The 57671-nt window shown below is 49.9% G+C and carries 49 protein-coding genes and 1 tRNA gene (2 of these 50 running past the window's edge); 37 read left to right on the forward strand and 13 right to left on the reverse strand.

The genetic code is table 11. The features are described 5' to 3' along the window. The 4 genes from LSE01S_RS02485 to cydC all read left to right on the forward strand — a co-directional run. Window positions 1-1429: the 3' portion of a cytochrome ubiquinol oxidase subunit I gene (locus LSE01S_RS02485; RefSeq protein WP_061776048.1), read on the forward strand. It extends 23 nt beyond the left edge of the window; 1429 of the gene's 1452 nt are visible here — the last part of the coding sequence; the start codon falls outside the window, past its left edge; the stop codon is at window positions 1427-1429. Continuing rightward, window positions 1422-2432 (forward strand): cytochrome d ubiquinol oxidase subunit II, encoded by a 1011-nt coding sequence (gene cydB, locus LSE01S_RS02490; RefSeq protein WP_061776049.1) that lies wholly within the window; start codon window positions 1422-1424, stop codon window positions 2430-2432. The genes LSE01S_RS02485 and cydB overlap by 8 nt, the downstream gene beginning before the upstream one ends. A gap of 107 nt (window positions 2433-2539) precedes the next feature. Then, window positions 2540-4273 carry a thiol reductant ABC exporter subunit CydD gene (gene cydD / locus LSE01S_RS02495; RefSeq protein WP_061776050.1) on the forward strand — a complete coding sequence of 578 codons (1734 nt, stop codon included), beginning with the start codon at window positions 2540-2542 and terminating at the stop codon, window positions 4271-4273. Beyond that, window positions 4270-6009: a thiol reductant ABC exporter subunit CydC gene (cydC, locus tag LSE01S_RS02500; protein WP_061776051.1), complete on the forward strand. Its 1740-nt coding sequence runs from the start codon at window positions 4270-4272 to the stop codon at window positions 6007-6009. Before cydD ends, cydC begins: the two co-directional genes overlap by 4 nt. 65 nt (window positions 6010-6074) lie before the next feature. On the opposite strand, the gene LSE01S_RS02505 is transcribed toward cydC, so the two are convergent. Continuing rightward, a complete protein-coding gene (locus tag LSE01S_RS02505; protein ID WP_061776052.1) occupies window positions 6075-7052 on the reverse strand; it encodes a polyprenyl synthetase family protein in 978 nt (325 codons plus the stop codon). 106 nt (window positions 7053-7158) lie between these two features. Between LSE01S_RS02505 and LSE01S_RS02510 the strand changes: the two genes are divergently transcribed. From LSE01S_RS02510 to rlmD, 11 genes are all read left to right on the forward strand, one after another. Continuing rightward, window positions 7159-8067 carry a 1,4-dihydroxy-2-naphthoate polyprenyltransferase gene (locus tag LSE01S_RS02510; RefSeq protein ID WP_061776053.1) on the forward strand — a complete coding sequence of 303 codons (909 nt, stop codon included), beginning with the start codon at window positions 7159-7161 and terminating at the stop codon, window positions 8065-8067. A gap of 90 nt (window positions 8068-8157) precedes the next feature. Beyond that, a complete protein-coding gene (locus LSE01S_RS02515) occupies window positions 8158-8733 on the forward strand; it encodes a xanthine phosphoribosyltransferase (protein ID WP_061776054.1) in 576 nt (191 codons plus the stop codon). 86 nt (window positions 8734-8819) lie between these two features. Beyond that, window positions 8820-9962 carry an ATP-grasp domain-containing protein gene (locus LSE01S_RS02520; RefSeq protein ID WP_061776055.1) on the forward strand — a complete coding sequence of 381 codons (1143 nt, stop codon included), beginning with the start codon at window positions 8820-8822 and terminating at the stop codon, window positions 9960-9962. Between the two features lie 145 nt (window positions 9963-10107). Next, window positions 10108-12360 (forward strand): DNA helicase PcrA, encoded by a 2253-nt coding sequence (gene pcrA, locus LSE01S_RS02525; RefSeq protein WP_156470450.1) that lies wholly within the window; start codon window positions 10108-10110, stop codon window positions 12358-12360. A gap of 22 nt (window positions 12361-12382) precedes the next feature. Next, window positions 12383-14413, forward strand: a complete 2031-nt coding sequence (gene ligA, locus LSE01S_RS02530) for an NAD-dependent DNA ligase LigA (protein ID WP_061776056.1) — start codon at window positions 12383-12385, stop codon at window positions 14411-14413. A gap of 22 nt (window positions 14414-14435) precedes the next feature. Next, a complete protein-coding gene (locus LSE01S_RS02535) occupies window positions 14436-15581 on the forward strand; it encodes a CamS family sex pheromone protein (RefSeq protein WP_061776057.1) in 1146 nt (381 codons plus the stop codon). Between the two features lie 155 nt (window positions 15582-15736). Continuing rightward, window positions 15737-16045: an Asp-tRNA(Asn)/Glu-tRNA(Gln) amidotransferase subunit GatC gene (gene gatC, locus LSE01S_RS02540; RefSeq protein WP_061776058.1), complete on the forward strand. Its 309-nt coding sequence runs from the start codon at window positions 15737-15739 to the stop codon at window positions 16043-16045. A gap of 3 nt (window positions 16046-16048) precedes the next feature. Beyond that, the gene (gatA, locus tag LSE01S_RS02545; RefSeq protein WP_061776059.1) at window positions 16049-17518 is read left to right on the forward strand and encodes an Asp-tRNA(Asn)/Glu-tRNA(Gln) amidotransferase subunit GatA; all 1470 of its coding nucleotides are present in this window, start codon (window positions 16049-16051) and stop codon (window positions 17516-17518) included. After that, window positions 17518-18939 (forward strand): Asp-tRNA(Asn)/Glu-tRNA(Gln) amidotransferase subunit GatB, encoded by a 1422-nt coding sequence (gene gatB / locus LSE01S_RS02550; protein WP_061776060.1) that lies wholly within the window; start codon window positions 17518-17520, stop codon window positions 18937-18939. Before gatA ends, gatB begins: the two co-directional genes overlap by 1 nt. A 15-nt stretch (window positions 18940-18954) precedes the next feature. Further along, window positions 18955-19971, forward strand: a complete 1017-nt coding sequence (locus LSE01S_RS02555) for a diacylglycerol kinase (protein WP_061776061.1) — start codon at window positions 18955-18957, stop codon at window positions 19969-19971. A 73-nt stretch (window positions 19972-20044) separates the two neighbouring features. Continuing rightward, a complete protein-coding gene (gene rlmD, locus LSE01S_RS02560) occupies window positions 20045-21412 on the forward strand; it encodes a 23S rRNA (uracil(1939)-C(5))-methyltransferase RlmD (protein WP_061776062.1) in 1368 nt (455 codons plus the stop codon). Between the two features lie 154 nt (window positions 21413-21566). On the opposite strand, the gene LSE01S_RS02565 is transcribed toward rlmD, so the two are convergent. Then, the gene (locus tag LSE01S_RS02565) at window positions 21567-21935 is read right to left on the reverse strand and encodes a helix-turn-helix domain-containing protein (RefSeq protein ID WP_061776063.1); all 369 of its coding nucleotides are present in this window, start codon (window positions 21933-21935) and stop codon (window positions 21567-21569) included. Window positions 21936-22089: 154 nt separating this feature from the next. Here LSE01S_RS02565 and LSE01S_RS02570 point away from each other — a divergent pair, with 154 nt between their 5' ends. From LSE01S_RS02570 to LSE01S_RS11180, 3 genes are all read left to right on the forward strand, one after another. After that, window positions 22090-22335: a helix-turn-helix transcriptional regulator gene (locus LSE01S_RS02570; RefSeq protein WP_061776064.1), complete on the forward strand. Its 246-nt coding sequence runs from the start codon at window positions 22090-22092 to the stop codon at window positions 22333-22335. Between the two features lie 248 nt (window positions 22336-22583). Next, entirely contained in the window at window positions 22584-23459 is an 876-nt protein-coding gene (locus LSE01S_RS11175) for a hypothetical protein (protein WP_268872575.1), read from the forward strand. Continuing rightward, window positions 23419-24096, forward strand: coding sequence for a hypothetical protein (locus tag LSE01S_RS11180; RefSeq protein WP_268872854.1), 678 nt, complete (start codon window positions 23419-23421; stop codon window positions 24094-24096). Before LSE01S_RS11175 ends, LSE01S_RS11180 begins: the two co-directional genes overlap by 41 nt. Window positions 24097-24181: 85 nt before the next feature. On the opposite strand, the gene LSE01S_RS02580 is transcribed toward LSE01S_RS11180, so the two are convergent. The 4 genes from LSE01S_RS02580 to gnd form a co-directional block, all read right to left on the reverse strand. Continuing rightward, window positions 24182-25513, reverse strand: a complete 1332-nt coding sequence (locus LSE01S_RS02580) for an APC family permease (protein WP_082622298.1) — start codon at window positions 25511-25513, stop codon at window positions 24182-24184. A 127-nt stretch (window positions 25514-25640) separates the two neighbouring features. Continuing rightward, complete coding sequence (locus LSE01S_RS02585) at window positions 25641-26999, reverse strand: gluconate:H+ symporter (protein ID WP_061776065.1); 1359 nt, start codon at window positions 26997-26999, stop codon at window positions 25641-25643. Window positions 27000-27141: 142 nt separating this feature from the next. Further along, complete coding sequence (gntK, locus tag LSE01S_RS02590) at window positions 27142-28689, reverse strand: gluconokinase (RefSeq protein ID WP_061776066.1); 1548 nt, start codon at window positions 28687-28689, stop codon at window positions 27142-27144. A 29-nt stretch (window positions 28690-28718) separates the two neighbouring features. Then, entirely contained in the window at window positions 28719-29624 is a 906-nt protein-coding gene (gnd, locus tag LSE01S_RS02595) for a phosphogluconate dehydrogenase (NAD(+)-dependent, decarboxylating) (RefSeq protein ID WP_061776067.1), read from the reverse strand. 142 nt (window positions 29625-29766) lie between these two features. On the opposite strand from gnd, the gene LSE01S_RS02600 reads away from it, so the two are divergent. Both LSE01S_RS02600 and LSE01S_RS02605 read left to right on the forward strand, forming a co-directional pair. Beyond that, window positions 29767-30630 carry a MurR/RpiR family transcriptional regulator gene (locus LSE01S_RS02600; protein WP_501161644.1) on the forward strand — a complete coding sequence of 288 codons (864 nt, stop codon included), beginning with the start codon at window positions 29767-29769 and terminating at the stop codon, window positions 30628-30630. 85 nt (window positions 30631-30715) lie between these two features. Next, complete coding sequence (locus LSE01S_RS02605) at window positions 30716-31477, forward strand: GH25 family lysozyme (protein WP_061776069.1); 762 nt, start codon at window positions 30716-30718, stop codon at window positions 31475-31477. Between the two features lie 45 nt (window positions 31478-31522). Here the strand turns inward: LSE01S_RS02605 and LSE01S_RS02610 are convergent, their stop codons facing one another. Next, the gene (locus LSE01S_RS02610) at window positions 31523-31891 is read right to left on the reverse strand and encodes a DUF4828 domain-containing protein (RefSeq protein WP_061776070.1); all 369 of its coding nucleotides are present in this window, start codon (window positions 31889-31891) and stop codon (window positions 31523-31525) included. 162 nt (window positions 31892-32053) lie between these two features. Between LSE01S_RS02610 and LSE01S_RS02615 the strand changes: the two genes are divergently transcribed. The 4 genes from LSE01S_RS02615 (at window position 32054) to LSE01S_RS02630 (ending at window position 35151) form a co-directional block, all read left to right on the forward strand. Beyond that, complete coding sequence (locus tag LSE01S_RS02615) at window positions 32054-33058, forward strand: Gfo/Idh/MocA family protein (protein WP_061776071.1); 1005 nt, start codon at window positions 32054-32056, stop codon at window positions 33056-33058. 11 nt (window positions 33059-33069) lie between these two features. Then, complete coding sequence (locus LSE01S_RS02620) at window positions 33070-34428, forward strand: DEAD/DEAH box helicase (RefSeq protein ID WP_061776072.1); 1359 nt, start codon at window positions 33070-33072, stop codon at window positions 34426-34428. A 46-nt stretch (window positions 34429-34474) separates the two neighbouring features. Then, window positions 34475-34547 (forward strand) — tRNA-Arg (locus LSE01S_RS02625). A 151-nt stretch (window positions 34548-34698) separates the two neighbouring features. After that, entirely contained in the window at window positions 34699-35151 is a 453-nt protein-coding gene (locus LSE01S_RS02630) for a universal stress protein (RefSeq protein WP_061776073.1), read from the forward strand. A 265-nt stretch (window positions 35152-35416) separates the two neighbouring features. On the opposite strand, the gene LSE01S_RS02635 is transcribed toward LSE01S_RS02630, so the two are convergent. Continuing rightward, window positions 35417-36358 carry a glycosyltransferase family 2 protein gene (locus tag LSE01S_RS02635; RefSeq protein WP_061776074.1) on the reverse strand — a complete coding sequence of 314 codons (942 nt, stop codon included), beginning with the start codon at window positions 36356-36358 and terminating at the stop codon, window positions 35417-35419. A 258-nt stretch (window positions 36359-36616) separates the two neighbouring features. On the opposite strand from LSE01S_RS02635, the gene wecB reads away from it, so the two are divergent. The 3 genes from wecB to LSE01S_RS02650 are packed head-to-tail and all read left to right on the forward strand — an operon-like array spanning window position 36617 to window position 39530. Then, window positions 36617-37750, forward strand: coding sequence for a non-hydrolyzing UDP-N-acetylglucosamine 2-epimerase (wecB, locus tag LSE01S_RS02640; RefSeq protein WP_156470451.1), 1134 nt, complete (start codon window positions 36617-36619; stop codon window positions 37748-37750). After that, a complete protein-coding gene (locus LSE01S_RS02645) occupies window positions 37743-38594 on the forward strand; it encodes a nuclease-related domain-containing protein (protein WP_061776075.1) in 852 nt (283 codons plus the stop codon). The genes wecB and LSE01S_RS02645 overlap by 8 nt, the downstream gene beginning before the upstream one ends. A 21-nt stretch (window positions 38595-38615) precedes the next feature. After that, window positions 38616-39530: a YihY/virulence factor BrkB family protein gene (locus tag LSE01S_RS02650; protein WP_235808291.1), complete on the forward strand. Its 915-nt coding sequence runs from the start codon at window positions 38616-38618 to the stop codon at window positions 39528-39530. An 83-nt stretch (window positions 39531-39613) separates the two neighbouring features. Here LSE01S_RS02650 and LSE01S_RS02655 read toward each other — a convergent pair whose 3' ends face one another. Continuing rightward, window positions 39614-40063, reverse strand: a complete 450-nt coding sequence (locus tag LSE01S_RS02655; protein ID WP_061776077.1) for a flavodoxin — start codon at window positions 40061-40063, stop codon at window positions 39614-39616. 210 nt (window positions 40064-40273) lie between these two features. Here LSE01S_RS02655 and recX point away from each other — a divergent pair, with 210 nt between their 5' ends. The 7 genes from recX to LSE01S_RS02690 all read left to right on the forward strand — a co-directional run bounded on the left by recX (window position 40274) and on the right by LSE01S_RS02690 (window position 47879). Further along, complete coding sequence (recX, locus tag LSE01S_RS02660; RefSeq protein ID WP_235808292.1) at window positions 40274-41077, forward strand: recombination regulator RecX; 804 nt, start codon at window positions 40274-40276, stop codon at window positions 41075-41077. A 34-nt stretch (window positions 41078-41111) separates the two neighbouring features. Next, complete coding sequence (locus tag LSE01S_RS02665; RefSeq protein ID WP_061776078.1) at window positions 41112-42287, forward strand: serine hydrolase domain-containing protein; 1176 nt, start codon at window positions 41112-41114, stop codon at window positions 42285-42287. A gap of 260 nt (window positions 42288-42547) precedes the next feature. Then, complete coding sequence (gene ntdP, locus LSE01S_RS02670) at window positions 42548-43105, forward strand: nucleoside tri-diphosphate phosphatase (protein ID WP_061776079.1); 558 nt, start codon at window positions 42548-42550, stop codon at window positions 43103-43105. Between the two features lie 102 nt (window positions 43106-43207). Then, window positions 43208-44350 (forward strand): AI-2E family transporter, encoded by a 1143-nt coding sequence (locus LSE01S_RS02675; RefSeq protein WP_061776080.1) that lies wholly within the window; start codon window positions 43208-43210, stop codon window positions 44348-44350. 122 nt (window positions 44351-44472) lie between these two features. After that, the gene (gene tagD, locus LSE01S_RS02680) at window positions 44473-44889 is read left to right on the forward strand and encodes a glycerol-3-phosphate cytidylyltransferase (RefSeq protein WP_061776081.1); all 417 of its coding nucleotides are present in this window, start codon (window positions 44473-44475) and stop codon (window positions 44887-44889) included. Window positions 44890-44955: 66 nt separating this feature from the next. Next, window positions 44956-45840, forward strand: a complete 885-nt coding sequence (locus tag LSE01S_RS02685; RefSeq protein WP_061776082.1) for a hypothetical protein — start codon at window positions 44956-44958, stop codon at window positions 45838-45840. Between the two features lie 14 nt (window positions 45841-45854). Continuing rightward, entirely contained in the window at window positions 45855-47879 is a 2025-nt protein-coding gene (locus LSE01S_RS02690; RefSeq protein ID WP_061776083.1) for a CDP-glycerol glycerophosphotransferase family protein, read from the forward strand. 24 nt (window positions 47880-47903) lie between these two features. Here the strand turns inward: LSE01S_RS02690 and LSE01S_RS02695 are convergent, their stop codons facing one another. Continuing rightward, complete coding sequence (locus LSE01S_RS02695) at window positions 47904-48458, reverse strand: ABC transporter permease family protein (RefSeq protein WP_061776084.1); 555 nt, start codon at window positions 48456-48458, stop codon at window positions 47904-47906. Window positions 48459-48642: 184 nt separating this feature from the next. Between LSE01S_RS02695 and LSE01S_RS02700 the strand changes: the two genes are divergently transcribed. After that, entirely contained in the window at window positions 48643-50220 is a 1578-nt protein-coding gene (locus LSE01S_RS02700; protein WP_061776085.1) for a peptide chain release factor 3, read from the forward strand. A 173-nt stretch (window positions 50221-50393) separates the two neighbouring features. Further along, window positions 50394-52526 (forward strand): L-type lectin family protein, encoded by a 2133-nt coding sequence (locus LSE01S_RS02705; protein WP_061776086.1) that lies wholly within the window; start codon window positions 50394-50396, stop codon window positions 52524-52526. A 122-nt stretch (window positions 52527-52648) separates the two neighbouring features. On the opposite strand, the gene LSE01S_RS02710 is transcribed toward LSE01S_RS02705, so the two are convergent. Continuing rightward, complete coding sequence (locus tag LSE01S_RS02710) at window positions 52649-54004, reverse strand: FAD-dependent oxidoreductase (protein WP_061776087.1); 1356 nt, start codon at window positions 54002-54004, stop codon at window positions 52649-52651. Window positions 54005-54240: 236 nt separating this feature from the next. On the opposite strand from LSE01S_RS02710, the gene LSE01S_RS02715 reads away from it, so the two are divergent. Next, on the forward strand, window positions 54241-55674 hold the full coding sequence (locus tag LSE01S_RS02715) for a C69 family dipeptidase (protein ID WP_061776088.1): 1434 nt from the start codon (window positions 54241-54243) through the stop codon (window positions 55672-55674). Between the two features lie 67 nt (window positions 55675-55741). On the opposite strand, the gene LSE01S_RS02720 is transcribed toward LSE01S_RS02715, so the two are convergent. Then, on the reverse strand, window positions 55742-56824 hold the full coding sequence (locus LSE01S_RS02720) for a MucBP domain-containing protein (RefSeq protein WP_061776089.1): 1083 nt from the start codon (window positions 56822-56824) through the stop codon (window positions 55742-55744). Window positions 56825-57109: 285 nt separating this feature from the next. Next, window positions 57110-57671 carry the 3' portion of an ATP-dependent Clp protease ATP-binding subunit gene (locus tag LSE01S_RS02725; protein WP_061776090.1) on the reverse strand. It continues 1670 nt past the right edge of the window, so the window shows 562 of its 2232 coding nt (coding positions 1671-2232); its start codon lies beyond the right edge, outside the window — the gene reads right to left on this strand; its stop codon occupies window positions 57110-57112.

The raw sequence follows: 57671 nt of genomic DNA on the forward strand, positions 1-57671 counted from the left end.
CCTTGGCCTCGCACGATTTCAATTTGGGATGACCACGGTCTTCCATTTCTTCTTTGTGCCATTCTCAATTGGATTGGCGTTTGTGGTTGCTGTGATGGAAACCATGTATGCCATTAAGGGCGATAAGGATTACAAACGGATGGCCCAATTTTGGGGTAAAATGTTTCTGTATAGCTTTGCCGTTGGGGTGGTTACCGGGATTATCCAAGAATTCCAATTTGGGATGAACTGGTCGGAATATTCTCGTTTCATGGGGGATATCTTCGGGGCACCATTAGCCATCGAAGCACTGGCAGCGTTCTTCCTGGAATCAACGTTTATCGGGATGTGGATGTTTACCTGGGACCGCTTCAATAAGTGGGTCCACACGCTATTTATTTGGCTCGTTATGTTCGGCTCTTCACTTTCTGCTTTATGGATTCTGGCGGCTAATAGTTTTATGCAAAATCCGCTGGGTTACATTATTAACGCTAAGACGGGACACGTTCAAATGGTCAGTTTTGCCAAGGTTGTGGGTAACCCGCAACTTTGGAATGAATTTCCTCACGTGATTTTCGGGGCATTCGTGACCGCTGCGTTCGTTATCGCCGGCTGTTCGGCCTGGCGATTATTGAAACGAGATCACGTGACCTTTTACCGGAAGTCCTTGAACGTGGCCTTGGTCATTGGCCTCATCTTCTCGCTGGGTTCCATTGCCAGTGGGGATTTGCAAACTCGTTACTTAATTAACAATCAACCCATGAAGTTTGCCGCAATGGAAGGCTTGTATAAAGATTCCACCAACAAAGGGGAATGGGCGGTTGTTTCTGGTTTTGATACTAAGAATCACAAAACCACTTGGTCCGTTGATGTGCCATACGTCTTGAATTTATTGAGTTATCACAAGATGTCTGGGACCGTCAAAGGGATGAATCCCATTAACCAAGAAATGCATGCTAAGTATGATAAGAAGTTTGGCAAGGACATGAATTACTATGTGCCAACCAACACTTTATTCTGGAGCTTCCGAATCATGGCTGGTGCCGGCGCCTTATTTGCCCTGTTAGCTGTGGTGGGGTTGATTATGAATCGTAAGCGTTCGCAAGCGATCATGCGGCAACGATGGTTTCTTTATATCTTGGGCCTGTGCCTCTGGTTGCCATTCGTGGTGAACACCGCCGGTTGGTTTGTCACTGAATTCGGTCGTTACCCATGGATTGTGTACGGGTTATTGACGATTGCCGACGCGGTTTCGCCGAATGTCTCAGTGGCTTCCTTGCTCACCACCAACATCGTTTATTTCTTGATGTTTGCGACGATGGGCTTCATTATGATTGTTCTCTGTCACCGGACCTTGAAGGCCGGGCCAGACTCGGATAATACGGATGGCTATGCATCCAGTGATACCGACCTCGATCCATATTCAAAGGGGGCGTTCAACCATGACTAATTTACAATTCATTTGGTTTATTCTGATTGGCGTCTTGTTCAGTGGGTTCTTCTTCCTGGACGGTTTCGACTTTGGGGTCGGCATGCTCATTAAGAGCTTTGCCAAGACAGACGCCGAACGTGACGTGGTGATCCGGACGATCGGACCTCACTGGGACGGTAATGAAGTTTGGCTGATTACCGCCGGCGGGGCGATGTTTGCCTCGTTCCCAATGTGGTACGCCACCTTGTTCTCCGGCTACTACCTGGTCCTGTTCCTCATCTTGGCGGCACTGATCTTCCGGGGAGTCTCGTTCGAATTCCGAGCTAACATGGAAACCGCTCGGTGGCGGACATTTTGGGAATGGGCGGCAACGATTGCCAGTCTAGGAGCAGCCTTCCTGTTTGGAATGCTGTTTACCTCCATGATTGCCGGAATGCCTATCGATAAGAATGGGGATATGACCGCGCACTTCTTTGATTATGTCAACCTATTCTCGTTGGTTGGTGGGATTGCGGTGACGGTACTCTGCCTCGTCCATGGGTTGAACTTCGTTCGTCTGAAGACGGATGGGGAGTTACGTGATCGAGCATTGACTTGGAATAAGGTCTTGTATCCCGTCCTGTTTGCCGGTGAAGTCTTATTCGCCGTTCTACTATTCTTCTCCACCGATTTCTTTGACAAGAAGCCGATGAGCACGACTGGCATCGTTGTGGCGTTGGTCATCTTCACGGTACTGGCTTACTGGGGTGTGTTGAAGAACCACGAATGGTTGTCGTTCGTTGGTAGCGGGTTATCGTTGATTAGCGTGGTTGTGCTCATCTTCAATGGGCTGTTTCCACGGGTCATGATCGCCAACAATCCAGCTAATTCACTATTAATTAAGAATTCGTCTAACTCACCATATACACTGCACTTGATGACCATTTTAACCTTTAGTATTTTACCAATTGTGTTAATCTACTTCATCTGGAGTTACTGGGTCTTTTATAAGCGGTTGTCATCGCCGAAACAAGAGGCCTAAACCCGCGTTATAAAAGCGTCAGTCCTCGGCTGTCGATACTCGATATATGCCTAGAAATGCAGTATCATGGCATTAAGAGTTATCACGGTTCGAGGGGGGCGCTTTTTTTGATCGATCAACGAGTGTTTAAGTTTCCAGGAGTCAAACCGGCGGCAGCCATTGCGGCGGTGTTGACCCTGATTCAAGCAGTGATGATTATTTTACAGGCCGTATACTTATCGGCAGCAATTGTCCACCTTTGGCATCAACAGGCCATTGGGACGATTGTGCAGCCCTTGGCGGTATTTGCCGTCACTTTTTTGGCGCGACATCTACTAACCATTATGAAGAGTCGGACCCTCTATCCATTTGTGGAGCAAACCACCAAAACGCTGCGAAAACAATTCATGGGGAAACTATTCGATTTAGGCCCCCAGGTCGTTGCCCAAAATGGGACGGGGAACGTGGTGACAATGGGCTTGGAAGGTATTGATAAGATTCAGACCTACCTGATGATGATTATCGGTAAGGTCCTGGACCTCAGTCTGACCCCGTGGCTGGTCTTGATTTACATCGCAACTATTCGGTGGCAGGCGGCCGTTTTTCTACTGGCCATCTATCCATTAATCATTCTGTTTATGGTGATTCTCGGCCTCGCTGCGCAAGCCAAGGCCGATCGGCAATACGCCGGGTACCAACGCCTATCGAATCACTTCGTCGATACGTTGCGGGGCCTGCCGACCTTGAAACAACTGGGTCTTAACGAGCGATATGCGGATAACGTTTATCACGTCAGCGAGGATTATCGCAAGAAGACCATGGCGACGTTAACCATTGCCATGACCTCAACGTTTGCTTTGGACTTCTTTACCACGTTGTCCATTGCCATCATCGCCGTTTTTTTAGGATTCGGGTTGATGGACAATACCTTGCAGTTATTACCCGCACTGATTATCTTGACGCTAGCGCCAGACTACTTTGCCCCCATTCGCAACTTTGCTAATGACTACCATGCCACCTTGAATGGGAAAAATGCATTGACGGCGGTCCTGGACATTTTGCAACAACCGGTGCCTAAGGATCGTAACCTATTGCCGGAAAAGGCCCCAGTCTGGACGGCAGGGGACGAGTTGTGCTTCGATCGGGTCTCCGTGGCCTATGGGGATGCGGAGACAACGTTAACGGACTTAAGTTTTAAAGTTAAGGGCTTTGAGAAGGTTGGAATTATTGGCGCCTCGGGTTCGGGCAAGTCGACCCTGATTAATACGCTTGGTGGTTTCCTAAGCCCCCAAGCGGGGACCATTCAGGTTCGTGGCACCCAGGTGCCACATCTGGACCAGACCAGCTGGCGCCAGAGCTTTGTCTATATTCCCCAGGCCCCGTACTTATTTCACGCATCACTCCGTGACAACTTGGCGTTCTACCACCCGCAAGCCGGTCTAGCAGCGATCGAGACTGCGGCCAAGCGGGCGGGGTTAAGCGATTGGATCGCCACCTTACCGGCTGGTTTGGATACTGCTATCGGAGAGGGGGCCCGTGGCGTCAGTGGCGGTCAAGCACAACGGATTGCCCTGGCCCGGGCGTTCCTCGATGATCGACGGCGCGTGTTGTTGTTTGACGAGCCGACGGCACATTTGGATATTGAAACGGAAATCGAATTGAAGCAGGCGATGATGCCGGTCTTCGACAATCACCTGGTCTTTTTCGCCACGCACCGGTTGCACTGGATGAATGAGATGGACTACATCCTGGTCATGGACCACGGACGGATCGTCGAGCAGGGAACCCCAACGGAATTGGCCCAACAAAATGGCGCCTACGTTCGGTTGCGGGCCGAAATGGGAGGAGGTGTCAAACCTTGAAGAGCTTCTTAGCCACGTTTAAAAACGATCACTGGGTGATGCCTTACCTTCGACGGTATCGGCGCTTGCTGGTGTTGGTCTTATTCCTAGGGTTCATGACCTTCTTCTGTGGTGCGGCACTGATGTTTAATTCCGGTTACCTGATTAGTCGAGCGGCCACGCATCCTTATAATATCTTGATGATTTACGTCCCAATTGTTTTGGCCCGGGCCTTTGGGATCGGTCGGCCGGCCTTTCGGTATGCGGAACGACTAACGAGTCACAACTGGGTCTTACGGATTGTTTCGGATTTTCGGAAGCGGCTTTACCAATCGGTTGAACGACAAGCCGTGGCGATTCGGCAGAACCACCAAACGGGGGATGTGTTGAGCATTCTGGCCGAGGATATTGATCATATCGAGAATCTTTATTTGCGGACCGTTTTCCCGCTGGTTATCGGGTGGCTGTTGTATCTGTTCGTGGTTTTAGGCATTGGTTACTTTAACTGGGCGTTTGGTCTGTTGATGCTCTTGCTCCTTGGGGTGATCGTGGTTGTGATGCCATTGATTTCGGTTAGCGCCAATGGTCGCCGTGAATTTCAAGCCCGGCAGGTACAGCGGACCTTCTATACGCAATTGACCGATGCCGTTTTGGGACTGGGTGACTGGTTAATTTCCGGTCGACGCCAGGATTTTCTAGCTCAACAGGACCAACCCATTGACCAAATTGCGGATCTGCGGCGAGCGGACCACCATTTTCAATGGTGGCGTAACCTGGCCATCGAATTAGTCTTTGGTGCCGCCATCATCTTGATTGTTTGGTGGGCGGGCCTGACCTTTACACACAGTCAAGCGCAAGCTAACTGGGTTGCGGCGTTCGGCCTAGCCCTCTTTCCAACGATTGAACCCTTTGCGGACATGAGCCAGGGAGTCAGTGAGTGGCCCGTTTATCGAGAGTCGATCCGAAGGGTTAATCATCTAGATGATCAGCCGGTTAAGCATGTCGAGCAAAAAACGATTGGGACGCTAACGGACTTGACCGTGGACCATGTGGCGTTTACTTACCCTGGGTCCGATCGACAGGTGATCGCTGACCTATCCCTGACGCTGCATCCAGGCGAGAAGTTAGCCTTGTTGGGGCCCAGTGGAACGGGGAAGAGTACCTTGTTGAAATTGATCTTAGGCGATGCCACCCCTCAGAAGGGGACCGTCACGTTGAATGGGGTGGGCATTGACCACCTTCAGGAACAACGGCCCCAACTCTTTGGTGTGCTGGACCAACAGCCGTACCTCTTCGATACGACGGTGATGAATAATGTACGGTTGGGAAATTTGAACGCCACGGATGACCAAGTTCGGGCCGCCTTGAAGGCGGTCGCGTTGGATGACTTGATCGAACGCTTACCGGCGGGCTTGGAGACACAGGTGCATGAGGCCGGTAGTCGCTTCTCTGGTGGCGAACGCCAGCGCCTATCGTTGGCACGCATTCTGTTACAGGATGCCCCGGTGATTATTCTAGATGAACCAACGGTAAGTCTCGATCCCATTACGGAGCGCGATCTACTGGATACGGTCTTCCGGGTGCTTAAGGATAAGACCATTATCTGGGTTACCCACCATCTGGCCGGAATCGATCATGTTGATCAGGTTCGGTTTATCGAGGATGGCCGGTTCGATATGCAGGGGACCCCGGCGGAACTCTATCGGAACAATCCTCGGTTCCAAGCACTCTATAACTTGGATCGTGGCCAAAAATAATTGAATAGTTATTAAAAAACCGCCAACCCGATTTGTTTCGGGTTGGCGGTTTATCGTGAGTTGTTTTAGTGGTCGCGGTGCAGAAGGTGTGTCGTGAGTTGTCGCAGGGCAGTTTGTGTGTCGCCGGCCGGTAACTCGTCGATGAGGCTGAGGGCCTCGGCAGTTTTTTCCTGGGCTAGTTGGCGACTGGCCGCAACCCCATGATGGGAAATGACCATCTCTTGAATGGTGGCAATGTCCGTCGCCGAAAGATCTTGTTTCTTCTTCAATAGTCGATGGAAGTCCTGGGGGGCGTCCGGAATGGCCAGGATTAGTGGTAGCGAGTAAACGCCAGAGCGCAGGTCTTCTAAGACCGGCTTGCGGGTCTTGGCGGGGTTACCGGCATAATCCAGAATATCATCTAAGATTTGATAGGCAATACCGATGGCTTCACCAATTTGGCGCGCCAATGCTTGAATAGCCGGACTGGTTTTAGCGAGGGCGGCCCCCTGAAAGCAGCTGAGTGAAAAGAGTTCGGCCGTTTTACCGGCAACCTCGTGGAGGTATTCGGCCAGGGTCGTCTTCTCTTGGTAGTTGAGAGCCATTTGGGCCAGTTCGCCTTGTAGAATCCGGTGCATGGCGTCGATATGAATTTGGATCAGTGTGAGATCGCGGGTTGATTTGAGAACTTGATTAAAGTAGACCGTGAACATAAAGTCGCCGGCGTAGATGGCGTTGCGTTGGCCGTACTTCATTTGAATGGTACGGACGCCCCGACGAGTTGGCGATTCGTCAATCACGTCGTCATGAATCAGCGTTCCTACGTGCAGAATTTCTAGTGCCGCGGCCCCAGCCTGAAGTTGGTCAGGCGTGGCCCCCGTTCCTAGACTGGCAAACAGGTAAAAGTAACCCGGCCGAAGAAACTTACCGCCGGATTCCAGTAGTGCGAGTATTTTATGATGGATTGGTGGGTTATCCAACTGGATCGCGTCCAACAAGTAACTTTGTAAGGCGGTCAATTGGGGTGCCACAATTGGAAATTGTTGCCAAAGCTGTCGATCCATACGCTACCTCCCTGTATCCCCGATAAAATTCATATTACCGACAAGTGGAAACGTTGTCAAATAAAGGTTATGATTCACTTAGAATTCGTTATTAGGGGGAAGTAACATGACATGGCAAACCTTTTTGGAGCTGGTGGAGATTAAGGCAAAGATCGCGTCGATCTGGCCGTTCTTATTGGGCCTGATCTTTGTTCAGGCCAACCTCGGCCGGGTTAACTGGGTAACATCGGGGTGGTTCTTCTTAGCCATGGTTTTATTTAATATGGCGGTGGACATCAACGACAACTTCCAAGACTATCGTCGGGCCGGAACACAGGCGGCGGACTGGAAGCGTAAGACCAATATCATTGGGGTGCACGGCCTATCGCTGCGCTTGGTTGGCGGCCTCATGGTGACCTTTGCCGGTGTGGCCGCACTGATTGGACTCGGACTGGTCTGGTTGACGGGGTGGCCCCTTCTGGTGATGGGGCTGTTCTGCTTTGCGGTTGGCTATGCGTACGCCGGTGGGCCCCGACCATTATCGAGTACACCAACCGGCGAGTTTTTTGCCGGCCTCACCATGGGTTATATGATTACCTTGATTACTGTGTATTTAAATATTTATAACCGAGGGGGCCTAACTTGGGCCTTGGCGGGGCGCGTGTTCCTGGCGGCTGGTGTGGCCGTGATGGCGATTGCGGCCTTGCTATTGGCCAATAACATTTGTGATGAAGCAGAGGATCGCCAACTGGAACGCCGAACCATCGTTTACTATCTGGGCAAGCAACGAGCGCTATGGCTCTTTGCCGGTTTTTATATTGCCGGGTACGTCATGTTGATTCTGAGTGTGTGGCGGGGCGATCTGCCGGTTTGGAGCCTCCTGGCCCTAATCAGCATCGTTCCCGTATCCCGCAACATTTATCGCTTCTTCCAACGGCAGGTGAAGCGCGAAACCTTTATTCTTGCCGTGAGGAATCTCGCAATCTTGGCCCTGACGACCGTGCTCGCCGAGGTCATTGGCCTGTGGTTCGTTTAAGCATTGGTAAATGTCAGGGGGTTCACATTGTTTTTTTAAGGATCAATCGGGTAAAATAGACTTAAACCAAACTGGAGGGTCAATGACAGTATGAAAATATTGGAAGATCGAATTCGTCGCGACGGGACGGTATTACCCGGAGATGTTTTAAAGGTTGATAATTTTCTAAATCATCAGATTGATCCCCAATTGATGGATGAACTTGGGGCCGAGTTTGCCCGGTACTTTGAGGACGTTGGTGTGACCAAGATCTTAACGGTTGAATCGTCCGGGATTGCCCCGGCTGTGATGGCAGGGCTGCACCTGAAGGTTCCGGTGATCTTTGCCCGTAAGCACAAGAGCCTAACCTTAACCGACAACCTTTACACGGCCAAGGTTTACTCGTATACCAAGCGCGTGACCAACGACATTTCTATCGATCGTCGTTTTCTATCGACAACCGACAAGGTACTCATCATCGATGATTTTTTAGCGAATGGTCAGGCTGTGCAAGGCCTGTTGGACATTACGACCGCAGCGCAGATTCCCGTTGCCGGAGTTGGCGTGGTGATTGAGAAACGGTTCCAGAAGGGACATGAATTGGTAAAGGCCGCTGGCGTGCCATTGGTGGCCTTAGCCAGCATCGCCGCATTCGAAGACGGCCAGGTGGCCTTTTCACAAGATTAGTTGACGCCACCGCTTGTCTAAACGGTTATTTAACTTTAGAATTAATCATAAAGTAACTTTATAAAAGTGAGAAAGTAGGGAGCAAATTGGCGAACACAGTCTTATATCCTGGAGATACGATTGGCGTGATTGGCAGCAGTGCCAACGCCGCAATGTTAGTGACAACGGCTCGGAAGATGGGGCTTCGTGTTGGCGCGTATGGTGCCGACGAAACCAGTGAAGCTCTGCAATTGGCCGACTTTAAGGCCGTTGGTAGCAACAAGGATCGTGACAAGTTGCAGCATTTCGCCGAAAGCTGTTCAGCTGTCGTCTATGACTCCGAACAGGTTAGCACCAGTGTCGTGAATTTCCTGGGTAGCTACACGCAGGTTCCACAGGGAAGCGATATGCTTGAGATGATGCAAGATCGGCTGTTAGAGCGGGCTTTCTTCGAACAGCTAAACGTTAACATTGCACCGTATGCCACGATCATTAACCTGGATGATGTCTATCAATCCGTTAACTCCATTGGGTATCCTTGTGTGTTGAAGCCAATTCAAAAGGAGTGGTCCCATGGCCGCGAGTTGGTCATTCGGACGCAGACCGATATTGCCAAGGCCGCCGGTCTGTTGGACTGGGGGACGTACATCCTCGAGTCACAGATTGCCTACGAACGGGAGTATTCAATCTTGGTTGCCAGAGACCAAGCTGGCGACCAACAGGCCTTTCCAATTACGGAGGTTCAATCGGTCGATGACCGGCCACAGATGACCTGGGTTCCCGCCCAGGTCGACGATGCAGTCGCGGGTGAAATGCGGCGGATTGCAGGCGAAGTTGCCAAGCATGTCAACTATGTTGGGGTTTTCGAGGTGTCCTTCTACCTCACGGCTAGTGGAGCGCTTTACGTTAAAAAGATCGTTCCGGCACCCAGTGAAACAGGCTATATCTTTGCGGATGCCACGACGGTTAACGAGTTTGATGAGCACTTGCGGGCCATTGCAGGCTTGCCGTTAGCTGAGCCCAAGTTGCTGACGCCGGCCGTCTCCGCAACGTTTACGACGGCCCAACTGAGTGCTATCCGGACACAATGGCAGCTGAAGTCGGACTGGCACTTTACCTTTTACCATTTGCGAAAGCAACCCGATGATGCGGCGATGGGTCATATCACAGTGCAGGGCCATACCACAAAATTATTATTGGACCAGTTAGACGATACCGGTATCTGGTCACCAGCCACCGATACCGAATAGCAACCCTGGCAGCGAGCGATTTTCGACTAACGAGAATCGCTTTTTTTATGAAAAGTATCCCAAAAATTGGACGGAACGGCTCAGCAGAACGTATGTTTTTTTGCTATAATGGTCAAGACTAAAGACAGAGAGGATTGAGTTCACGGTGGCAGGAGAAGAATTGTTGACAGGTATGAATGATAAACAAACGGAGGCCGTTTTACAGACGGAAGGGCCGCTGCTCGTTTTGGCAGGTGCCGGTAGTGGCAAGACCCGGGTGTTAACGCATCGGGTAGCGTACCTGATCGAGCATGAACGCGTTATGCCATGGCGAATTTTGGCAATCACCTTTACCAATAAGGCGGCCAAGGAAATGCGGGAACGAGTCATCAAATTGCTGGGACCAGATGGTAGCGATGTCTGGGTTTCAACGTTCCATGCTCTGTGTGTCCGGATTCTACGACGCGACGCGGACAAACTTGGTTACACGCGGGCCTTTACCATTGCGGACTCTGGTGAGCAGCGAACCTTGGTTAAGCGGGTGCTGCAACAACAAAACTTAGATACTAAAAAGTTCGATCCCCGAGCCGTCCTGGGGGCTATTTCGAATGCCAAGAACGCGCTGCAAACGCCAGCAATGATGCGTGAAGCTGCCGGCAATCCCTTTGAAGAAACGGTCGCAACAGTTTATGAAAGTTATCAGCGCGAGCTGCAAGCCAATCAAGCCATGGACTTCGATGACCTGATCATGCTGACCATTAAACTGTTAAATCAAGAGCCAGCAGTTTTAGATCATTACCAAGAAAAGTTTCAATATATTCATGTCGATGAATACCAAGATACGAACGATGTCCAGTATACCCTGGTCAACATGCTGGCTAAGAAGCATGGTAATCTCTGTGTCGTGGGGGATGGGGATCAAAGTATTTACGGCTGGCGTGGCGCCAATATGGAGAATATCTTAAACTTTGAGCACGACTATCCAGATGCTCACGTGACCTTATTGGAACAGAATTATCGGTCGACCAAAACGATCTTACGTGCCGCTAATGATGTTATCCAAAAGAACGTGAACCGGAAGAAAAAGGACCTGTGGACGGAAAATCCGGATGGCGATAAAATTGCTTATTACCGGGGCCAAAATGAAAATGATGAGGCCCATTACGTGGTGGCCAAGATTCAAGAAGAACGCGAACAACATCATCGCGGCTACGGTGACTTTGCGGTCCTGTACCGGACCAATGCCCAATCCCGGGTGATCGAAGAAACTTTGGTGAAGGCCAATATTCCGTACACGATGGTTGGCGGTCACAAATTCTACGACCGGAAAGAAATTCGCGATGTGCTGGCCTACCTGACGTTGGTTGCTAATCCCGCCGACTCATTGAGTCTGGAACGGGTGATCAATGAACCTAAGCGGGGAATTGGGACAACGAGTGTCGAAAAACTCCGTGAATTCGCGGAATTTAACGGCTGGTCGGAGCTCGAGGCGACCCGGAATGTTAGCCTAGCGAATAACCTGGGCACGCGGATTCGGAATGCCATGGAAAAGTTTGGACTGACCATTCAGAGTGTGGCCACGGATGCGCCGACCATGAGCGTCTCAGACATTACTGAGGCCTTGCTAGACAAGACTGGGTATTTATCCACGCTTAAGGCTTCCAAGAGTCTAGAGGCCGAGACGCGGGTTGAAAACATTGAAGAATTCCTGTCCGTAACGCAAAAGTTTGATACGGACTGGGATAATGCCGATCACGATGAGGACGAAGACCGACTAGTCGAATTCCTCGCTGATTTGGCATTGGTCTCCGCTCAGGATGATGTGGACGAAGAGCCTGCCGAGGTGACCTTAATGACGTTACATGCCGCCAAGGGGCTGGAATTCCCAGTGATCTTCCTGATGGGACTTGAAGAGGGGATCTTTCCACTTTCACGGGCTATGTTGGAAGAAGACGAATTGGAAGAAGAACGGCGCCTGGCCTATGTGGGGATTACCCGGGCTCAGGAAAAGCTTTACCTGACGAATGCCTATTCACGGATGCTGTATGGCCGGCGGCAAAATAATCCTGAGTCCCGGTTCGTCACCGAGATTGAACCGGAGTTGTTGCACCTCGATTACAGTGAAAATCAATCCGGCCTGACACCGGGCCGTCGAGACGTGCCATTCGCCCGACGAACGGCTAGTGCCGTGGCCAAGCCTTACTCAGGTAAGACCGGTCGAGTGACCACCAATACGGGGACCGGTGCAGGTTCTGTCAGCTGGACGGTTGGCGATAAGGCCAGCCATAAGAAGTGGGGCGTGGGGACCGTTGTTAAGGTCAACGGGACCGGTGAGGACGCCGAGTTAGATATCGCTTTCCCAGAACAAGGGGTCAAGCGGTTGTTGGCAGCCTTTGCGCCAATTAAACGAGTCGAATAGGTTCTTGTGGGAGGGAATATGAATGACTGAAAAACCCATTAAATCCTTAACGGCCGCCGCTGCGGCGGATGAAGCGGCCGATCTACGTCCCCAGTTAATTCAATGGGGCAAACAATACTACGATGCCGACACACCGTCGGTTGAAGACGACGTCTATGACCGGGTTTACGCCCGGCTAGTGGCCTTGGAAGCGGCTTTCCCGGAGATCATTACGCCGGAATCCCCAACACAACATGTTGGTGGCAGTTCCCGCGGTGATCTTCCCAAAGTGGCCCACCCGATTCCCATGTTATCCCTGGGGGACGTGTTCTCGATCGACGAACTGACGGAGTTTGATGAACGTCTGCGGGCTAACGTTGAGGAAGATTTTGATTATAATTGTGAATTGAAAATTGATGGTCTAGCGGTTTCATTACGTTACGAGGACGGTATCTTTATCCAAGGCTCGACGCGTGGAAATGGTCAAATTGGGGAAGACATTACGGCTAATCTGAAAACAATCGACTCGATTCCGAAGGTTTTGAGTCGACCGCTTACCATTGAGGTGCGGGGTGAATGCTACATGCCCAAGGCGGCTTTCTTAGCCTTGAATGAGCGGCGTGAAGCAGCCGGTCAGGCACCGTTTGCCAATCCACGTAACGCTGCTGCCGGCAGTCTTCGCCAGCTGGATACCCAGGTGACGGCAGACCGAAAGTTGGCGACGTTTATGTACAATATTGCCGACTATGAGCCGTTAGAGACCCGAACGCAAAGTGGCTTGCTGGATGAGCTGGCAGGGCTCGGTTTCACCACAAATCCGACCTATCGCGTTGCCCACAACATGCAAGACGTGGCGGCCTACATCGATGATTACCAGGGGCAACGTTCCGACTTGGCCTACGGCATTGACGGGATTGTAATCAAGGCCAATTCACTTCCCTTGCAACGGGAGCTAGGTGCCACAGTTAAGGTGCCTCGGTGGGCAATTGCCTATAAGTTTCCTCCTGAGGAAGTGGAGACAACCGTCTTGGATATCGAGTGGACGGTCGGGCGCACGGGAATTGTGACGCCGACCGCCGTGATGACCCCGGTGGCGTTGGCAGGAAGCACAGTGGCCCGGGCTTCGTTGCACAACCCCGACTACCTGCAAGCCAAGGATATTCGGATTGGAGATACCGTCTTGCTCCACAAGGCGGGGGACATCATTCCGGAAATTTCCCAGTTTGTTGCGACGAAACGACCAGCGGATGCACAACCGTATCCGATCCCCACGACCTGTCCGTCATGTGGGGCTGAGCTGGTTCATCTGGACGAAGAAGTGGCGCTACGCTGCATCAACCCCCGGTGTCCAGCGCAACTAGCGGAGGGCATGAATCACTTTGCCTCGCGAAATGCCATGAACATTGCCGGCTTAGGGCCACAGATCGTGGCCCAGTTGTTCGACCGACAATTGGTCGACGATGTGGCCAGTCTGTACCGACTGACGGCGGACCAATTGTTAACTTTAGATAAATTTGGTGAGAAGTCGGCCCAAAACCTCTTGACAGCCATTGATAATAGTCGCAATAATTCATTAGAACGTTTGTTATTCGGTCTAGGGATTCGGCACGTAGGGGCCAAGGCCGCTCGTTCGTTGGCAGCAGCTTTTGGTGATTTACAACACTTGATGGCGGCTAGCAACGAAGAAATTTCGGCGATCGACACGGTTGGCGGGATCATTGCTGACAGCGTGGTGACCTATTTTGCCGATGAACACGTTCAACAGTTGGTGGCTGACTTGGAGAAAGTGGGGGTTAACCTCACCTATACCAGTGGCGCAACTGCTAGTGTGGAACCGAGTGAATTCACGGGCCAACGCGTTGTCTTGACGGGGAAACTTCAAGAATTAACTCGCCCGGAAGCGACGGCTTGGTTGGAAGAGCATGGCGCAACCGTCACGGGTAGTGTGTCGAAGAAAACCGATCTCCTGATTGCGGGTGAGGCGGCTGGAAGTAAATTGACCAAGGCCCAATCACTGAATATTCCCATTTGGAATGAGACGCAGTTACAAGCGGCTATGAACGAAACGAAATGAAGACTTTAGGAGGAAACAAGTCGTGAAACGGTTACGAATCTGGATTGCCTTAGCCGCAGTCCCCTTATTTTTAGCGGCATGTGGGAACTTAAATAGTTCCAGCATGTCTTCCGGCTCCGGGACCACGAATTCTAGTGGGACTCAGTTGACCGGGCAAAGCACCGATGGTGACTACGAAGGTGTTATTAAGAGTGGTCATTATCAAACGAGTAAGTCACGTGGGGTCACAAACAGTCAAGATTCTGGCAATACTTACAACGTTAAGAGCTTTGAGAATGGCATGTTAGGCGTCTCCAAGAATGTTTTCTCGACCAAAAAGTATGTGTTCCAAGAGGGACAGTACCTGAAGACCACGACGGTGCAGAATTGGCTTGACCGTAAGTCTAAGTCCAATCCGGACGGCTTGAATCCAGCTAATAATGGCTCAACGGCCCCAACGAAACGGAACCCCGTTTACATCCAGGCTCTTGAGGAGCAGGATTATATGATTCAAAAGAACAATAAGCTCTCTCTCGGCGGGATGACCATTGGAATTGCCGTGAACTCGGTCGATTATTACAAGAAGACCCAATATGGGGCAACCTTCGAGACCAAGATTACCAAGGCCGAGGGTGAAGCCTATGCTAAGAAGGCGGCCAACACCGTCCTTCAACGGTTACGGAAGCAGTCTGGGTTAAAGAATGTCCCAATCGTCATTGCCGTTTATCGGCAAGCCTCTAACGACAGTTTGGTTGGTGGGAGCTTCCTGTCTTACTCCGAAAATAAAGCGGGGGCTACCAGTGTGTCGAGTTGGAAGGCACTGGATGAAAAGAACTATGTCTTTCCAATCGAAAGTGGTTCTAGCAGCCCTAATAGTAACGATGAGAGTTCCTTCACGAACTTTAAGAGTGAGGTTGAAAACTTCTTCCCGAACCTGAGTGGAGTAACCGCTCAAGCACACTATAATGGCAAGACACTGACGGGGATGCACGTCAACATTACGACGCAATTTTACAGCCAGACGGAAATTATTAACTTTACGCAATATCTGCAAACGGCCGCTCAGAAGTACTTGCCTTCTAGTGTTCCAATTGATATTACGGTGTCCTCAACGGACGGGGTTCAAAGTTTTCTGTCACGAGCCAGTGGCGAAAAGAAATTTAGCAGTCACGTCTTTAACAGTTACTAAAATTCTGGCGGTGGTTTTCGTTCTCGAAGGCCACCGTTTTTTTTGTTAGATCCCTTGGTGTACGGGGGATATATGGTAAAATAGGTCTTGTATGTTTTATTCCCAGAATGGGAGTTGAACGGTGAGAAGTGAATGATACGGAAAGAAGGATATTGATGGCTGATCGAATTACTCGAGAACAAGTTCAACACGTTGCTGGATTAGCAAAGCTCGAATTTACGGATACTCAATTGGATGCCTTTACGCCACAATTAGATGACATTATTGGGTTGTTTGAAACCTTGAGTGAGGTTGATACGGAGGGCGTCGAGGCGACGACCAACGTCTCCGACCAACTGAACGTTATGCGTGAAGACGTTGCCGAAGACTGGGGCCAAAGTGCGGCTCTCCTGGACAACGCACCGGACGCCGAGCGTGGGTACATCAAGGTGCCTGCCATCATTGATGAAAGCGAGGATGATTAAGCGATGAATTATTTTGACAAAGATCTCGCTAGCCTCCATGATGATTTAGTTAATAAAAAGATGAGTGTGCGGGAATTAACCCAGGAGACGTTTGCCAATGTTAAGGCAACCGACGCCAAGATTGGGGCCTTCCTGACATTAAACGAAGACGCTGCTTTGAAACAAGCCGACGCCATCGATGCCGACGGCGTGGCGGCCGACAACCCATTGGCCGGGATTGCCATTGGTGTGAAAGATAACATTGTGACCAAGGGGCTCAAGACGACCGCTAGTTCCAAAATTTTGGCTAACTTTACGCCGGTCTATGATGCGACGGTGGTCGAAAAGCTGACAGCAGCCAAGACCATCACCATTGGGAAGACCAACATGGACGAGTTTGCCATGGGGGGCTCGACGGAAACGTCAGCGTTCCAGACGACCAAAAATGCTTGGGACCAAACGAAGGTGCCCGGTGGTTCCTCCGGTGGTTCTGCTGCCGCAGTGGCTTCTGGTCAAGTTCCCGTTGCTTTTGGTTCCGATACCGGTGGCTCCATTCGCCAACCGGCCTCATTTAACGGGATTGTGGGGATGAAGCCAACGTATGGCCGGGTTTCCCGCTGGGGCTTAATTGCCTTTGGGTCTAGCTTGGATCAAATTGGACCAATAACGCGGACGATTAAGGATAATGCCACGGTTTTGAGTGCCATTGCTGGGCATGACAAGCATGATCTGACCAGCTCAGACAAGGCCGTTCCTGATTTTGCCGCTGGCTTGAACGAGGGGACCAGCGTTAAAGGCATGCGGATTGGTTTACCTAAAGAATTCTTGGCCGAAGGGGTTGACGATGACGTGCGCAAGGCAATCTTGGCCGCTGCCGATACTTACCGTCAATTGGGCGCCACGGTGGATGAAGTCTCCTTGCCACATAACCAATATGGGGTCGCGGCTTACTACATCATTGCCTCATCTGAGGCTTCTTCCAACCTACAACGGTTCGATGGCATTCGGTATGGTTACCGGGCGCAAGACGTGAAGAATCTGGAAGACGTCTACGTGAAGTCCCGTTCTGAAGGCTTCGGCGATGAAGTTAAACGCCGGATTATGTTGGGGACGTTCTCGCTGTCCGCTGGGTTTTACGATGCTTACTTCTTGAAGGCTGCTAAAGTCCGGACCGTTATCTTAAATGATTTTAAAGCGGTTCTTAAGGACCATGATTTCATCATGGGTCCCGTCGCCCCAACGCCAGCCTTTGGCTTGGGTGATGAACTGATGGATCCGATTACCATGTACATGAATGACGTCTTGACAATTCCAGTTAACTTAGCTGGTTTGCCAGGCCTGGCCGTTCCTGCTGGTTTTAGCAACAATCTTCCAGTTGGCATGCAACTGATTGGACGGCCATTTGACGAAGGTACCCTGTACAAGGCCGGTTATGCCTTTGAACAGAACACGGACTTCCATTCACGATTACCTAAGTTAGGAGGCCAAAACTAATGAACTTTGAAACGACGATTGGACTTGAAGTCCACGTAGAGCTGAAGACCCATTCAAAGATCTTTAGTCCCTCTGCGGTAGAATTTGGGGATGATCCTAACGCGAACACCAACGTTATTGATTGGGGTTACCCAGGGGTCTTACCAACCACGAACAAAGGTGTCGTAGCCGACGGAATTATCGCGGCTTTGGCGCTGCACGCAACGGTTGAGCAGCATACGCACTTTGATCGGAAGAATTACTTCTATCCAGATAATCCTAAGGCTTACCAAATTACACAAGCAGATAGGCCGATTGGACATGATGGTTGGATTGAGATCGATGTCGATGGTGTGAAGAAAAAAGTCGGAATTGAAGAAATGCATATCGAAGAGGATGCCGGGAAGAACACCCATGAGAAGGATTACTCATACGTGGACTTGAACCGCCAAGGCACGGCTTTAATTGAAATCGTGTCGAAACCTGACATCGCTTCGCCTGCCGAAGCCTATGCTTACTTGGAAGCGCTCCGGCAACGGATTCAATTTACTGGGATCTCCGACGTGAAGATGGAAGAAGGTTCCATGCGGGTCGATGTCAACATTTCCGTTCGGCCGATTGGTCAAAAGAAATTTGGGACTAAGGCTGAACTGAAGAACCTGAACTCCTTTAACTACGTTCGTCGCGGCCTGGAATATGAAGAACAACGGCAACAAAAAGTTCTGATGTCCGGCGGCAGTGTTCGGCAAGAGACGCGTCGGTTCGATGAAACCACTGGTGAAACGATTCTGATGCGGGTTAAGGAAGGCGCCGATGATTATCGGTACTTCCCAGAGCCTGATCTGCCAGCACTGAACATCAGTGATGACTGGATTCAGGAGCTAGACGCCAACATGCCAGAAATGCCAGGTAAGCGTCGCGACCGTTACGTTAACGAGCTGGGACTGACGGATTATGATGCCATGGTCTTAACTCAAACCAAGGAAATGTCTGACTTCTTCGATGCCACGGTTGCGTTAAAAGCCGATCCTAAGATCGCTTCAAACTACCTGCAAGGGGATGTCAACGCCTACTTGAACGATAACCAAGTGGATCTGAGTGCCACGAAGTTAACCCCAGAACATCTGGCCGGTATGATTAACTTGATTTCCGACGGGACCATCTCAACCAAGATGGCCAAGAAGGTCTTCAAGGCCTTGACCGATGGCGAGGAACCTAAGGCCTATGTCGAGGCCCATGGGTTAGTTCAACTGTCCGACCCAGCCAAGCTGCAACCAATTATCGACGATGTTTTGGCTGCCAATCCACAATCGATTGAAGACTTTAACAACGGTAAGCAACGGGCCGTCGGTTACTTAGTGGGACAAATTATGAAGCAGACCCATGGTCAAGCAAACCCAACGGTGGTTAATCAACTGTTGATTGCTTCTCTGAAGGGCTAACATTGGAGGAACGACATGCGTAAACGGGCACGGGTTATTTATAATCCAACTTCTGGCCGGGAGGCATTGAAGAAGGACCTAATTGATATATTAGCGGTATTCGAACAGGCGGGATACGAAACGAGCGCCTATGCCACGACTGCTGCGCCTAACTCAGCCCAAGATGAGGCAACTCGCGCGGCCAAGGCCGGGTTCGAATTAATCGTGGCGGCCGGTGGCGATGGGACCATTAACCAAGTGGTTAACGGTATTGCTGGTTTGCCGCACCGACCAATGATGGCGATTATTCCCGCTGGGACCACAAATGACTATGCACGTGCGTTGCATATTCCTCGTGAAGACCCACTGGCGGCCGCCAAAGTGGTTTTGAAGAATCAAACAATTAAGATGGATATTGGTCAAGCGGGGAACACCTACTTCATCAATATTGCAGGTGGGGGGCTCCTAACCGAGTTGACCTACGATGTGCCATCGAATTTGAAGTCGATCTTTGGCTATCTGGCTTACCTGTTAAAGGGCGCTGAAATTTTGCCACGGATTAAACCGATTGAGATGGATTTGACCTATGATGATGGTCATTTTCGGGGGAAGGCCTCCATGTTTCTACTGGCCTTAACCAACTCGATTGGCGGGTTCGAGCAAATTGTGCCGGATGCCGCATTGGATGATGGTAAATTTACCATGATCATTGTGAAGACGGCTAGCATGCCTGAGATCTTACGCCTGATGGGCCTGGTCCTGAACGGCGGGAAACACATCAACGATCCCCATATCATCTACAAGAAGACCAGCAAGGTCATTGCCCGTCCCGTTGAGGACCGGATGATGATCAACCTGGATGGGGAATACGGTGGTGACGCACCAATGAAGTTCCATAACCTTCGGCAACATATTGAAATGTTTGCAAACTTGGATGCCATCCCAGACTCAGCGGTAACTAATGAAACCGCTGAGTTCTTGGAGGCCGAGCAAAAGTTTGTTAAGCAAGTTGAAGAGTTGCCTGAAGATGCGGATCAGCCAACGGAAGATTAAGGACGAGAGGGATTTTGCTTAGACTTTTCACAGCAAAATCCCTTTGTCATTAAGCACAGAAATTGAGGTTATTATGAAAATTAAAGCACCAGTAGCAAAAAATGAGCAATTAGACGTTAAGATTATGGACCTGACCTATCAAGGATTAGGTGTGGCCAAGGTGGACGATTTCCCACTGTTTATTGAGAATGCCTTACCCGGTGAAGAGGTCACCATCCAAGTGACCAAGGTCCAAAAGCACTACGGCTTTGCGCGGGTTACCAAGTGGACCGTTGAGTCCGCGGACCGGGTGGTCGATATCGACAAGACCTACCGGCAAACCGGGATCGCCCCTCTGCAGCATTTGGCCTACCCAGCTCAGTTAAAGTTCAAGCAACATCAATTGGAAGAACTCTTTAGCAAGGCGCATCAAAACGTCACGGTTGCGCCAACCTTAGGGATGGCCAACCCAACCCAATACCGGAATAAGGCCCAAGTGCCTGTTCGCCAGGTTAAGGGACAATTGGAGACCGGTTTCTACCGGCAGCACAGCCATGAATTAATTCCATTAACGGACTTCTATATCCAGGACCCAGCCATTGATACAGCTATCGTGAAGGTCCGGGATCTGTTACGACAGTTTGAAATTCCAGCCTACGATGAGATCAACGACAAGGGTGTTATCCGAAACGTCATGGTTCGGCGGGGATACTACAGTCATGAGATGATGATTGTCTTGATCAGCCGGCAACAAAAGATTCCTAGTCAGGCTCAACTGGTTGACCAAATCCATAAGGCCCTGCCAGAAGTTACCAGCATCGTCCTAAACGTTAACGCTAAGAAGACGAATGTCATCATGGGTAACGTGACGCGGGTGCTTTATGGCAAGCCAACGATTGAGGATGAACTGTTAGGATTGACCTTCGCTATTTCGGCTCGGTCATTCTACCAAGTGAACCCTCAACAAACCGAAAAGCTTTACCAAATGGCGATCGACAAGGCTGAATTAACCGGCAAGGAAACCGTCATCGATGCTTACTGTGGGATTGGGACCATTTCTTTAGCTTTGGCCAAGCATGCGGCCCAGGTTTATGGGGTTGAAATCGTGCCGGAGACCATCGAAGATGCCAAGGTTAATGCACAAAAGAATCATTTGACCAACGTGACCTTTGAAGTGGGGAAGGCCGAAGATCAGATGGCAACGTGGCAGGCTGCTGGCGTGAAGCCCGATGTCATTGTGGTTGATCCACCACGTAAGGGTCTGGCTAATAGTCTGATTGAAAGTGCGACGAAGATGGGGCCTAAGAAAGTGGTCTACGTCAGTTGTAATCCTTCCACATTGGTTCGTGACGTGGCGCGGTTCAACGAACTGGGTTATGAAATTGAAGGCCCCGTTCAACCCGTTGACCAATTTCCCCAAACGCCACACGTTGAAAGTGTGACGGTCCTAGTCAAGAAATAAGTTATCAAAAAATAGTGGAACAAAGGGCGGTAAAACTGGTTCCTATTGGACGCACGTTTGCCTAACGAGTGGGGGTAGCGTTTTGTACCCAACGCTTTGAGTTCAGTCAATAGAAAGACGCGATGACTTCGGTCATCGCGTCTTTTTTATAGGGTTAAGGTTGATGGGGATTGTCAGTCCGTTGCTGTTGTAGTTGACGTTCGGCAAAGTGAATGACGGCGAGCTGGTGATGCTCGTCGAGTTGGCCGAAGGCGGCCTGTAGACAAGCGTCGTTAGCAAGGCCACTATGACCAAAGCGCGGATCAATGTCAGATTTATGAATTCCCAAGGCGTTGGCAATTCTTTGGACATTGCCAGGACTCGGGGTTGACCGTTCGGCAAAATAACCGGACAACGTTGAATTGGGGATGCCAGTCCGAACCGCCAGGTCATTTTGGGTCATACCCTGACAAGCAATCTTAAGGTCTTGGGCGATGATTCGACGAATGTTACGTTCAAACGGGGATAATTCATGGCGGGGCACCACACTCACTCCTTCATAAAGATACCGGATGTCGTCATTATAACGAATCAATTGGACACAAGCAAATAGGACGAAAGGACACCACCTTAATGCTTTATTGACAAAACGAATAAACTCGTTTATGATACTTAAGTGCTATGAGGAGGTGTGCGTCATGGATCGACTTCAAATTACACTTGACGCCGCTCGCCACAATGCTGGCTATTCTCAAAAAGAGGCAGCTGCCCAGCTAGGCATTCATTATCAAACCTTAGCTGCCTGGGAAAAAGACAGTTCTGACTTAGGATTTCAAACGATCGAACGGCTTTCGCAGCTCTATCAAATTCCTAAAGATAACCTCTTTTTTGGGAATAAAAACGAGTTTATTCGTTTACTGCGGCAGCGAGCGGCCGAAGAGTAGGTAAAGTAGAGCATCAATGGGGTCCGGGCTGGTCCGGCTAATAAAACAGACTAATTTACGAGGGTCCTGGGAATTTTTCCCAGGACTCTTTTCTATGCTGCCAGTTAATAAGTTCATGCGCCTAGCCATCGGTAGAAAATCGGGGTCAATTCAATGAACAGCGGTCTTGGTAACTGACAGGCGGTGGGGAAGTGGGTAAAATCTAGGGTGAGTTTAAGTGACTCAAGACTTTGGGGGAGGTCCTAGCGATGTTAGACAACTTATTGGGGATTATTCATGACGAAGATTTAGCAACACCACTATTTCATAGTTTAATGAGTTTTAATGTTGAAGAACGCCGAGTGAATGCGAATGGCCGGCTAAGCCGTGAGCCCCATCCGGAGATTTTGGGAGCACCAGCGCTACATCCTTACTTTCAAACGCGTTATAGCAATACTCAACTTGTGATTAGTACGGATGCGACGCCCAGTGTGACGGAGAATTTAGATGACTTGGCGACGCTTCAAACCGTCCTGTACCGGTCATTAGCACCTGATGACCGTATTTGGCCTCTCAGTATGCCGCCACGGCTTTCTGATACCGATCGGCAACAGATTATGATGGATAATCGCTGGTCGTCTGAAGCGGCCATTAAGCCCTACTTAATGGAAAAGTATGGCGTGACGCGAGGGTGTTTAACGGCGGTCCATGTTAACTTTCGGTTGCCTGACCCGGTGATTCATCGGTTGTATTTACACTACAATGAGGAATTTCATTCGCTAGTAGCCTTTAAGAATGCCCTGTACTTCCGGTTAGCGCAGAATTACGTCCGGTATCAGTGGCTGGTTACCTATCTGTTTGGGGCCAGCCCCATCGCCGAGGATGGCTTCTTCGATTTGATCCCAGAACCGCTGTCTCATCCCGTTCGGAGCATCCTAAACAGTCCCTATGGACGGGTTAATCGGGCACAAGAACGGGTAACCTATGCGTCATTGGCGAGCCATCTGACGCATCTGCAACGGAATGTTGACGACGGCCTTTGTTTCGACACAGGAGTTCTATGGCCCCGTCCGCTTACGAGGACAGGTCAACGAGCGAGACTTCTTGACGGGTGGGGTGCACTATCTGGAACTGAGAAATTTTGATAATTCGCCATTCGCCCCGGACGGCGTGAGCCAGCAAGGACTTCGCTTCTTAAAAATCTTCTTAGCTTATCTATTGACGAAGCCGCTACCTAATCGTGATTTGACGAACGACTTAGCCACTGCGCAAGAACGTAACCAATTGGTCGCCTTAGAGGCCCCTGATCAGCCAACGGCTTTTCGGGCGGAAGGACAGTCGCTGTTCTTGGAGATGCGAGAAATGTTGCATCACTTGGAGGATCCGGTTGATGGCGCGGTTCTTGATGATTTAGAACAACGGTTGATTCAACCGGAGTTGACGCCGGCGGCCAAGCTCGTGGCCCAGATGAAGGACGGGAGCCTGATGGCGTTTGGGACGGATCTGGCCAACACATGGACTCATGAACGGCGAACCACCAAGCCGCTCTTGCCCCGACTGACCAGGTTAAATGACCGTACGCAACGGTTTGTCATGGCAGCAATTCAAGCCGGTGTCCGTTTTTATGAAATTAGTGACGGGCGTGAGGGAGATCTGTTGATGTTCACCTACGATGGGATTACCCAAATCCTGCAAGATAAGGAAATGCGGGGACGGCATCCAGAACAACGCCTACGGGAACTATTCCCCGAGCTACCGCCACTCGTGGTTCATCAAAGTTAAACCGTTTGTGTGAGGAGTGTTCTAAAAAAGCCGTGAACATAAAAGAACCCCCGGAATTGGAGAAAATCCAATTCTGGGGGTTCTTTTATTGGTCATTAGTGGTTGTGTGTCGTTGATGGTAGCGATAAATCGGTAACCCAATGATGGTTAGTCCCAGACCGGCCATGGCCAATCCAGTTTCGGTAATGATCGTGGTGATTAGAATGAAGAGTCCCCCAACGAGGGCAATGATCGGAATAACGGGGAAGAATGGGACCCGGTAAGGTCGCCGTAGCTCCGGTTCGCGCCGCCGTAGTCGGAAGACCGCCAGGAAGATCAAACAGTTAAAGACCCACATGACAAAGACTAACATATCAGTCAATAAGTCGAAATTACCCATCAGCATCATGATGAGGGCAATGCCCAATTGAACCAGTCCGGCGATGTAAGGCACGGAAGTCCACTGTGACAGGCGACTCAGGTATTTAGAGAAGGGCAGACTGTCCTCCTTAGCCATCGCATACGGCACCCGCATTCCCGTCAAGGTGTAGCCGTTGATGGCGCCATAGACCGAGATGAGAATCCCGATGGTGACGAGCTTGCCACCAAGGTGACCAAAGAGCCGCATGGAGGCATCGGCAGCTGTGTTTTGGTTACCCGCGATGGCCTCAATCGGTAAAGTCTTTAGAAAGACCAGGTTGACAAGGGTATAAATGACCGTGATTAGGGCTAGTCCTAGGATAATGGCCCGTGGTAAGTCCCGTTCGGGGTGTTTCATCTCACCGGCAATATTTCCAATATTAATCCAGCCATCATAGGCAAACATCGTGGCCAATAAGCTAGAGGCAAATGCCGTGCCCCAACCCAGGTGGTGTCCAGGAGCGATGGGCCAAATGGGGATGGGTGTGTTGGCGGCCGGGGCAAAGAGACCGAAACCAACGATGATCACGATGGGGATTAGTTTAAAGATTAGCGCGATGGTTTGAACAGCACCACCAACGCGGGCGCCTAGAAAGTTTAGTGCGGTGATACTGACGCCACAAGTAATGGCGATCGGTAGTTGCCAGCTTGTGTTCAATTGAAACAGATTGACGAACTGAATGCCAAAAATGATGGACAGCGCGGCAATGTTAGCGGGATAGTAGACCAGAATCTGGGCCCACCCCATTAGGAAGCCAACTGGTTTGCCGTAAGCGTATTCTAAGTAGCGCATCGCTCCTCCCGTTCGGGGAATAGCGGCGGCCAGCTCGGCACTGGTTAAGCCGGCACAGATGGTCAGGAGTCCACCAAGCACCCAAGCCAGTAAGGTCATGTTGGCCGAATGGTTTGCGGCGACAACGCTGGCGGTCTTGAAGAAGACCCCACCACCGATCACGGTTCCCATCACGGTTGCGAGTGCAGTAAAGGTGCCGATTTCCCGGCGGAGTTCTTTAGCCAAAGCTTGAATCCTCTTTTCTCTCTTAAAAGTGATTCAACTATTATAGCACGTCGGCAGGGAAGATGATCAAAAAAAGCGCCGCACCAATGAAGGTGGGGCGCTTCGTTTCATATAAGACGTGGTCTATCTAGTGGAAGGCCATGTTTAGTAACAGCACAATCAGAATCCCGACGATCGAGATGACCGTTTCAAGGACCGTCCAAATGCTCAACGTTTGCTTAACGGTTAAGTCAAAGTATTCGCGGAACATCCAGAAGCCGGCATCGTTAACGTGAGATGCGGCCAGAGAACCTGCACCGATGGCTAAAACCATCAGGGCAGGGTCAACACCGGAGGCAGCCATCAATGGGGCTACAATCCCGGCAGCGGTCAATGCAGAAACCGTGGCGGAACCTAAGGCGACCCGGAGAACAACGGCGACTAACCAGCCTAAGATTAATGGGGACATGTTGGAGTCAATGAAGAGCTTAGCAACTTCCTTACCAACACCACCGTCGATGAGGACTTGTTTAAAGGCTCCACCACCACCGATAACTAACAGCAGCATGGCGATCGACTTCACAGCATTTTCCAACGTTGCCATAATGTCAGCGGTCTTACGCTTACGACCCCAACCCATGGTGAACATTGCCACCATCAAAGAAATTAACATCGCAATGGCTGGGTCACCAATTAAGGCAACGATTTGATCTAACATTGAGGCATTCTTGGTAGGTGTTGCCCCACCATCTACCGTCATCTTGTAAATGGTCGTGATGGCCATCAAGATAACGGGGAAGAGGGAAGTCAAAACGGACAGGCCAAAGCTTGGGGCTTCGGAAGGCTTGAAGGTCTTAACTTCACCCAATGAAGACAAGTTACCCTTTTGTTCAAAGGCCTTAGGCGCAAACTTTTGGGCTAACTTGGTGAACAATGGGCCGGCAATAATGGCAGCAGGAATCGCCACAACTAAACCGAAGAGCAGGACCTTACCATCATTGGCACCCAAGACTTGGGCGATGGCAACTGGTGCGGGGTGAGGAGGTAAGAACCCATGAGTAACGGACAGTGCGGCAGCCATGGAAATCCCTAAGTAGAGGATTGGTACTTCGGCTTCAACCGCGATGGCAAAGACGATTGGAATTAACAGAACCATCCCAACTTCGAAGAAGAGGGCGATCCCGAGAATGAATGAAGCCAGCATAATAGCAAGTTGCAGGCGTTGCTTCCCGAATTTGTCAATCAGTGTCGTGGCAATCATGTAGGCCCCACCGGCGTCGGCAACTAACCGGCCTAACATGGCACCAAAACCGAAGACCAGCGAGAGTTCGCCTAATTGGCTCCCAATCCCCGCTTCAATCGTGGTGGCAATTTTCGTGAGGTCCATGCCTAACAGCATAGCCGTTAGGACAGAAGTTAAAATCAGGGAGACAAACGTGTTGATCTTGAAGCGAATGATCAAGACCAATAAGAAAATGACCCCGATGAGTAAAGCTATAAGTTCCATAATCAGTAAGCCCTTTCATCAATGAAATTTTGAAAAGCCAACGACAGGCGCTGGCTTCCCAGGAATAAGTAAACACATTGTACTTTAAATAATAAGATTTGACTACGATTTAGTTTGGTACCTAACTGTGAAAGGCGTAAAACTACTTCGTCGTTTTATGCACATGGGTCCGTTGGTACTCCGCGATATTCTTGTATTCGGACTGTAATTGCCGACTTAAACGAATATAGATGGGAACCAGGGCCCGGTAGGCATCAAAGGTTTCTGGGTTAGGATGGTGAACGTTAGCAACCCCGATGAAGTTCTTAACGGCGCTGAGGTCATCAATCATACCTAAAGCGTACATCCCTAACGTGGCGGCCCCCAGGGCAGTCCCTTCAGGACTCTCTGGAATGGTCACGTCTTGTTCGAAGATGTCGGCTAACATTTGGCGCCAGAGTTCGGAGCGGGCGAAGCCACCGGTTGCCTGAATGCTCGTTGGCTTACCAACAACTTCTTCCAAGGCCAACATGACGGTGTAGAGGTTGTAGACAATGCCTTCCAAGGCAGCTCGGACCATGTGAGCCCGTGAATGGGTTCGAGTAAGGCCGAAGAATGACCCTCGTGCATTGGCATCCCAGATAGGGGCCCGTTCGCCACCTAAGAAGGGGTGGAAGATCAGACCGTCGGAACCAGCAGGAACCTTGGCAGCAATTTCGGTTAACAGGTCGTAGGAATCGATCTGGAGTTGTTCAGCAGTCAGTTTTTCAGGAGCGAAAAGCTGGTCTCTGACCCAACGGAAGACGATCCCACCGTTGTTAACTGGCCCACCAACAACCCAGTGGTCCTTGGAAAGGTAGTAGCAGAAGACCCGACCCTTAGGGTCAATCTTCGGCTTGTCGGTCACAACCCGAACGGCACCGGACGTCCCAATGGTAACGGCCACGACACCTGGCTTGATAGCGTTAACCCCCAAGTTAGCCAGAGGACCATCCGAGGCCCCCATAATGAATGGTGTTTGTGGGTCCATGCCGATGACGCCAGCATAGTCGCTGCTCATACCGGAAATCGTATCGGTCGTGTCAACCAACTTAGGTAGTTGGTCGCGAGTCACACCGGCAACTTCCAAGGCCTGGTCATCCCAGTCCATGTTGAAGATGTTGAATAATCCGGTGGCGTTAGCGATTGAATAGTCTTCTTGTAAAACACCGAAGAGTTTGTATAGGACGTATTCTTTAATCCCAACGAACCAACGGGCTTGCTTAAACAGGTCTGGTTGTTCGTTGCGCAACCAGATTAATTTGCTGAGCGGAGTCATGGGGTGAATTGGGGTCCCAGTCTTTTCGTAAAGTTGTTTGCCCAAGCCGTTCTCACGTAATTCATCGGCGTACTTAACCGCCCGATTATCGGCCCAGGTAATGGCCCGAGTCAATGGTTTGTGGTTCTCATCTAGCAAAATCAGACTGTGCATGGCAGCGGAAAAGGAAACCCCGCGGATCTGACCATTCTTTAAGTCAGCTTTCCGCATGACCGTTGTCAAGCCGTCGATGATGCCAGAAAAGATTTCATCTGGATCTTCTTCGGCCGTATCGGGAACGTCCTGGTAGAGGGGGTAGAGGTTGTTTGAGTACCCCTGCATTTTCCCTGCCGTGTCATACAATACTGTCTTAACACTGGTCGTTCCAATGTCGACACCAATCATGTAATCCATCGTGATCTTCCTTTCCTGGTTAACGCTTATTATTTGTTGGCTTTGTCCATGGCATGGCCACCAAAACCATTCCGTAATGCGGAAACAACCTTACCCGTGAAGGTGTCGTCTTGCATTGAACGGTAACGCATCATCAATGATAAGGCGATGACTGGCGTTGGAACGTGGCTGTCTAAACCTTCTTGAACGGTCCATTGACCTTCACCGGAAGCGTGCATCCGACCAGCAATCTTGTCTAATTCTGGATCTTCGGCGAAGGCTTCTTCAGCAAGTTCCATGAGCCAGCCACGGATAACGGAACCATGGCTCCAAACCTTGGCAACGGCTTCGTTGTCGTAGTCAAAGTCGGACGCTTCGAGAACTTCGAAGCCTTCGGCGATGGCTTGCATTTCACCGTATTCGATCCCGTTGTGGACCATCTTTAAGTAATGACCTGAAGCGGCACGACCGGTGTAAAGGTAGCCGTCCTTTTCGGAAATGTCTTCGTAAAGGGGACGCAGAGTTTCGAATGCCTCGGCATTGTCGCCACCGATCATGAAGTTCCCGTGTGAACGAGCGCCTTCCATGCCACCGGAAGTCCCACAGTCAAAGAAGTCAATTCCCTTGGCCTTGAGAATCTCGTTGTGACGCAGGGAGTCCTTGTAGTAAGAGTTCCCACCATCAATTAAGATGTCGCCCTTACCTAAAAGGTTACTCAGAGATTCGATGGTTGAATCCGTTGGCTTGCCAGCAGGTACCATGACCCACACGATCTTTGGTGAAGGTAACTTAGCAACCATGTCTTCTAGATCAGTTGCGCCTTCAGCACCAGCCTCAACGGCCTTGTCGACGAAGTCTTTGTTCAAATCAAAACCGACGATTTCGTGGTTGTGATCCATAGCGTTTTTAGCAAGGCTTAATCCCATCTTACCTAAACCAATCAATCCGAGTTTCATAAATTCTTTCTCCTTTGCGAGACCTTATTTTTTCTGACAAGGTTATTATATGTAAAAAAGTTTCACTTTTCAAGTGTGATGTTGTAAAATATTTACAAAAGCTGAAAAAACCGGTCAAAAGTGACCGATGAAAGGGGAGGCGTTGGTCATCGCACGGTCGACGATTGGACAGATTCGGGGAAGTTATGATCAATTATCCCCCACAGAAAAGAAAGTAGCCGAACTGGTCTTGGACCAGCCGGCTACGGCGGGTGAAATGACGATTAAGGAGTTGGCCAGTGCTGCCGCGGTCTCGACGGCCACGGTGTCTCGGCTGGTCAAGCGCTTGGGGTATGCTAATTATCGTGAATTCACGATGTCTCTGGTTCACAGTAGTGTTGATGAACCGGCGGCCCCCAGCTCGTTTCCCGAACTAGCGGAGGGAGATTCTTTGGCAACGATTGCCAATAAAACCTTTCATTTCTCCATCAGTTCGCTGGAGGCCACGAACGAAGCCCTAAATGAAAAGGACCTGGCGCGGGCCGTGTTAAAGATTATCAACGCTAAGACGGTCGCCTTCTTTGGCCTAGGTGGTTCATCGATCGCAGCGTTGGATGGCTACCACAAGTTTTTACGAACGTCGTTGTCGGTGATTTATCATCCCGACTTCGATATACAACTGATGCAGGCCGCCAAGCTTGGCGAACAGGACTGTGCGATTATCATTTCCCATTCCGGTCGGAATCAAGAAACCTTGAAGATTGTGGCTGAACTTGAACGCAACGGGGTGGCGATCATCGCCATCACCAGTTATAGTGGGTCGCCCTTGGCACAGGCGGCAGATGTGACCTTTCTTTCATTAACTGACGAGGTCAAATATCGTGCCGAGGGAATGTATTCGCTGCTATCACAACTGACGATTCTGGACAGTCTCTTTATGATGACGGTTCTACGGATCTCCTCACGAACGGAACGGGTGTTACGCCGGGTCCGCGACGTGATTGAACAGACTCGCCACGAATCCTAGTCGACATGGTATAATAGTAAGGTGATTTTGCGTTCCAACCGGCGTGAAGTCTAAACCATACTGACTAGGGAAGCGGGGACCGACGGTGAAGCGACGAGACTATCAACCTATATACGACAACACCTTTCATCGGCATCGCCGGGCCCGTCGTTGGGGTCTTTGGTTGTTGGCGTGCCTCGTCATTGGCTTAGGTGTTTTTGGGTGGCAACGTTGGCAACATTACGAGCAACAGCGGCTAGCCAATTATCCCGTGCGTGGGGTCACCATTACCCAAGATAGTGGCTACCTAGACTTTCAGTCGTTGGCCAAGCATTATCGCTTTGCTTATTTACAGGCCACGTCGGGTGCCACTTACACGGATGATGATTACAGTGATAACTATTCGCGCGCCCAGGGGGCCGACATTCTGATTGGGGTTACCCATACCTTTAGCTTCACGAGTTCGGCGCAGCAGCAGTATCAACACTTTATCGCCACCACGGGGCATGATACTGGGACGCTTCCCATCATGATTAACGTCGGTTATTATGATAAATATAATAATAAAAATCCCAACATGGCCGCTCAAGGTCAGAAACTGGAAAGCCTGGTACGATTATTGAAGACCCGTTACCGCCAAGGGGTCGTCATTTATGCCAAACAGGCAGTGCTGGACCAGTTTGTTAAACCGGTCTTACCTGAACAAACCTGTTGGATTGCAGATGGTGAGTTAGGGGATCATGCCGATCACGCCAAGTTTGTCGAGTATCAAGCCAATGGGACGATTAATCAAAATGGTCAGGGCCAGACGGTGGGCTTTTCTGTGTTTAACGGTCGTAAGTCGGACTGGGATAATTTTTCTCAATAAAATAAAAGGCGCCCGTCACGTAATAATCGTGAGGGGCGCTTTGTTTTAGGCGTTATCAGTCGGTGAAGCGATTGGGTAGGTACAATCGTCGGCTTCATCAAAGAATGAAATTGGTCGCCGTTCATTCGCATGAATAGTCAAATGGTAACCAAATTTATCTTGAAAGGTGAGTTGTTGTTCGCTGAGGTGCTTGACCTGGACGTGGAGGGGGTGGTTATCGATCTCGACGTCAAGACTGGGACTGATAATGAGTCGGTGTCGCCGTTGGTTGTGCGGATCGGTGAACTGCCAGGTTCCCACGTAGAACAATGGCGAATCATTCTTGGGGGTTGGTTTTGCTTTCCGTAAGGACATGCCGCTAGTCAGTCCGGCCACGAGCGAGAGTCCAAATAATGCCATCTCTTTGCGTTTCACCATAATCCCTCCCTTGAATTGCTTATCTCCTTTAATATAACATTTTTCTGTGAAAATGCTCGTGTTACCTCCCCGTTCCTTAAGGAATTTTAAGGTCGGGCTATCGCGAAGGGAAAGTGACTGTTAAAATAGATTAAAAGTCGTTGAATGGAGGAATCGAGGATGTTGCGATTAGGAACGGTTGGCACGGGGTGGATTACCCAACAGTTGGTCGAAGCAGCGGCAATGGCGGGGAGCTTTGAATTAGCCGGTGTGTACTCGCGACGCGCGGATAAGGCGCAAGCCTTTGCTGACAAGAATCATGCCGAACGAGTGGTAACGGACTATCAAGAACTGTTGGCGATTGACGGCCTGAATGTGGTTTATCTGGCGTCGCCAAACAGTTTGCATTTCGATCAAGCGCTACAGGCAATTCGCCAGGACATCACGGTGATCGTTGAAAAACCGGCGTTTAGTAACCCCCAGGAAATGGCAGCGATTATGGCAGCGCTGGCCGATCATCCGCAGGCTAAGTTATTTGAAGCGGCACGTCACGTCCACACGCCAAACTTTCATGCGGTGGCACGGGCCCTTGGTGGCTTACCAGCCGTACAGGGGGCATCGTTGACCTACATGAAATACTCCTCACGCTATGACCAAGTCTTGGCGGGAGGAGCGCCTAACGTGTTCACTCGTGAGTTCTCAGGGGGTGCCTTACAGGACTTGGGCGTTTATCCCGTCTACCTAGCCGTCGCTTTGTTTGGAGTACCCGCCCATGTCGCCTACTTCCCGACGTTAATTCAAACTGGCGTGGATGGCAAGGGCGTGGCTGTTCTGCGTTATGGGGCTTACGATGTCACGGTGAACTTTGGTAAAACTAGTAATTCCGCTGCCCCTTCGGAGATTTATGGGCTTAAGGAAACCATTGAAATGGATAGTGCTGGCGAATTGACGCGGGTGGGCCTGCGTCAAGACGGGACAGAACTGACCGACCTCAGTGCTCAACCATTAAAGAATCCAATGTTACCAGAGGTTCAAGACTTCGCACGGGTCCTTCATGCTCCCGCGGAGAAAACCAATATTGCCGATTACCACCGGTGGTTGCACTGGACTCAACAGGTCAACCAGGTGTTGTATGGTCTTCGGGTCGCGGGGAACCTGCGTTTCCCGGCGGATGACCACGAATAGGAAGGAAAACTATGCTAAAACAATTTGAAACACATTTTAAGACGCTCGGTTATTCAGAACCGACGGCCATTCAAGCGGCCGTCTACGCGCCAATGGCTGGGGATCATAACGTGCTTGGACTGGCGCCCACCGGTTCTGGTAAGACGGTGGCCTTTACCTTGCCAGCGCTAGCTAACCTGCTGCCCGGGGATGGGATTCAGCTGATCGTGTTGGAGCCCTCCCAGGAGTTGGCAATTCAGACCAGTCGGGTCATGCGTGATTGGGCCAAGCTACTCGATCTGAAGGTCGTGGCGTTGACTGGTGGAGCCAATGTTAAACGGCAAACGGAACGCTTGAAGAAGCGGCCAGAAGTCGTCGTTGGGACGCCGGGTCGGGTCTTGAACCTGGTCAGTGACCGGAAGCTCAAGCTACATCTCGTTTCTGTGTTGATCATCGATGAAGCGGATGACCTCCTGAACGGAGATACCTTGTCGACGGTTAGAGAGATTGCTCAGGCGGCCCCCGCGGATGTTCAACTCGGGTTCTTTTCCGCGACCGACACGCCCATTTTGCATGAACTAGATCGATGGTTTGGTCAGGCCGTGGAACGAATCGACGTCCGGGCAGAAGACCAGACGCAGGGCCAGGTTCGTCACGGCCTGTTACAGGTGGGTATGGGCAAGCGTGACCAAATGCTCAAACGCCTCCTGGCAATCCCCAACTTCCGGGCGCTGGTCTTCTTCAAACAAACGAATGCCTTACAACACACGGCGACTAAGTTTTATCATGATCACGTTTCCGCAACGAGCCTAACGAGTGATCTGCGTCAGGTGCAGCGGGAGAAGGCCCTACAGGATTTCCGGTTGGGGCGCACGCGATTGTTACTGACCACGGATGTGGCCGCCCGGGGACTCGATATTCCCAAATTGCCCGCCGTGATCAACTATGACCTGCCCAGTGGGGTGAATGAGTACGTTCACCGGGTTGGCCGGACCGGACGCATGGGTGAACCGGGCCAGGTCATTAGCCTGGGAGATGACCACGATCTGCGTGATCTGAAGAAGCTTTTGAAGGACACGGACTACGATTTGGTGCCACTGTACTTCAGCGGTCGTAAGTTAACAACGGAGCGACCCGTTGCTGCGGCTAAGCCCGAGGCAGCGGCACCCCAAGCTACCGACCAAGCAGCAACGGCCCAAAAACCAGTAGCTGGCGGTGAGACACAACCCGCAACCAAGGTCCAAAAAGCTGGTAAATCGGTGACGAGGGCTAAGGCCGCGGTTCCAGTGACGCCAAATCCTAGTAAAAAGAAGAAACATAAGAACCGGCATTCCAAAAATAAAGGGATGCGGAAGAAGTGGCGTGACCGGGACGCCCAACAACCAGAATGATCCTTTACAATTATTGTAATCCGTGTCAAAATTAAGAGCGGATTACGTCCCCATAGCACAACTGGATAGGGCACTCGCCTCCTAAGCGAATGATCCCGGTTCGAGTCCGGGTGGGGACAGTTTTAAAGGTCGAGACCCAGGTCTCGGCCTTTTTGAGTGGGCAATGGTGGTGGTCACTCGGCACGGACCATTTGAGGTTTTAAAGGTTATCCATACCTAAACGGCGGCAATTCCTATATAATAAGGGTAGTGAACAGGGAGGAATGTGCAATGGACGACGTGGAGTCAATGAATCCTAAGAAATTCACTCGAATTCTGGTGGGGGTGGATGATTCACCCGATGCCCAGTTAGCCTTTCGGTATGCCATGAACCGAGCTAAGTTTGACCAGGCAGAACTGGTCATTTGTTCCGTGCTGGAATCAGACACCATGAATATTTATCAAGCCCTGAGTAAGGATTACGTGCACGGCCAGCGGGCTGACCTGCAGGAGCATTTGTTACAGTATCAACATCTGGCAGAACGCTTTGGTATCAAGCAGGTCAGCATCGTTATTGGCGAAGGTGACCCTGGTGAAACGATTGTTAAAACCATTATTCCTAAGGTTAAGCCTGACTTACTGGTGGTGGGCTCACTATCCAAGGGTGGCGTGCGCAAGTACTTTGGGAGTCAGGCCGCCTACATGGCCAAGTATGCGCCAATTTCAGTGATGATTGTTCGTTAGGACCCCAGGCAGCTGGTAAAGCTGCCTTTTTTGTATGGGGTGAAGCCGTTCCCGCGATCATTGAGTTAATTGGCAAATCATTATAGGGGTATGGCCGTTTTCGGGTTGCCACAACCACAGCACGGCCAATGATTTAGCTGATCGGTTGGACAAACAACTGCCGAAGAAAGTTAAAATGTTGTTATTTTTTCGGGAACCTTACCAGTGGGGGACAGCCTGACCATAGAAAAAGCCATCGAGCTGATGGGCTCGATGGCTTCTTTGCTTACTTTTCTTCGCGAACGATATATTGTGGCCGATGTTTCGTTTCCAGATAAATTTTATTGATGTACTGACCCAAAATCCCTAAACAGAATAATTGAATCCCACCAACTAATAAGAGGATAACGACAAGCGACGGCCAACCGGCTACGGACCCGCCTACCGTCAATGCGCGAACAATGACGAAGATGAGACCGACGATGGAAAGAATGAAAGATAAACTCCCAATCCAGGTTGCGAGCCGTAAAGGTACGTTTGAAAAGTCGATGATGCCTTCAATTGAGTAGGCGAACAATTGACTGATACTCCAGTGCGTCGTCCCGGCTGCGCGGGGTTGACTTTCGTATTCTAGGTAAGTGGTCTTGAAGCCCACCCAGCTAAAGATCCCTTTGGAAAATCGGTTGAATTCAGGTAATGAAATGACAGTATCCACGAACTGCCGAGTCATTAACCGATAGTCGCGCGCGTTAGGCTCGATCCGAACTTCGGAAATCTTGTTGATGACGCTGTAGAAACTAGAAGATAGGAAGGCTCGGAACTTACTTTGGCCGCGCCGTTCCTTTTGAATGGTTCCGACGCAGTCGTAACCATCATTTTCGATTAAGCTGACCATTTTAGGTAACAACTCCGGTGGATCCTGTAGATCGACATCCATTACTGCCACCATATCCCCGGTCGTGGCTTGTAATCCAGCAGCAAGTGCCGATTCTTTCCCAAAGTTTCGCGAGAACGAGCGAAAGTGGACGGTCTCCGGATGACTCTGGTGTAACTCTTTCATTTCGTCTAAGGTGTGGTCACTCGAGCCATCATCTACGAAAATATATTCCGGCGTTACCGTCGGAGTAGGTGTGTTCATTGACTCGATCACATTGCTAACGGTTCGGTAAAATAGTGGAATTGACTCCTCCTCGTTATAGCAAGGAACGACCAGACTAAGCTTTTTCATCACTGACATTCCTTTCACACAACGTTCTAATCTTACCTCAAATTCAGATGATTGACCATTAAAATTATTTTACATTACTGTACCAGGTTGGCGAATGTTCAGGGTTTCATGGCGTTTGGTTGGTAAAGGAACTGGCGACAGCCTGAAATAAACTGATCACAGCGGCGCGAAATTCCTAAGAATCACCGGATATAATAACATGAGCGAATAGCATCTGCTATAATTGACCTTAAATAATTCTCCGTTGGAGGGAACATTGTGACGAAACCGATTAAAGTAATGACGGTGTTTGGAACCCGTCCGGAGGCCATTAAGATGGCCCCGATCATTTTAGCCATGCAACAACAGCCAGATAAGTTTACGCCCATCACTGTGGTCACGGCGCAACACCGAGAGATGTTAGACCAGGTGCTCGATATTTTCCATATCAAACCAGAATACGACTTAAACATCATGCGACCCAATCAAACTCTGAGCGGAATTACGACTCGAGTGCTGAATCAGCTCGATGACATCTTGACCCAAGCGGCACCGGACATCGTGCTGGTGCATGGGGATACGACGACCACCTTTGCGGCGAGTGTCAGTGCCTTTTATCACCAGACCCTTTTGGGGCATGTGGAAGCCGGTCTGCGGACCTGGGATAAGTATTCCCCATATCCGGAGGAGATGAATCGCCAATTAACGGATATTTTGAGTGATTTGTACTTCGCTCCGACAGAACTTTCACGTGAGAACTTGTTGAAGCAAGCCCATCCGGATGACCACATTTATATTACCGGTAATACCGCCATCGATGCCTTGGCACAGACGGTGGATCCCGATTATCACCATGCGGTGCTCGACCAAGTCCAAACCGGACATCGGCTGATTCTGTTGACCATGCATCGCCGCGAGAATCAGGGAGCGCCAATGCATGCCGTGTTGAAAGCCGTACGGCGTGAGGTTGAGCAGCATCCGGACGTCGAGGTTATCTATCCCGTTCACTTGAGTCCTGCCGTTCAGAAGGTCGCACACGCCGAGCTAGATGGCATGGACCGGATTCACCTGATCGATCCCCTGGACGTGGTGGACTTCCACAACCTCTCTGCGCGGAGCTACTTTATCATGACCGATTCTGGCGGGGTTCAAGAGGAAGCACCATCGCTAAGTAAGCCGGTATTGGTACTGCGCGATACCACAGAACGGCCGGAGGGTGTCACCAATGGGACCCTGAAGCTAGTGGGAACCAATCCCGACAAGGTGACGGCAGCCATGGAGACCCTGCTGAATGATGACCAGGCCTATCAGAAGATGGCTAAGGCTAAGAACCCATATGGGGATGGTCACGCGGCTGAAAGAATCTTAAAGGCAATTGAAGACAAAATCAATGGAGGCAATTTGAATGGCTGAGACGGCGTATGACCGGGCCGAAATTAAGACCACAGAACAATTATCAGAAATCATGCGGGATATTCATCAAGCGGCCCGCAAAAATAATGAACGTTTCGATTATAAGATTCTACGAAATGTTCATTTTGCCAATAAGGTCAAGAATCCCATTACCCAGGAGATGAATGATGGGGACTCTTGGCGAGTGATGCAGATTGATAACCTATTGGTGACGTCCTTTGGGGTCATCAACGTCGAAAGTAAATACTGGCGGGGAATGATTTTCCATGACCTGTCGGACGAAATTTTCTCTTCCAGTCTGGATGAGTTTTCCGCGGTAAATCTGAAGCATCAGTCGAAGGACACAGCGGAAACGTTGACGAAACAGCTAGACCGGTTCTTCTTGCCGAATCTGTCTGAGGAGAACGAGTCTCTGATCCAAGGGTATACCATGAGCCTGGAACAGGAGGGCCGCGGACAACGGTCAATCACGCTGCATACCGGGATTAGTAATCCGGCAACGCAGGCCGAGTTGTCTTCCAAACTGTTGGTTCGTTACATCAACAGTGAGTTAACGATGCACCGTAAGTTAGAAAACAAAAATGACCGGACGATCGACTTTGTTAAACCTCTGGTGTATTACAACTACTATGATCGTTATGAACGGACCAACTCGTTGGTTGTGGGGAATAAAACCAAGTTGAATCCCAACGATGCGTACAACTGTACGGCCGTTGGTAACTACCATGACTTGAAAACCTTTATCGAAACTTTTCGTGAGGCCAAGCGGGTACGTTTCAGCCGAAAAACTCTAGAAAAAATGATCGGTACGTTGAAGTTCGCTGAGGACTACGGGTCGTTTTAAGCGAAAGGGGCGCGACGGGCCTTGTACAATCGTTGGCGTAAACTTATGGGGCCGGTAAAGCACGTGCTCCAAACAATCATTAAACATTATCAGATGGCCAATGTGGGAGATTCGGCGGTTGTGTTGGCCTACTATATATTGCTATCGCTATTTCCGGCACTACTGGTCTTGGCCAGCTTGTTGCCGTACCTCCATATTGAAACCAGCACGGTGCTCAATAATATTGAGCCGATGGTTCCAGAAAGTATTTTTGATATGCTGGCGCCCGCGGTTCACTCCTTCCTGAATAATCGAAGCAGTGGGGTGTTGTCGATCGGGGTGATTGTGGCGCTCTGGTCATCATCGAAGGCCGTTGCCGCGTTTCAGCGGACCGTCAACCGGGCCTATGGGGTTGCAAAGGATCAGAATGCGTTGGTCAATCGGGGGTTGGCATTTTTCTGGATGGTAGCCTTGATTATGCTTTTGTTCCTGGTCATGTTGTTCTTTAGCTTTGGTCAACTGGTGATTGAACAACTGACGCCGCTGTTACACATCCCACATGTGGTTTTGGCCTCGGTCAACGCGGTGAAGTGGCCAGTCACTTTCATCATGGTTTTCTTGGTCCTGATGATTTTGTTTTACCTGGTGCCCAGTGCTAAATTAAAGTTGCGGTTTGTCTGGCCGGGAGCCTTAACCGCCACCGTGGGTTGGTTATTGTTATCCCAGGCATTTACACTTTATATTAAGTATTTCATTCATAACATCGATAGCTATAAGACCATAGGGACTTTTATTGTTTTAATGTTCTGGTTGGATTTCACCGGTCTCATTTTGATGTTTGGGGCGGTGCTAAATGCGGCCATTCAAGAGTTAGTGGTGGGAGACATTGAAGAACGAACGACCTTGCAGGCGTTGTTGAAACGTCATAGCAAGGATAAAGATGATGAAAACACGTAAAAAAGAGGAGCTGTGACGGTCGTCACGGCTCCGTTTACGTTGCAGGTCTGGATATAAAAACAATTGTAATGGGTCGTGCCCGCCTAGCTTTGAGCAGACGCCGTCAGACCACGGGCGAAGATGACGAGACGCTGATGATCGTCGGCATCGGGGGCCAGATCGATCTTGACCGGTTGGGCCCCTTCACGCGCGCCAGTTAGCTGAAAGGCCGCCTCAAAATGGTCGACGGTGGTATTGTAATCGGTCCCGTAATAGGTGTCGCCCGATCCGGCCACGCCGAACACTTGATGGGGCAGGCGAGTTGCCTGTAGGTCTTCGTAAAAGTCGAGGCCCTCATCGGGAAGTGCGCCGCCATCGTAGGTGTAGGCACAGACCACACAAATATCGACCTGCTGAAAGTCGGTGGCGTCCGTCTGGAAAATTTCGCTTTCGGTGACTTGGCATCCTTGGTGCCGTAATTCTTCGGTGACGATCGCCGCCACTTGACGATTATTACCGGTAATGGTGGCATAAACCACGTGGGCCGTCAGCATCCTGTTGCCTCCTTACTGTGTCAGATTTCGGCCTAATTATACCAGGTGGGATGGGCCCTGACTAGGAATCATTAGGTGGGGGCACCATCATGCTGGCGAAAAGATGATCGACTAACTAATCTAGCCCTTTAGGGAACCCTGGCTCTGGGGAGCTGGTAGAATAAATTTTGAGAACAGCGGTGGTTGTTCTTGGTGAAAGGTGTGACGGTAATATTGGCAACAATTACCATGATTGAAGCGCAGAAACGACAAGGTCGATTTAACATTTATGTGGATGGCCATTATGCGTTTCCAGTGAGTGAAAATGTCCTGATTGATTTCCGGTTGTTTAAGGGGATGGAGATTGATAAGGCATTGGAGGAGCAGCTGGTAGCGGCGGATGACGTGTCTAAGGCCTACAATCGGGCGTTAGACTACCTGTCGCACCAGTTACGAACGGAAAAGGAAATTACGGATAAGCTGATTAGTCTAGACATTGAACCGGTCACGGTCGAACAGACCATGAAGCGGTTGCGCGAATTGAACTTGGTTGACGACAGTCACTACGCGATCAGTTACGTGCGGACCATGATGCATACGGGGGACAAGGGCCCTCGCGTGATTCGGCAACATCTCCGTCAAAAGGGAATCGGCGAAAAGCTGATCGATGATGCTCTTCAGGTTTACACGCCCGAGGATCGTTTGGAGATTGGGACGGCTGTGGCCGAGAAGTTGGTCAAGCGCTATCGGCGGCAGGCTTTTGGCACTCAGAAACAGAAGATTCGTCAGGGATTGATCAGTCGCGGTTTTGCGGTTGACGAAGCGAATCAGATGCTGGAAGCATTGGATTTGACGCCGGATGTCGATGAGCAACAGGTCCTGCTAGCTAAGCAGGGAGAAAAGATGTGGCACCGCTATCGGACACTTGGCGATAGTGAGCGTCGTTATAAGACCAAACAGGCCTTGTATCGGAAGGGGTTTAAGCTAGATGACATTAGTCAATGGCTCGCTGATTTAGGGGAATCAGCGGATTAACGCCAACCGTTAAAAGAGTAAGGGGGACTCAGAAATGAAGCCAAAGACTTGGGGAACAGTGGTTGCCTTGGCAGCCGTATTAGGAATTGGTGGCGGCTTGGCCTGGTGGTTTAACGGACAGGCGCAGTCGAAGCCGGCTGCTGTGCATAGCTCATCAGTGGTTAAGCGTAAAGTGGTCCCTAAAAAACCTAAACCGGTAAAAAAGCAACCAGTTGTTAAGCCAAAACCAACGGCTGCCGCCCGGCAAATCGATGCGATCTTACGGGCCAATCGGTTCGTTGGGACCGCATTGGTGATGCATAAGGATAAGGTGATCTTCGATCAAGGATACGGGTATGCCGACGCCACTCAACAAAAGAAGAACGGTCCTAACTCTATTTACCAATTAGCCTCCGTCCAGAAGTCATTTACGGCGGGGATGATTATGAAGCTGGCGGCGGCCCAAAAATTGGCATTGACCGACCCGTTGTCAAAATACTATCCACAAATTGCTGGGTCCAAGCTGATTACCCTACGAGATATGTTGGATATGAAGAGTGGGTTGACGCTGTCAGCCTTTCCGGATAAGTTAGAATCGGAGAACGGCATGTTGAAGTTTGTCCTGCAAAACGTGAATAGCCAACCGAAGCAGATTGGTAAGTGGGATTATTCGCCGGTGAACTTCATGTTGTTAGCGGGGATCATTGAACAGGTAAGCGGGCAAAGTTATCGGCAGTACTTCACGGAAAATATCACACGCCCGTGGCATTTGAAGCATACGGGGTTTGTCTTCAACATGCGACATCGGTCGAGCTATTCTCAGGGTTATCAGAATACTGACATTAACGATGTGGTGCCGAACTACAACCGCCTTTATGGGGAATCCCGGGCGTCCATGTTTTATCAGTTTGGCACGGGCCAGGTCTACATGTCGGTTCACGACCTGTTTGTTGGTGAGCGAAACATGTTATTGGGTAAGTTATATCCGAAGGCTGATGCGGCGGTTCTGTTGAATCCGGGAACCGCCTCAATGTACGGGGGTGGTGCGTACGCCTACCCAGGCTATATCCGTGTTCACGGTTTAGCATATGGTTATGAGGCCACCGCCTTGGTCAGTCGTGATGGGCAGGATGGGGTCATCCTGCTCAGCAACTATTACCGCGCCAATCAGCTCTCACAGGTTCCGGCGGAGAATATTTGGAATCTACTGGAGAGTGGGCAACTTAATTAAGCCGTAGCAGAATGCCGTGACAATGTCGCGGCGTTTTTAGATCGATTAGGTCCGCGGAGTGAGTCGTACTTCTTTCGGTAAGGGCAGACGGATTTATATTCATTCATTGGCGGCGTTAAGGTGAGCCGACAAAGCGGGTGATACCAACCAAGATTTTTCCGTATGAGCGGGGAATGCTGCCTATCCAAATGCGGCCTAATCTGGTATAATATTGAGTGAATTTTTATAGTTACCCGTTACTTAGAAAGTAGGGTTAATACATGACGCGCGAAGCTAGAGGACCTAAGGAAGGCGACTTCATTACGATCAAAAGCTACAAGCACGACGGAAGTTTGCATCGAACTTGGCGCGACACCATGGTACTCAAAACAAGCGAAAACGCCGTCATTGGCGTCAATGACCACACCCTGGTCACTGAAGACGATGGCCGCCGGTGGGTGACTCGTGAACCCGCGATCGTTTATTTTCACAAGCATTATTGGTTCAACATTGTTGCGATGATTCGGGACAACGGGGTGTCGTATTACTGTAACCTGGCATCCCCGTATGTTATGGATAAAGAAGCGCTCAAATATATTGATTATGATCTCGACGTAAAGGTTTTTCCGGATGGGGAGAAACGTCTGCTCGACGTTGATGAGTATGAAGATTTCAGTCAACGGTGGCACTATGGCGCGGAAACCGACCAGATATTAAAGGCCAACGTGTTAACGCTAGTCGATTGGATTAATCATAAAAAGGGCCCTTTTTCCCAGGCTTATGTCGACCTTTGGTATCAAAGATATCAAGAGTTACTCCGCCGCTCGAATGATCAGTAAGGGTTGTCTTCCGTATCACCAGGAGCAAGTCCATTCGTGGCTAGCTCCTTTTTTAGAAAATACATGTTTACTCAGAAAACTTGATGAAAGGGGGACGAAGCCATGAAATGGGTAGCAAATTCGCGGCTGATGTTTTGGTCATTGGAAATTTTAATCGTGGCAACGCTTATTTGGGTTTGTACCAAGATTAGCTTCATGTTTTCACCGATTGGCGTTTTTCTTTCCACCATCTTTGCGCCGCTATTGTTATCAGGGGTTCTTTTTTATCTCTTGAACCCCATTGTTCGATTGTTGGAGAAGGTTCGCTGGAAGAAGTTTCGGATTAATCGGACGGGAGCCGTGACCATCGTATTCCTGCTACTACTAGGTGTGTTGGTTGCCGGCGGGATGTGGGTGGTTCCCCGGTTAGTTAATCAGATTACCAATTTGATTGGTAATATCCCGGACTTCGCCCACGCCAGTGAGGCGGTTTTAGCCAAGGTTATTGATCGGCCGATGTTTCACAATATTGATTTTTCAAAGTACCTCACCCAGATTCAGAGTGCGTTCTCTAAGTACGCTGAGAGCTTCATGAGCGGCTTAACGAACGGTATTGGTACAATCATTGGTACCGTGACGTCCGTGACCGTCACGGTGGTCACAGTGCCCGTCATGTTGTTTTACATGTTGAAGGATGGCGAGCGCTTTATGCCGGCCATTCAGAAGTGGTTGCCAGCTAAGCATGCCGATCAGACGGTGGAATTACTAGGGAAAATGAACGCAACGATTGCCCGTTACGTTGGGGGCCAAATTTTAGAATGCCTGTTCGTTGGGAGCTTCACCGCTATCGGGTACTTCTTGATTGGTGAAAGGTATGCGTTACTTCTCGGTGTCTTCGGCGGCCTTTGCAATCTGATTCCGTACGTGGGGCCCTACATTGGTATTCTGCCAGCCATGATTGTGGCCTTTACCATGAGTACTAATATGGTGATCTACGTGGTGATTGTGGTCGTGGTTGTCCAGCAGATTGATGGGAACCTGGTTTATCCCAACATCATTGGTCGTAGCTTACAAATTCATCCGCTAACAATTATCATTATCTTGCTAGCAGCCGGGAACATTGCCGGCTTGCTGGGGATGATTCTGGCTGTGCCGTTATATGCCGTGGTAAAGACGGTGGTACAATACCTTTATAGCATTTGGCAGTTGGAACATCCGGAAAAACCTGTGGCAGTTCCGGCAGAAAAGTTATCAAGAAAAGACTAACGTTTGCGGTTTCAAGTTGACGTGACCGCTGAATATGCTAGTATTTAACTTGTTATTGGATTTTTACGAGCACCCTTGCCTAAGCGACAGGGAGACTAACCAGATAAAGTAGGAGATTCTACATGAAAAAAGTAATTACGTACGGAACGTTCGACCTTTTACATAAGGGACACATTCGGTTGTTGGAACGGGCCAAGGCACTTGGTGATGATTTAACCGTCTGCGTGTCATCCGACGAGTTTAATGCCGAAAAGGGTAAGCGGGCTTACACCTCTTACGAAGACCGGAAGTACATTCTTGAAGCTATTAAATACGTTGATCGCGTGATCCCTGAAAAGTCTTGGGATCAGAAGATTAAGGACGTCCAAGACAACGATATTGATATCTTTGTGATGGGCGACGACTGGAAGGGTAAGTTTGATTTCCTGAAAGATTACTGTGAAGTGGTTTACCTACCACGGACCGAAGGTATCTCAACCACCAAGATCAAGCATGATCTTGGCTTGACGGAAGAAGACGACTGGAAGGAAGAAGAGTAGCGTGAGAACAATCCTTAGTCGCAGACTAGGGATTTTTTCGTAATCGGCATAGATGGAGGCAAAGCAATGCAGCAAATTATCTTTTTAGTAACGTCTTTAGATAGCATTCATAAGCCTAACTTTTCTAAACAGCTATTGAAGGCTTTACAAGAGCAAGTCCCCGTCACGGTACTGGTGACGGTGATGGATTTTGCCGCAACCTGGACGGTTCGGGAGTACCTGAATCGATTGGTAAAACACCATGCGGATGTGGCGAACGTGAAGTTGGTGACCTTGGCGGACTTGTTTAGCCAGGAAGCTGGGCTCGCGTTGACCGCTGACGAACGGCATGCAGCCCAGCTCGACCAGCTTGACGAGCGGTTGTTTGCGGACAGCGAGGAACAGGTCAAGCGATACCTGCGGGCAGGTCACCTTGTGGCCGAACTACGGCAACTGGATAATGAGACCCCAATGGTGCTGCGCCAGTACCACAGCGATCAGCTCCAACAAATTGATACCTATGGTTTAACGGGCACTGTCATTGGGATCGAGAAGATTCAAAATGAAGTGGCGCAAACGAGTTACCTCCTGAATGAAAAGGGTGAAGCTGTGCTCCGGTTTGTCCGTCACGATCGACCAGTCGAGCAAGTCTACAATCTGAGTACGACGTCGGCGATGCTAGCGACTAAATTTGGCGATGCCAAGCAAAACGCGACGATTGCCAATATGACGCAGCGGGATCGTGACAAGGCCAATGAAGAAGCCATCGACCACACGTCGATTGTTTCCACGACGGAAACCTACTTTGGCGTCTTGGTCTACGCAAACTACCGGCGCTTTGATAACCTGTATGCTTTTTATCAAGACGTTTTGAGTAAGATGATGACCCCTAAGACCTGTCTTTACGTGGACTTGGGGATTAACGCGGCCTTCTCACCGCAAATGCCGAACCAGCTGATTTTTAACTACTAAGGAGTTTTTCCATCGTGCGTGCGATTTTATCTGGATTACATCATAAAAAGAATATACAGGAGTTGGAACTGGAACTCATTGACGTCCCAGAACCCTTCGATGATTTAGCCGTCACCTTCCTGGAAAAGCAATCGCAGGCATCCCTCACGATTCCGATTAGCAAGGCCGTTAGTGCGGACGTTGTGCGGATCAAGGTGGATGCCAATGATCTGCAGTATCAGACGGGAAGTCAGAGTGAGTTCAGCTGGGAAATGTATTTGAACCTGCGACAACAACACACCCGGGGGCTGATTCAGGTCGAGAGTGAATACCTGAGTGACCGGCATCAGTTGACGTTGACCAGTTATTATCAAGTTAACAGTGACGCTAATGGGATGGCGGTATTCAATATGCATACCCAACAGGCCGACGATGAATTTACGATTAAGGCCATTAATTTGCAAGACGACCAGCTCCAGATTACGGGGCCTAGTCGGATTAATAATCAGCCGATTGACAATCAGCGGTTGGTGTTAAAGAACGCGTCGGCGGACAGCACGGCTGAATGGCCCATTACTCATATGAGTTTACATGGGTTGTTTCTGGGAACCATTCCGTTGTCCGATCTCGCCGCAGACACCACCCAGCAACTGTTTATCCGCTCGACTGTGAATGGGCAAGACCTTGAGCAACGAGTGGTCATGTCGCAGTCATTGGCGGGGCAGGTGACCCAAACGATTACGGCCGGTCACCGGCTGGTCATGATTGAGAAACGGTATGATAACGGAATTCGGGTTCAAGAGACAGCCGCACCGACCGTCCCAGAACGAATCGCTGCCGTCCCCGGTAAGGTCGGGGGGGTCACGCGCTTTTTAAGTATGTTGATGGACAAGGTGAACTTGGTCTACATGCGGCGGTTATTCAAGCGGGGACACCGGCCATATGACCAACCGACTTTGGTCTTTGAGAGCTTCGGTGGGCGTCAAGTCAGTGACTCACCCTATGCCATCTATCTTTTGTTCAAACAACTTTATCCTGGATTTAACTTTATCTGGTCCATTGACCGGTCACAGAAACATTTTTGTAAGGAAAATGATATTCCTTATGTGATTCGGCGGACGTCTAAATGGGTTCGCGTTCTGGGAAAGGCAAGTTTCTGGATTAGTAATGCGCGGTTCCCATCATGGGTTAAGAAGCCGCAATATTTGACTTACATCCAGACCTGGCATGGAACACCACTGAAGAAGTTAGGCCTGGATATCGAAAATGTTTCGATGCCGGGAACTACGACGGCTAAGTATCACGTGAACTTCGTGCGCGAAGCTAATCGATGGGACGCCCTGGTTTCGCCGAACGACTATTCTACCCGGATCTTCCGATCGGCTTTTGGTTATAACAACCAGATCCTGAAGGTTGGTTATCCGCGAAATGACGAACTGATTAATAGCACGCCGGATGATGTGACTGCTTTGAAGCAAGAGTTGGGGATTCCATTAGATAAGAAGGTCGTCTTGTACGCCCCAACATATCGCGATAACCAATTTGCCGAGAAGGGGAAGTATACCTTTGAACTACCATTCTCACTGGATGAATTCCAAAAGCAGTATGGAGATGACGCCGTGCTGGTCTTGCGGATGCATTATCTGATTTCTAATGCTTTGGACATTAGTGGGTATGAGGGTGTCGTCTTTGACTTTTCCAATCACCCCAACATTTCTGATCTCTACTTGATCAGTGACATGCTGATCACGGATTACTCGTCCGTCTTCTTCGATTTCGCTTACTTGAAGCGGCCAATCCTATTCTACCCGTATGACTACCATATGTATAAGGATGAACTGCGGGGGTTCTATCTCGATTACGAGAAGGATCTGCCGGGTGAGATCGCTCAGAATGAAACGCAACTGTTGTCGCTGATTGGGGATAAGCTTGCAACGCCAGATATGAGCAATAACAAGAAGTTTATGGACTTCTATCGACGTTTTTGTTCGATTGACGATGGGTTAAGTTCTCTGAAAATTGTGAACTACGTGATTCAACAAATTCAAAAAAATGGTTAATCAAAAAACGCCTGAGACAAGCTCTCAGGCGTTTTTATTGAAATGAAGTACTTGGTGATAGGCGTGCTTAGTTAACTGATCGGCGTGTTGCGGGGTGACGACCTTATCAAAGTAGCTTTGCAAGACGTAGTGATAGTCACGGTGAATCCGTTTGATATCGGGATGCTGTTTGGCTAGTTGTTGCTGGGCATCCTGAGCGTGTGTCAGGGAGGCCTTGGTTTGATTGGTGTGTTCAACCAGGTAAGTTACATTTTTGCTGGCCTTCTTATCATTTGGTGCCACCGGCTGGTTGGCCGTTCGGGTGCTAGCCAGTGACTGCCGCATGTTGCTAGTCAGGCTGGTAGCCTCATAATATTGATTCTTCTTGAGCCGGACGTTATCGTAAGTCTTGAACATCAAGACGTTGAGGAGGACCGCACTAACGGCAATTCCGGCGCCGCAGATGATAATGGTCATTGGCGATCGCAATGATTGCCGCCGTTTTCGCGCGATAATCAGGCTCACTAAGCCACCGATAACAATCAGTGCACCTAGTCCAAATAAAATTTCGATCAAGATGGCTTCAGAACTAGCCGACATACTTTCACCCGTTTCTAATTGATAAACTTCGTTCCCCTATCATACCACGAAATGGCAGATTGCGGGATGGCCTCAGCGGCAACCGTGAATTGTTGGGTTAAATGTGTTAAAATCAAAGCGCTGTGTAAAAAAATAAAATGACACGAACGAATTAAATCGAAAATAAATTTTGTGAGGATGAACTATGACTGAAAAAACTTTAGCACCAGCGGTCGACAAACGACGCACCTTTGCTATCATTTCTCACCCCGATGCTGGGAAGACGACCATTACTGAACAATTACTTTTGTTTGGTGGGGTTGTTCGTGAAGCCGGAACCGTAAAGGCTCGTAAGAGTGGTAACTTTGCTAAGTCCGACTGGATGGAAATTGAACAAAAGCGGGGAATCTCCGTGACGAGTTCCGTCATGCAATTCAATTACCAGGGTAAGCGAATTAACATTTTGGACACCCCAGGACACGAAGACTTTTCTGAAGATACGTATCGGACCTTGATGGCCGTGGATTCGGCGGTCATGGTCATTGACTCGGCGAAGGGAATTGAGCCGCAAACCAAGAAGTTGTTTCAGATCTGTAAGATGCGGGGGATTCCGATCTTTACCTTCATGAACAAGTTAGACCGTGACGGACGTGATCCCATGGACCTGATTGCCGAATTGGAAGATGTCTTGGGCATTGAAGGCTATCCTATGAACTGGCCGATTGGGATGGGGAAGGAATTGAAGGGCCTGTATGACCGGCATCATCATCGGGTGGCCCTATACCGTCCCGATGCCGATGGGGAACAGTATCTGCCCCTGAATGAAGCCGGTGATTTGGCCGAACCTAATGATCTGCAAAACGATGGCTGGTATCAGGATGCTCGTGACAACATGGAACTGATTGAAGAGGCTGGTAATGACTTCGATGAGGCTAAGATTGCCAGTGGGGATCAGACACCCGTGTTCTTTGGTTCGGCCTTAGCCAACTTCGGGGTGAAGACGTTCCTGGAAACCTATTTGCAATACGCCCCCAAGCCAGCCGAACATACCACTGAAGCGGGCGACACCGTCAAGCCCACCGATCCAGAATTCTCAGGCTTTGTGTTCAAGATTCAAGCAAACATGAACCCTAATCATCGGGATCGGATTGCATTTGTTCGGATCTGTTCCGGAGAATTTGATCGCGGGATGGACGTCATGCAGGAACGGACGGGCAAGAAGCTTCGTCTGTCCAACGTGACGGAATTCATGGCCGATACCCGGGAAAACGTGGAAACCGCCGTTGCCGGAGATATCATCGGGCTGTACGATACCGGGAATTTCCAAATCGGGGATGCTATCTATACCGGTAAGCAGGCGATCAAGTTTGAAAAGCTCCCACAATTCACGCCAGAACTCTTTGTCCGGGTCACGGCAAAAAATGTGATGAAGCAAAAGTCTTTCCACAAGGGGATTAATCAACTGGTTCAAGAAGGAGCCGTGCAACTCTACACGTCCTATTCCACTGGTGACTACATCTTGGGTGCCGTGGGTCAGCTGCAGTTCGAAGTCTTCCAGTTCCGAATGCAAAACGAGTACAACTCAGAAGTCATCATGGAACCAATGGGGAAGAAGACGGCGCGGTGGATCAATCCAGAACAGCTGGACGAACGGATGTCATCGTCCCGGAACTTACTGGTTAAGGACAATCAGGGCGAACCCCTCTTCTTATTTGAAAACCAATTTGCAGAACGGTGGTTCAAGGATAAGTATCCCGATGTTGAGTTAACAGCTAAGTTATAAATCTAATGGTCGTCCCGATCGGGCGGCCATTTTTTTGGTCAAAATTCAAAGAGATTACGTCAAAAAATGATGTTTTATCAATTGATAGTTTAATATATGTTAGTATACCTGTAGGAGAAAGATGACACTTTGATTGAGTCCCACAACATTTTATGGGACGGAGAGGGGTGGTTATGGTGAAACTAAAGGTATGGTTGGGAATTTTAGTGGGTGTAGGGGTCCTGGGCGCAGGAGGAACTGCGGCCAGATCCGACGCCGACTACGACCAGGCGTTGAAAACCGCCCCTCAAGGAATTGCCCTCGAAAATGTTTTTACGCCGGGAACGGCGCCCAATAATCAGGCTCAAGTGGTCGATGTGACCAATCCCAATGTTAAAGGGACCCAGGCTGCACGGGTGAGTAATGGTAAGCGGCAGTACGGGGCCCTTTGGTCAACAAATGAAAACGTTTTCGATTTAACCCAGGATCATTCGGCTTCAATGTGGATGTACTTTGGCAATACTGGGAAGAAGGCGGCTGACGGCATGGCCCTGGTTTTCCAAAACGACGACAATGGCTTAGCGGCTTCGCCAAAATTTGGCAAGACCATTTCCGGCGAAACGTTAGGTGTCTGGGGTGTAGATAATAATCGCAAGAACACGGATCCGGGAGCTCTGGCCGCTTTGGCCATTCAAAACAGTTGGGCGTTGGAGTTCGACACACATTTAAATAATTCCACTAGTTATGGAAATTCCGGCGATGCGGATTCGTTCGATGTTTCGATTAAGGGGCCACACATTGCTAGTAATTATCCAGGTGCACCGGAAACCTATGAAATGGTGCGAACAGTGACCTACATTCCTATTTATGGGGTGGGCTATTATGCGACGCAGGCCCATGCAGGCTTGATTAGTGGCGACTACACAATGCTGGCCAATGGGGCCTGGCACCATTTGAGCCTGAACTGGTCGGCTAAGGCACAGGAAATGACCTATACCTTTGATGATAAGGACCCCTTGACGGGTGAGGAAAAGACGGGAACCACGCAGACCGTGCCCCTGGATTTAGCTAAAATTGACCCGAAGGGCACGAATAAGGTTCGTTGGGGGTTCACCGGTGCCACGGGTGAGAGCTATGAAAACAATCTGGTGCTCTTTGAAGAAGTTCCTGGCTTAGTGGATGCCACCGCGAAGACTAAGGTGACCGACACAACCACTGGAAAGACCGTTGGGGAAGGTGAATCCTTCATGGGCACCCACAACGTTCAGGTCGATTATCAATTAGACTATTTTAAGGGTAAGCAGGCCTGGAAGAAGGTTGAGGCGCAAATTCAGCTCCCCGACCACATCGATTACCAGTCCGCCAAAATCACGTACAGTGATGGGACTACGGCAGATGTTAGTCTGGCGGATCTGAGCGATAACCAGGTTCGTTACACGCTGACGGAGGATTTGTCGGACACCAATAAATCGGCCGTGATTTCCTTCACCGGTAAAGCAGAAGACGTGAAGGGGACGACCCCGCTCGATTCGACGGTGAGCACCTTCGCCGCGGTTAACGGTGTCGTAACGACATCGACCCCGTCAATGGTGTTGAACCCGACGCTAGACCTGTATGCACTTTCCCTATCCGGCGCGGGTACTGAAGCCGAGGCTGGTGAGGATGTTAGTATGCGGGGGTTAGTGGTTATTCCCGAAGGCCTGGGTCTGGGAAACTCCGACATGACGGTTAAGCCGAAGATCAACGGCGAAAATTTACCGGATTTCCAGATTCCGGAAGGTGAGGGTGACGACAGCGGAGTCTTCACGGTGACGGTACCCGCTGCCAAGCTTAAATCGGGGCGTAACAAGCTGACCTTTGTCGTTGGAGACCCATTTGGCAACCTTTCAAATGAGGTGACCTATACTATCGATGTTAACCGGCAACTATTATTGCAGACCGGTGATGGGACGGGGGCCTTTGCCGACACGATGCTGACTGGAACGAAGCAGAAAGTGCGGCGGCTAACCGGCTGGCAGGTCGAGGTTTTAGACACTCGTGAGGCCGGGGCTAAATGGAGCCTGCAGGTCACCGGGACAGACTTTAAACGGTCTGATGGAACCAAACTAGCTGGAAATTTATTCTACTTCGATCGGGGCGATCAGACGCCGATTACGGATGTGGCGACGACCGTGGGTACGGGAACCGCCACCGATGACGATGATCTAACCGATGTCGCCGGTGATTGGGACGATGATCAAGGATTGATGTTGGAACTCAATAGTGCTGCCGTTCATGGTGACTATGAAGCCCAATTAACTTGGACATTGAATGATGTGCCATCCTAGACTAGGGCATGAACGATGAAGATAACCGACTCGCGGACACGGGTGAGTGACTAGGGCACCGCTATCTCAAGCGATCAAAAAAAGCCGACCAATTGGTCGGCTTTTTCGTTTGACGCCGGTGGTTAATCGACAGCGTCGAGTTTTGCAGCCTTGGCTTGGGCAGCTTGGGCCACAATGTTTAAGTAGTTGAATGGCCGGTCGAAGTTAGGTTGGAAGAGCATATCAACCATGGCCAGATCATCAATCGTGTTTTCATTTTGGATGCAGACGGACAGGGTGTTTGCCGATTGCGAAACATCGTATTGACTCATCAGCGCACCACCCAAGATCCGACGAGTGCTAGGGTCAAAGACTAAGGACATCAAGACCGGAGTGGTCGAAGGCATGAACTCTGGACGGTAATTGTCCTTAACGATGACTTGTTCTGCTTTGATACCTTGATCCTCGGCTGCGGCTAAGGTTAGTCCGGTTGAAACAATGGTCTTGCCATATAGGGCCAAACCAGAGGTTGACTGGGTTCCCATGTACTTCACCGTTGGCTTAACGAGGTTTTGGCCGACCAAGATCCCTTGGCGAACCGCATTAGTTGCTAGCGGAATGTAGGCGTTCTTATGAGTTGGATTGTAGTGAACGGCGGCACTATCACCGGCAGCGAAGATGTCGGCGTTGGATGACCGCATGTAATCATCCGTGATGATGGCACCATTAGGGGCCATGTCGACCTTACCCTTCAGGAGATCGGTGTTTGGCCGGAAGCCGATGCACAGGATGGCCAGATCGGTGTCGTAGCTCCCCTTATCGGTGGTGATCTTTAACCGATCGCCGTCATGGTCAAAGCTCTTGACGGTTTCACCCAAGGCTAACTGAACATTGTTGTCCCGGTAGTCTGCTTCAATGGCGTCAGTGAATTCTTTGTCAAAGTATTTTGGCATGACACGGTCCATGGCATCAATTAACGTGACGTCATGGCCAGTGGTCGAGTAAGCTTCTGCCAGTTCTGCGCCAATGTAGCCGGCACCAATGACGGTAATGTGCTTAGCGGATTTGGCGTCTTCAATCAAGGCCTGTGCGTGAGCCCAGTTCTTGCAAAGTTTAACCTTATCGTTGTCAATCCCCGGAATCTTGGGAACGATTGGCCATGAACCGGAGGTCATAACTAACTTGTCGTAACTATCGGTGGTTTTTTCGTGACTATTTAAGTCTTCTACGGTCACCGTCTTGGCATCTGGGTCGATGACTAAGACGTTGTGATTCATTTGAACATTAGCGCCTAAGCCCTTAAGTTCTTCTGGGCTTGAGTAGAATAAGCCTTGAGGGTCTGCGACCTTGCCGCCAAGGTACAGGGCAATCCCACAGGATAAGAATGAAATGACATCGTTACGTTCGTAGACGGTGACTTCAGCGTCCGGATGTTCTGCTAAGATCTGCTTGATGGCAAAGGTCCCTGCATGTGTACAACCTACAACTGTGACTTTCATAATATGTTGCCTCCCAAAACAAGATTTTGATATTGAAACATTTTTCACAAGCTAATCCAGATGAAAGCCGTTTCAATTGAATACAACTCTATTTTAAGCAATTCGGGATTAATGTCAACACTTTCTTAAATGTGTAACCATTTAGCGGACGATAGGCGAAAAAGCCGAAGCTAGTCGTGGCCGCACAAAAGGGGTACACTATGGCATGTAGGAAATTAATAAGGAGTGGTCATTAAATGAAAGTTGCAAAACATTTATCTGCCTGTACGACCGTATTAGTCGGCAAACAAGCAACGGTTGACGGATCAACCTTGATTGCCAGAAACGACGACACGTTCTTGCCTTTAACTCCTCAACGGTTCGTTATGCATCCCGCTGAGCATGATCAGCCCGATCGGACTTGGGTGTCCAACCAAAATGGGTTTACGGCGCCAATTCCGCATGATGGGTATCGTTATCAAGCGACGCCCAATGTGGAAGTTGATAAGGAAGGGGTCTATGCCGAAAGCGGGTTTAACGACCACAATGTCGCTATGAGTGCCACCGAAAGCGTCTATGGGAATCCCGCGGCCTTAGCCTGTGACCCGTTGGTTGCCAATGGGTTGGCCGAAGACTCACTGCAAACGTTTGTCTTGCCTTACATCACTTCTGCACGTGACGGGGTGCGCTACCTGGGCAACCTGATTAAGCAGTATGGTTCACCCGAAGGTAACGGGGTCTTATTCTCCGACAACGATGAAGTTTGGTATATGGAAATTGTCACTGGACACCACTGGGTTGCGCAACGCATTCCGGATGATGCCTATGCCATTGCGGCTAACCAAGTTGCCATTCAACAGGTGACTTTTGATGATCCCGATAACTTCATGTTCTCTGAGGGAATTGCGGACTTTGTTAAGGAAAACCATTTGAATCCGGACCAAAATGGCTGGAACTTCCGACACATCTTTGGGACCAGTAATGAAAAAGACCGGCACTATAACACGCCACGGGTCTGGTTCGGGCAACGGGTCTTGAATCCCGAGATCGAACAAGATCCTCAATCCAGTGACCTGCCGTTTATTTGCCGGACGAGCCATAAGATTAGTGTAGAAGATGTTGAATACATTTTGAGTTCCCATTACAACGAAACGCCCTATGATCCGTTTGGTCAGGGGAGTGAAGCCGACCGGAAGAAGTTCCGGCCAATCTCCATGAACCGGACACAAAACTCACACGTTTTGCAAATCCGCAACGATGTGCCAGCGGCTAGTTCCGCTATTATGTGGCTATGCTTCGGAGTGCCCGCATTCTCACCATACGTGCCATTCTTCGCTAACGCGACGGATACGGACCCGTCGTATAGCGACACCCCGGTTCATCTGGACGACCAGAGTGCCTACTGGATGTACCGCAAGCTGTCAATGGTGGTGGAGTCTCATTACCGTAACTTTATCGAACGAGATACCGACTACATCACGGCCGCTAAGGAAAGGTTTCGGGCGCATGTCGCCGCTACGCAAGCCCATGCTAAGACGTTGTCCGGGGATGATTTAACCGCCTACCTAACGGCGCAGAACTACGCCATTGTCAAAGCGATGAAGGCCGATACCACCAAGTTTACTAATGACTTAATCGAAGAGGGCCTGAACCTGTCGAAGTTAACCTTTAACATGGATAAGAACCTTTAGTTACAGATTAAAAAATCCAGCGACCATTTTATAATGGTTGCTGGATTTTTTTAGGAATCGGATTTATTTAAATAGTTTCTGTGGGTAACAGATGGGTGTATCGGGCATTGATGTAAGTGTTGGGACCAATCTGATACCAGACAAGTTGCTGGTCATCGATGATGCGGCCGCGGATTTCAAGCGTTGCGCCGTTTTCAATTTCACCGTTGGACTCGCCATAAGGTTCCTCGAAAACGGTGACTGCCTGGTGCGGAACGTAATCGACAACCCCTAACCGGTCGAAGGGCTGTGGGGTCCAGGTGTGATGGGGGAGCTCTGGTTGAACTGGGCCATCCCGACGTTCGACGTCGGTCATGGGAATCCATTGGTCACCACCAAGGTTGAGCCATTCGTCGTGATTGTGTAGGGTGATGATGACGAAGACCCGCCAAATTGAGGTTGCGGGGAATTGGTAGTTGTAGGGATTACCTGCCGGAGCATCGTAGACCACGTGGTCCGTCAGTAACTCCATAAATTGATGAACCCGTTGAACCGTGTCCCAGTCATCTCGCCGGTAGAAGTAAGTCATCTGGTTGGGATGCCGGGAGAAGTGGCCCTTATGATCCCCATGTGCTTGAAAGATTCGGTAGTTTGGAAACTCTGGTGGTATCGAAGCATAAGGGGCACCGAGGATCCCACGGCGGAAATCGGGCAGCTTGAGTAGTTGGCCATTATCGTAATCGAGGTAATAGGTCAGCAGTGGTTGCCCTTGTTCCTTGGTATAAATTAGGGTCATCAGACCATACTCCGATAAGAACGTTTGGGTAAAGCCCTGAATGTCGGTGAGAATGTAACCATCGATCACCGGCAGTTCACCGTGGACAGGACCGAATTGATACCCCGTTAAAATGAGCGCCGGTTGTAATGGTCGGTCGCGTTGATCGACGATTCGAACGACCAGAGTCGCCGTTGGACCCAATTGAACGGGATCTGGTGCCGGGACAACTGGTTTCGGACTCGGTTTTACCGCCGGAGTTGATACTGATGGGACTGAATGAGGGAGAGGGTGGGATTCTGTTGGGGCGGGCCGGCGTGCCAAATGCTGCGGTCGGTGGCTCACGGGGGTATTCCGTGGGGCAATTATTTGCCGCAACCAATTAAAGAATGCCATAACCTTTCACCTCCTAAGATCGTCTATTGTTTTTAGTATACCGCAATCCGCGGTAGCAAGGCAATCTTGCTGAAAGCGATTTAGATTTTCAATACCAACGTGAGCATGGGACTAAAGGTGGTTAGCTGGCGGATATTGACGTTGATAACCAGGGATCTGGGCTTTGGCCGGTTGGGACATCAAGTTTAACTGGAACTGGCGATTGTTAGGGGGTATTTGTGACCATATGAGCGGGGATAACAAAAGGACCTAGGGGTTGTTTACCCTAGGTCCTTCGTGAATAGCTTAGTTTTCGTCTGTGTCTTCCACTGGCTTCGACCCATCATTGTCGGCGGCAATGACAATCTTGCCATCCTCAATCCTGGCAACGAGGTTCTTGGTATCGGTATGATCCAGATAGTAGTCGGCAATTCGATCTTCGATTTCTTCTTGAATAACTCGCCGTAGTGGCCGTGCCCCCATAGCAGGGTTGTAGCCCTTCGTAACCAGTTGTTCTTCGACGGGTTCCGTGACATGAATGTGAATACCTTGCCCCGCCAACATGGTATTGACATCGTCAATCATCAAGTCAACGATGTGCATCAGGTTATCCTTGGACAGGGAGTTGAATTCCACGATATCATCGAACCGGTTTAGGAATTCAGGCTTGAAGTAGTTGGTTAAGTTACCAAGTACCGAGTGTGTCGTTCCTTCGGCCGCAGCACCGAACCCAACGTTGGCTTCGGCGTCGCCGGTCCCAGCGTTACTGGTCATAATGATCAGTGTGTCCTTGAAGGAAACGGTCCGACCTTGAGAATCGGTTAGGCGACCATCGTCAAGAATTTGTAAGAACATATTCATCACGTCG

The sequence above is a fragment of the Levilactobacillus senmaizukei DSM 21775 = NBRC 103853 genome, assembly GCF_001592085.1.
GTDB lineage: Bacteria > Bacillota > Bacilli > Lactobacillales > Lactobacillaceae > Levilactobacillus > Levilactobacillus senmaizukei.

Excerpts from the sequence above, each read along its gene's own strand:
- LSE01S_RS02710 (WP_061776087.1), bottom strand. The coding sequence starts at position 54,004 with ATGAAAGTCACAGTTGTAGGTTGTACACATGCAGGGACCTTTGCCATC.
- LSE01S_RS02630 (WP_061776073.1), top strand. The coding sequence starts at position 34,699 with ATGGACGACGTGGAGTCAATGAATCCTAAGAAATTCACTCGAATTCTG.
- LSE01S_RS02705 (WP_061776086.1), top strand. The coding sequence starts at position 50,394 with ATGGTGAAACTAAAGGTATGGTTGGGAATTTTAGTGGGTGTAGGGGTC.
- LSE01S_RS02665 (WP_061776078.1), top strand. The coding sequence starts at position 41,112 with ATGAAGCCAAAGACTTGGGGAACAGTGGTTGCCTTGGCAGCCGTATTA.
- tagD (WP_061776081.1), top strand. The coding sequence starts at position 44,473 with ATGAAAAAAGTAATTACGTACGGAACGTTCGACCTTTTACATAAGGGA.
- LSE01S_RS02645 (WP_061776075.1), top strand. The coding sequence starts at position 37,743 with ATGGCTGAGACGGCGTATGACCGGGCCGAAATTAAGACCACAGAACAA.
- LSE01S_RS02700 (WP_061776085.1), top strand. The coding sequence starts at position 48,643 with ATGACTGAAAAAACTTTAGCACCAGCGGTCGACAAACGACGCACCTTT.
- LSE01S_RS02620 (WP_061776072.1), top strand. The coding sequence starts at position 33,070 with ATGCTAAAACAATTTGAAACACATTTTAAGACGCTCGGTTATTCAGAA.
- LSE01S_RS02510 (WP_061776053.1), top strand. The coding sequence starts at position 7,159 with ATGACATGGCAAACCTTTTTGGAGCTGGTGGAGATTAAGGCAAAGATC.
- gatB (WP_061776060.1), top strand. The coding sequence starts at position 17,518 with ATGAACTTTGAAACGACGATTGGACTTGAAGTCCACGTAGAGCTGAAG.
- ntdP (WP_061776079.1), top strand. The coding sequence starts at position 42,548 with ATGACGCGCGAAGCTAGAGGACCTAAGGAAGGCGACTTCATTACGATC.
- LSE01S_RS02655 (WP_061776077.1), bottom strand. The coding sequence starts at position 40,063 with ATGCTGACGGCCCACGTGGTTTATGCCACCATTACCGGTAATAATCGT.
- LSE01S_RS02615 (WP_061776071.1), top strand. The coding sequence starts at position 32,054 with ATGTTGCGATTAGGAACGGTTGGCACGGGGTGGATTACCCAACAGTTG.
- LSE01S_RS02685 (WP_061776082.1), top strand. The coding sequence starts at position 44,956 with ATGCAGCAAATTATCTTTTTAGTAACGTCTTTAGATAGCATTCATAAG.
- LSE01S_RS02675 (WP_061776080.1), top strand. The coding sequence starts at position 43,208 with ATGAAATGGGTAGCAAATTCGCGGCTGATGTTTTGGTCATTGGAAATT.
- LSE01S_RS02505 (WP_061776052.1), bottom strand. The coding sequence starts at position 7,052 with ATGGATCGACAGCTTTGGCAACAATTTCCAATTGTGGCACCCCAATTG.
- LSE01S_RS02585 (WP_061776065.1), bottom strand. The coding sequence starts at position 26,999 with ATGGAACTTATAGCTTTACTCATCGGGGTCATTTTCTTATTGGTCTTG.
- cydB (WP_061776049.1), top strand. The coding sequence starts at position 1,422 with ATGACTAATTTACAATTCATTTGGTTTATTCTGATTGGCGTCTTGTTC.
- LSE01S_RS02715 (WP_061776088.1), top strand. The coding sequence starts at position 54,241 with ATGAAAGTTGCAAAACATTTATCTGCCTGTACGACCGTATTAGTCGGC.
- gnd (WP_061776067.1), bottom strand. The coding sequence starts at position 29,624 with ATGAAACTCGGATTGATTGGTTTAGGTAAGATGGGATTAAGCCTTGCT.
- gatA (WP_061776059.1), top strand. The coding sequence starts at position 16,049 with ATGAATTATTTTGACAAAGATCTCGCTAGCCTCCATGATGATTTAGTT.
- rlmD (WP_061776062.1), top strand. The coding sequence starts at position 20,045 with ATGAAAATTAAAGCACCAGTAGCAAAAAATGAGCAATTAGACGTTAAG.
- LSE01S_RS02570 (WP_061776064.1), top strand. The coding sequence starts at position 22,090 with ATGGATCGACTTCAAATTACACTTGACGCCGCTCGCCACAATGCTGGC.
- gatC (WP_061776058.1), top strand. The coding sequence starts at position 15,737 with ATGGCTGATCGAATTACTCGAGAACAAGTTCAACACGTTGCTGGATTA.
- LSE01S_RS02635 (WP_061776074.1), bottom strand. The coding sequence starts at position 36,358 with ATGAAAAAGCTTAGTCTGGTCGTTCCTTGCTATAACGAGGAGGAGTCA.
- LSE01S_RS02515 (WP_061776054.1), top strand. The coding sequence starts at position 8,158 with ATGAAAATATTGGAAGATCGAATTCGTCGCGACGGGACGGTATTACCC.
- LSE01S_RS02555 (WP_061776061.1), top strand. The coding sequence starts at position 18,955 with ATGCGTAAACGGGCACGGGTTATTTATAATCCAACTTCTGGCCGGGAG.
- LSE01S_RS02695 (WP_061776084.1), bottom strand. The coding sequence starts at position 48,458 with ATGTCGGCTAGTTCTGAAGCCATCTTGATCGAAATTTTATTTGGACTA.
- ligA (WP_061776056.1), top strand. The coding sequence starts at position 12,383 with ATGACTGAAAAACCCATTAAATCCTTAACGGCCGCCGCTGCGGCGGAT.
- gntK (WP_061776066.1), bottom strand. The coding sequence starts at position 28,689 with ATGGATTACATGATTGGTGTCGACATTGGAACGACCAGTGTTAAGACA.
- LSE01S_RS02720 (WP_061776089.1), bottom strand. The coding sequence starts at position 56,824 with ATGGCATTCTTTAATTGGTTGCGGCAAATAATTGCCCCACGGAATACC.
- LSE01S_RS11175 (WP_268872575.1), top strand. The coding sequence starts at position 22,584 with ATGTTAGACAACTTATTGGGGATTATTCATGACGAAGATTTAGCAACA.